39 protein-coding genes are annotated in these 53,185 nt (G+C 49.5%); 32 read left to right on the forward strand and 7 right to left on the reverse strand.

Annotation, left to right across the window (positions count from 1 at the left end):
* Positions 1 to 129 precede the first annotated feature (129 nt).
* Positions 130 to 1,029: a 4-(cytidine 5'-diphospho)-2-C-methyl-D-erythritol kinase gene (gene ispE / locus ACR0QT_RS10460; protein WP_432630727.1), complete on the reverse strand. Its 900-nt coding sequence runs from the start codon at positions 1,027 to 1,029 to the stop codon at positions 130 to 132.
* Positions 1,030 to 1,783: 754 nt separating this feature from the next.
* Here ispE and ACR0QT_RS10465 point away from each other — a divergent pair.
* The 9 genes from ACR0QT_RS10465 to ACR0QT_RS10505 all read left to right on the forward strand — a co-directional run bounded on the left by ACR0QT_RS10465 (position 1,784) and on the right by ACR0QT_RS10505 (position 13,077).
* On the forward strand, positions 1,784 to 2,302 hold the full coding sequence (locus ACR0QT_RS10465) for a hypothetical protein (protein WP_432630728.1): 519 nt from the start codon (positions 1,784 to 1,786) through the stop codon (positions 2,300 to 2,302).
* A 199-nt stretch (positions 2,303 to 2,501) separates the two neighbouring features.
* Positions 2,502 to 4,562: a PrpR N-terminal domain-containing protein gene (locus ACR0QT_RS10470; RefSeq protein ID WP_432630729.1), complete on the forward strand. Its 2,061-nt coding sequence runs from the start codon at positions 2,502 to 2,504 to the stop codon at positions 4,560 to 4,562.
* 23 nt (positions 4,563 to 4,585) lie between these two features.
* Entirely contained in the window at positions 4,586 to 5,692 is a 1,107-nt protein-coding gene (locus ACR0QT_RS10475) for a pectinesterase family protein (RefSeq protein ID WP_432630730.1), read from the forward strand.
* Between the two features lie 382 nt (positions 5,693 to 6,074).
* Positions 6,075 to 6,968 carry a 2-hydroxy-3-oxopropionate reductase gene (gene garR, locus ACR0QT_RS10480; RefSeq protein WP_432630731.1) on the forward strand — a complete coding sequence of 298 codons (894 nt, stop codon included), beginning with the start codon at positions 6,075 to 6,077 and terminating at the stop codon, positions 6,966 to 6,968.
* A gap of 116 nt (positions 6,969 to 7,084) precedes the next feature.
* Entirely contained in the window at positions 7,085 to 7,984 is a 900-nt protein-coding gene (locus ACR0QT_RS10485; RefSeq protein ID WP_432630732.1) for a dihydrodipicolinate synthase family protein, read from the forward strand.
* A 163-nt stretch (positions 7,985 to 8,147) separates the two neighbouring features.
* A complete protein-coding gene (locus ACR0QT_RS10490) occupies positions 8,148 to 9,293 on the forward strand; it encodes a glycerate kinase family protein (protein ID WP_432630733.1) in 1,146 nt (381 codons plus the stop codon).
* A gap of 3 nt (positions 9,294 to 9,296) precedes the next feature.
* On the forward strand, positions 9,297 to 10,268 hold the full coding sequence (locus ACR0QT_RS10495) for an AEC family transporter (protein WP_432630734.1): 972 nt from the start codon (positions 9,297 to 9,299) through the stop codon (positions 10,266 to 10,268).
* Between the two features lie 367 nt (positions 10,269 to 10,635).
* On the forward strand, positions 10,636 to 11,490 hold the full coding sequence (locus ACR0QT_RS10500; protein ID WP_432630735.1) for an aldo/keto reductase: 855 nt from the start codon (positions 10,636 to 10,638) through the stop codon (positions 11,488 to 11,490).
* Between the two features lie 351 nt (positions 11,491 to 11,841).
* Positions 11,842 to 13,077, forward strand: a complete 1,236-nt coding sequence (locus ACR0QT_RS10505; RefSeq protein ID WP_432630736.1) for a hypothetical protein — start codon at positions 11,842 to 11,844, stop codon at positions 13,075 to 13,077.
* Between the two features lie 161 nt (positions 13,078 to 13,238).
* Here ACR0QT_RS10505 and ACR0QT_RS10510 read toward each other — a convergent pair whose 3' ends face one another.
* Positions 13,239 to 14,150 (reverse strand): LysR family transcriptional regulator, encoded by a 912-nt coding sequence (locus tag ACR0QT_RS10510; RefSeq protein ID WP_432630737.1) that lies wholly within the window; start codon positions 14,148 to 14,150, stop codon positions 13,239 to 13,241.
* A gap of 260 nt (positions 14,151 to 14,410) precedes the next feature.
* On the opposite strand from ACR0QT_RS10510, the gene ACR0QT_RS10515 reads away from it, so the two are divergent.
* The 4 genes from ACR0QT_RS10515 (at position 14,411) to ACR0QT_RS10530 (ending at position 19,327) form a co-directional block, all read left to right on the forward strand.
* On the forward strand, positions 14,411 to 15,877 hold the full coding sequence (locus ACR0QT_RS10515) for an NAD(P)/FAD-dependent oxidoreductase (protein ID WP_432630738.1): 1,467 nt from the start codon (positions 14,411 to 14,413) through the stop codon (positions 15,875 to 15,877).
* Entirely contained in the window at positions 15,874 to 17,112 is a 1,239-nt protein-coding gene (locus tag ACR0QT_RS10520; protein WP_432630739.1) for an NAD(P)/FAD-dependent oxidoreductase, read from the forward strand. The genes ACR0QT_RS10515 and ACR0QT_RS10520 overlap by 4 nt, the downstream gene beginning before the upstream one ends.
* Positions 17,106 to 17,483, forward strand: coding sequence for a DUF1667 domain-containing protein (locus ACR0QT_RS10525; protein WP_432630740.1), 378 nt, complete (start codon positions 17,106 to 17,108; stop codon positions 17,481 to 17,483). Before ACR0QT_RS10520 ends, ACR0QT_RS10525 begins: the two co-directional genes overlap by 7 nt.
* Positions 17,484 to 17,947: 464 nt before the next feature.
* Positions 17,948 to 19,327, forward strand: coding sequence for a GntP family permease (locus ACR0QT_RS10530; RefSeq protein ID WP_432630741.1), 1,380 nt, complete (start codon positions 17,948 to 17,950; stop codon positions 19,325 to 19,327).
* 74 nt (positions 19,328 to 19,401) lie between these two features.
* On the opposite strand, the gene ACR0QT_RS10535 is transcribed toward ACR0QT_RS10530, so the two are convergent.
* A complete protein-coding gene (locus ACR0QT_RS10535; RefSeq protein WP_432630742.1) occupies positions 19,402 to 20,289 on the reverse strand; it encodes a LysR family transcriptional regulator in 888 nt (295 codons plus the stop codon).
* 50 nt (positions 20,290 to 20,339) lie between these two features.
* Positions 20,340 to 21,362: a LysR family transcriptional regulator gene (locus tag ACR0QT_RS10540; protein WP_432630743.1), complete on the reverse strand. Its 1,023-nt coding sequence runs from the start codon at positions 21,360 to 21,362 to the stop codon at positions 20,340 to 20,342.
* Between the two features lie 308 nt (positions 21,363 to 21,670).
* Between ACR0QT_RS10540 and ACR0QT_RS10545 the strand changes: the two genes are divergently transcribed.
* On the forward strand, positions 21,671 to 22,954 hold the full coding sequence (locus tag ACR0QT_RS10545) for an SLC13 family permease (protein ID WP_432630744.1): 1,284 nt from the start codon (positions 21,671 to 21,673) through the stop codon (positions 22,952 to 22,954).
* Positions 22,955 to 23,088: 134 nt separating this feature from the next.
* Complete coding sequence (locus ACR0QT_RS10550) at positions 23,089 to 24,015, forward strand: alpha/beta hydrolase fold domain-containing protein (protein WP_432630745.1); 927 nt, start codon at positions 23,089 to 23,091, stop codon at positions 24,013 to 24,015.
* Positions 24,016 to 24,036: 21 nt separating this feature from the next.
* Here ACR0QT_RS10550 and ACR0QT_RS10555 read toward each other — a convergent pair whose 3' ends face one another.
* Positions 24,037 to 24,954, reverse strand: coding sequence for a LysR family transcriptional regulator (locus tag ACR0QT_RS10555; RefSeq protein WP_432630746.1), 918 nt, complete (start codon positions 24,952 to 24,954; stop codon positions 24,037 to 24,039).
* A gap of 681 nt (positions 24,955 to 25,635) precedes the next feature.
* Between ACR0QT_RS10555 and ACR0QT_RS10560 the strand changes: the two genes are divergently transcribed.
* The 5 genes from ACR0QT_RS10560 to ACR0QT_RS10580 all read left to right on the forward strand — a co-directional run bounded on the left by ACR0QT_RS10560 (position 25,636) and on the right by ACR0QT_RS10580 (position 33,036).
* A complete protein-coding gene (locus ACR0QT_RS10560; RefSeq protein WP_432630747.1) occupies positions 25,636 to 26,799 on the forward strand; it encodes an efflux RND transporter periplasmic adaptor subunit in 1,164 nt (387 codons plus the stop codon).
* A complete protein-coding gene (locus ACR0QT_RS10565) occupies positions 26,796 to 29,849 on the forward strand; it encodes an efflux RND transporter permease subunit (protein ID WP_432630748.1) in 3,054 nt (1,017 codons plus the stop codon). The genes ACR0QT_RS10560 and ACR0QT_RS10565 overlap by 4 nt, the downstream gene beginning before the upstream one ends.
* Positions 29,850 to 29,865: 16 nt before the next feature.
* Positions 29,866 to 30,510 carry a TetR family transcriptional regulator gene (locus ACR0QT_RS10570; RefSeq protein WP_432630749.1) on the forward strand — a complete coding sequence of 215 codons (645 nt, stop codon included), beginning with the start codon at positions 29,866 to 29,868 and terminating at the stop codon, positions 30,508 to 30,510.
* 126 nt (positions 30,511 to 30,636) lie between these two features.
* Complete coding sequence (locus tag ACR0QT_RS10575; RefSeq protein WP_432630750.1) at positions 30,637 to 31,803, forward strand: TolC family protein; 1,167 nt, start codon at positions 30,637 to 30,639, stop codon at positions 31,801 to 31,803.
* Between the two features lie 12 nt (positions 31,804 to 31,815).
* Complete coding sequence (locus ACR0QT_RS10580; RefSeq protein ID WP_432630751.1) at positions 31,816 to 33,036, forward strand: TolC family protein; 1,221 nt, start codon at positions 31,816 to 31,818, stop codon at positions 33,034 to 33,036.
* 295 nt (positions 33,037 to 33,331) lie between these two features.
* On the opposite strand, the gene ACR0QT_RS10585 is transcribed toward ACR0QT_RS10580, so the two are convergent.
* Complete coding sequence (locus tag ACR0QT_RS10585) at positions 33,332 to 33,976, reverse strand: stage II sporulation protein R (RefSeq protein WP_432630752.1); 645 nt, start codon at positions 33,974 to 33,976, stop codon at positions 33,332 to 33,334.
* Positions 33,977 to 34,220: 244 nt separating this feature from the next.
* Between ACR0QT_RS10585 and ACR0QT_RS10590 the strand changes: the two genes are divergently transcribed.
* The 6 genes from ACR0QT_RS10590 (at position 34,221) to ACR0QT_RS10615 (ending at position 39,797) form a co-directional block, all read left to right on the forward strand.
* A complete protein-coding gene (locus ACR0QT_RS10590; protein WP_432630753.1) occupies positions 34,221 to 35,279 on the forward strand; it encodes a D-alanine--D-alanine ligase family protein in 1,059 nt (352 codons plus the stop codon).
* Between the two features lie 18 nt (positions 35,280 to 35,297).
* Positions 35,298 to 36,164 carry a glutamate racemase gene (gene murI / locus ACR0QT_RS10595; protein ID WP_432630754.1) on the forward strand — a complete coding sequence of 289 codons (867 nt, stop codon included), beginning with the start codon at positions 35,298 to 35,300 and terminating at the stop codon, positions 36,162 to 36,164.
* Positions 36,165 to 36,176: 12 nt separating this feature from the next.
* The gene (locus ACR0QT_RS10600) at positions 36,177 to 36,626 is read left to right on the forward strand and encodes a DUF1934 domain-containing protein (protein WP_432630755.1); all 450 of its coding nucleotides are present in this window, start codon (positions 36,177 to 36,179) and stop codon (positions 36,624 to 36,626) included.
* Between the two features lie 181 nt (positions 36,627 to 36,807).
* Positions 36,808 to 37,506: a DUF5058 family protein gene (locus ACR0QT_RS10605; RefSeq protein WP_432630756.1), complete on the forward strand. Its 699-nt coding sequence runs from the start codon at positions 36,808 to 36,810 to the stop codon at positions 37,504 to 37,506.
* Positions 37,507 to 37,619: 113 nt separating this feature from the next.
* The gene (locus tag ACR0QT_RS10610) at positions 37,620 to 38,312 is read left to right on the forward strand and encodes a hypothetical protein (RefSeq protein WP_432630757.1); all 693 of its coding nucleotides are present in this window, start codon (positions 37,620 to 37,622) and stop codon (positions 38,310 to 38,312) included.
* Between the two features lie 117 nt (positions 38,313 to 38,429).
* Positions 38,430 to 39,797: an amidohydrolase gene (locus ACR0QT_RS10615; RefSeq protein ID WP_432630758.1), complete on the forward strand. Its 1,368-nt coding sequence runs from the start codon at positions 38,430 to 38,432 to the stop codon at positions 39,795 to 39,797.
* A gap of 453 nt (positions 39,798 to 40,250) precedes the next feature.
* Here ACR0QT_RS10615 and ACR0QT_RS10620 read toward each other — a convergent pair whose 3' ends face one another.
* Positions 40,251 to 40,718 carry a hypothetical protein gene (locus tag ACR0QT_RS10620; protein WP_177978027.1) on the reverse strand — a complete coding sequence of 156 codons (468 nt, stop codon included), beginning with the start codon at positions 40,716 to 40,718 and terminating at the stop codon, positions 40,251 to 40,253.
* A 225-nt stretch (positions 40,719 to 40,943) separates the two neighbouring features.
* On the opposite strand from ACR0QT_RS10620, the gene ACR0QT_RS10625 reads away from it, so the two are divergent.
* The 6 genes from ACR0QT_RS10625 to ACR0QT_RS10650 all read left to right on the forward strand — a co-directional run bounded on the left by ACR0QT_RS10625 (position 40,944) and on the right by ACR0QT_RS10650 (position 52,807).
* Positions 40,944 to 44,813, forward strand: a complete 3,870-nt coding sequence (locus ACR0QT_RS10625) for a DNA-directed RNA polymerase subunit beta (protein ID WP_432630759.1) — start codon at positions 40,944 to 40,946, stop codon at positions 44,811 to 44,813.
* Between the two features lie 18 nt (positions 44,814 to 44,831).
* The gene (gene rpoC, locus ACR0QT_RS10630) at positions 44,832 to 48,530 is read left to right on the forward strand and encodes a DNA-directed RNA polymerase subunit beta' (protein ID WP_432630760.1); all 3,699 of its coding nucleotides are present in this window, start codon (positions 44,832 to 44,834) and stop codon (positions 48,528 to 48,530) included.
* 349 nt (positions 48,531 to 48,879) lie between these two features.
* Positions 48,880 to 50,286, forward strand: coding sequence for a polysaccharide deacetylase family protein (locus ACR0QT_RS10635; protein ID WP_432630761.1), 1,407 nt, complete (start codon positions 48,880 to 48,882; stop codon positions 50,284 to 50,286).
* A gap of 210 nt (positions 50,287 to 50,496) precedes the next feature.
* A complete protein-coding gene (locus tag ACR0QT_RS10640) occupies positions 50,497 to 51,240 on the forward strand; it encodes a CpsB/CapC family capsule biosynthesis tyrosine phosphatase (RefSeq protein WP_432630762.1) in 744 nt (247 codons plus the stop codon).
* A 5-nt stretch (positions 51,241 to 51,245) separates the two neighbouring features.
* A complete protein-coding gene (locus ACR0QT_RS10645) occupies positions 51,246 to 52,010 on the forward strand; it encodes a YveK family protein (protein WP_432630764.1) in 765 nt (254 codons plus the stop codon).
* Positions 52,010 to 52,807 (forward strand): CpsD/CapB family tyrosine-protein kinase, encoded by a 798-nt coding sequence (locus ACR0QT_RS10650; RefSeq protein ID WP_432630763.1) that lies wholly within the window; start codon positions 52,010 to 52,012, stop codon positions 52,805 to 52,807. Before ACR0QT_RS10645 ends, ACR0QT_RS10650 begins: the two co-directional genes overlap by 1 nt.
* Positions 52,808 to 53,185: the final 378 nt, after the last annotated feature.

Consider the following 53,185-nt stretch of genomic DNA (forward strand, 5'->3'; position numbering starts at 1 on the left):
AAATGCAACGTAGTTGCGTAAAATAGTACCACCTACTGAATCAATATCTTTTTTGATGATATTTTCACCAAGGGGCAAGTTTGCCCTTTTCTTAGAAAAAATATTTTTTCTTTTATCTATTGACATTTATTAGCTGGACTTCTGATTCAGATTGTAAAAGTTTGTCAGATAAACCTGTTTAGCGAGATTGGAGGATTCGCCGAACCGCATGTGTTCATAGGCAGTTGTGGCGGTTTCCTGATCCGGGAAAAGACCAAAGACGGTTGGACCGCTTCCGCTCATCAGAGATCCGATGGCACCGTAGCGGAGCATCGTGTCCTTGATCTCCTGAATGATCGGATATTCCTTGATCGTGACGGTCTCGAGGATGTTTCCGAGATTTTCCGCGATTCCGGAAATCTGACCGTCGCGGATCGCGGTGAGAATGCCGTCAATGTTCGGGTGATCAGCCGGGGAGAGCTGATCGAGGTGCAGGTTCTCGTAGACAAATTTGGTGGATACGTTGATCGATGGTTTGGCGATCAGAACCGGACACTGGGGAACCGGCGGGAGAGGAGTCAGGATTTCTCCGATTCCCTCGGAAAGCGCCGTTCCGCGCATCAGACAGTAGGGAACATCTGCGCCGATTTTGACACCGCGTTCCATCAGCTCTTCCATCGAGAGTCCGAGCCGGAAGATCCGGTTGACTCCGAACAGAACGGCGGCTGCGTCACTGCTTCCGCCCGCCATTCCCGCTGCGACAGGAATAAACTTCTTTAAGCGGATCGAGAGTCCCTCTTTGATGTCGAATTCATCCATGAGGAGCTTGGCAGCCCGGTATACCAGATTGTTTTCGTTTGTGGGGAGATAATAGAGGTTACATTCCACCGAAATGCCCGGTTCGGGCTTCGGCTCAAGATCGAGACGGTCAAAGATGCCGACGGTCTGCATGATCATGCGAACCTCATGGTATCCATCTTCCCGGCGTTTCAGGACATCAAGTCCCAGATTGATTTTTCCATATGCTTTCAGAGCAAGATGTCTGGCCATAAATTCCTCCTTAGAAGGTTGAACAGACAGGTTTTGATGTGGGTCTGTCTGGACATTATTTTGCATCGTATCATCGTGTTCTGTCTGGTCACTGTTTGCAGGATTTCGTGAATATTGTGGGGGTGCTCCCAGTGACGCCTTCGGTCCATGCCCGCAATGATACGGGTCACATATTTCTTGTATACAGTATATTATAAAATGGAGCGCACAAATGTGCAAGTGATTTTGTCGCGGTTTTAACGAAAGTTTTGCATGTTTTTATGCCGTAAGCGCTTTCATTTTTGCAGGAGGAAACTGGTGTTTCGCTGGGTACAAAATAAGAGAGAAAATGGAAGACAAGAAATGGAAAGAACTTCCTGTGTGTGCAGGAGATAACACAGAGTGGATGCGCAGTGATTCGGATAAGAGGATGTTAAGAGCTGACCAGAATCATGCGCCAAGTCTTCGAGGATGTCGACTTGGAATAAGAATGAAATTGTGAAATTTTCTTTACTTTTTCTTGAAAAACCTGTTCAAATGAAAGACGATCGTATATAATACAACGTATTGCCGTTCCTGCTGTAAAGATATCGGATGGGAAATATCGGATGATTTGGGAGCGGATTTCTCGAGAATACAACGTTTTGATGAAGGACAGGATGATGACAGCATGTGAGATAACAAAAAACGGGATCGAGAAATGAGTGAACTAAAAGGTTAAAATGTCATGGAACGTGAATAAACGGTCACGAAAAAAATCAGGAGGAAATGAATTATGAAAAAAAGAACACTGACTTCCCTTCTTCTGGCTACTGCCTGCGTACTTCTGCTGGGTGGTTGTACAAAGAGCAACATTGTGCGTCAGGATGAGGCTGCTTCTGACGGAGCTCCGGACTTTAATATGTATATGAACATCGAGATCGATGAGGATCAGCTTCACGACGATGTGAATGACGTGATTCTCGAGGAGGATGACTACCCGATGGCATCACAGGTAGATTTCGCCCTTCATCTTGATCAGGAGTACATCGATGTTGAGGTCGTTGTGAAGGATGGAACGAGCGGAGCAGATGCAGCAGAGTACGCAAGCGATGCGCTCAAGTGCATCAACGATCAGGTTGCCGTACAGGATTTCTCCTACGGTGAGTCTGGAGATGACACTTTTGGCGGTCTGTATCAGGACAATGAGGTAAATTTAAAGATTTATCAGGAGTCTGAGTATCCGGACGGAAAGCCGATGTATGAGACGACGATTCCGAAAGATACCTATATGACGTTCGATGTAGCGGACTGAGAAAAAAATTAGGCGATAAAAAGAGACGAAGTAACTGTGAAGATACAAAACAGTTGTTGACGAAGGAAGATAGGACATGCTTTGAGTGAGGAGGCTGTCGCAAGGCGGACTGAGAGACAGTTCCAGCGTTTGCGACAGCCTGTTTTTCGTTTTACAGGAAATTGCTCGTTTTTTAATAAAAAATTTGAAGGGGGATTTTATGGGGAAGATTGCACTTCTGGTCTCGAGAGAGGAGATGCTTCATCAGGCGCACAACATTTTGCAGGAGAAGAGACTTGAGATTCAGGAAATGCGCGTGATTCGGACGGAGAATGCGGTGACCGAGGCGAGACGTTCGATTGCGGATGGGGCTTCGATCATCATTGCGCGTGGACTTCAGGCGTCGCTGATCAAGCAGTACACAGATATTCCGGTTGTCGAGATTGTGCTGACCGCACAGGAGATGGCGCTCCTTGTGATGAAGGCAAAACAGATCGTCAAAAAGCCGAGACCGGTGATTGCGGTTGTGGGATTTCAGAACATGTTCTGTGATATGTCCTACTTTGATGAACTCTACGGGATTGAGCTGAGGACGTATTTTGCAAGGCAGGGAGCGGGGCTTCCGGGGGCGGTGCGCTCAGCGATGGAGGATCAGGCAGATCTGATCATCGGGGGAGATACGGCGGTCACACTTGCGACGCAGGCGGGAGTTCCGTCGCTGTTTCTCTCGATGACGGAGGACTCAATGCGTCAGGCATTCTCGATGGCGGAGAGCATGGACTACGCGATGAGCGTGGAAAAGAAGACCGCCGCCCAGATCGAGACGATCTCAGATTACTCATTCAGCGGAATTATGAGAATGGATGCAGACGGGCTTGTCACGGCAGTAAATCCGGTGATGGAAGATCTGTTCGGAAAATCTCAGGAGAAACTCTGTGGTCAAAATGTTCGGACACTTGTTCCCTCGATCGGGGAGGAAGCACTCAGAAAAGTGCTCGGTGAGGGCAAAGATTATTCGCTGACGATGGAGATCGGTCATGTTCCGCTCTATGTTCTTCTTGCACCTGTACTCTATGAGAGTCGGGTGGATGGTGCAATCATGAGTTGTCACCGTGTGAGAAGGAGCGTACAGGTTCCGCCAAAGAGCAGTGGCAGTGACAAGGAGAGGGGACAAAAAGGACTTCCTCCACTCGTTCGCTTTAACGATATTCTTCAGGAATCGCCTGCAATGCAGGAATGCATCCGTCTGGCTGGGCTTTATGCGCTCTCGGAGCATCCGGTTGTGCTTTCTGGGGAGCCGGGAACAGAGAAACGCATGATTGCGGAGAGCATTCACAACAGTGGAAGCCGGAGTCGGGGACCATTTCTCGATGTGCCGTGTGAGGGACTGACCGGAGAGGAACAGAGAAATATGATTTTCGGTGAGAGGGGAGCGGTGCTTCAGGCGCAGGGCGGAACCCTGCTCCTTCGTGATCTCGAGTATCTGACCTCTGCAAATCAGTATCGCCTTTACCAGCTGATCCGGTTTCGTGTCTGCTATGGCGCGGATATCGCCTCGCTCAGAAAAGTCAGCGTGCGCGTGATGGCGACAGTCGGGGAACCGTTGGCTCTTCTTGCGGATCAGGGGAGAATCAGCCGGGATCTCTATTATCTGCTCTCGGGGTTAGAGCTTGCGGTTCCGCCACTCAGAGAGCGACCGGAAGATTTGAGTGAGAAACTCGAGGAGACACTTCAGGACTGCTGTGACCGCTATTCGCGCTACCATGTGCTGACAGCCGGGGCAAAACAGCTTTTGATTCACTATCCGTGGCGCGGAAATCTGTTCCAGATCGAGAGCTTTTTTGAGCGCCTGATTCTGACGGCGGATCGCAGAAGTCTCGATGAAAATGTGGTCAGAGCGCTCTTAAATGAACTCTATCCCGAAAATACGCACCGAAAAGTCTGGGGAGGAGTACAGGGTGATCCGGATCTGGGCGAGGCTGTGAGACAGAGATTTGATCAGAGCTGGGAACAGAATTCGAGTATGCGTGTAGGACAAAGTATAGGACAAAATATAGGGCGAAATATAGGACAAGGTGCGGGACAAGGGGGAAGACGAGGCGCAGAACAAGGCTTTGCGTGGAATTCTAAGAAGGAACCTGCCCCGCTTTCCGAGCGCGCACAGGTGATCCTTGACACGTTGAAAAAGTATGGAGGAAACCGGGAACAGACGGCAAAAGAACTGAAAGTCAGCAAGAGTACGCTGTGGAGACTCATGAAGAAGTACAACATTAACTGGTAGACAGGGAGGTCAGGGAAAACGATATGATGGAAAACAACAGCGAAAATCACAACAAGAATCATAACAAGAATCACAGTGAGATTGAGAGGAAAAAGGGAAGAGAAATGTCGATGGAAGGATTGGTGGAGACGGAGAATGGACAGTTTTCCACGATTCAGGAGGCACTTGATGATCTGGAGCGTCATCCTGACACCGTGCGTCGGATTCTCGTTCATCCGGGAGTCTATGAGGATCAGGTGACGGTGCGAGTTCCCGGTGTCACGATCTGCGGAGAGAGTCGTGAGATGACCGAGCAGACTGTGATTACCTATGCGCTCGGTGCGAGAACGATTCTTGAGGATGGAAAGAAGAGAGGAACGTTTCGGACGTACACGATGTTTGTCGACGCTCCGGATGTGACGCTGGAAAACCTGACGATCGAGAATGGGGCCGGCCCGGGAACCGAGGTCGGACAGGCGATTGCGCTCTATGCGGACGGCGATCGGCTCTGTGTGAGAGGGTGCCGACTGCTCGGGTGGCAGGATACGCTGTTTACGGCTCCGCTTCCGCCAAAGGAGATTGAGAAGGATGGTTTTATCGGTCCGAAGCAGTTTGCACCGAGAATGAAGACGCGCCAGTATTATGAGGACTGCTATATTGAGGGTGAGGTTGATTTTATCTTTGGAGGCGCAATGGCATGGTTTGAGAACTGCACGCTGTTTTCCAAGAATGTTGACCGCGAGATCAAAGGATATGTGACTGCTCCGTCCACGCCGGAGGGCCAGAGGTTCGGCTATGTGATGAGTCATTGCCGGTTTGAGAGCAACTGCCCGCAAGAAACAGTTTATCTCGGTCGCCCGTGGAGAGAGTGGGCGAAGGTTGTTCTTCTAAACTGCGAGATCGGAGCCCACATCTGTGCGGAGGGGTGGAATGACTGGGGCAAAGAGCTCGCGCACGAGACTTCGTTTTTTGCAGAGTATGGATGTCAGGGGGAGGGTGCAGATCTTAGTAACCGTCCCGACTGGACGCACCGGCTGACGAAAGCTCAGGCGGAGGAGTACACCGTAGCAAAGATGTTTGACGGAAGTGAGATCGCAGGTTTTAAGAGCTGGAATCCGATTAAAACGACCGAAACGACCAAAAACAAATAAAATATTAAAGAAACAAAACATTGTGAAGATATGGGGATGGAACCGTTACTGGGCACGTGCGCGTGAACAGTAATATGGAACCGTTAAAAATCTGGTAAAAATCAGAGGAATTCCCCCGAAAATGAGAATGGAAATGAAATGATTCTCAATAAAAATGAAATAAAACGAAATAAAATAAAATGAAATGAAAAAGACAAGGCAAGAAAATGAAACCTTGTCTTTTTTGTACAGAAAATCAACTTGAATTTGGTGAAACAGCCGATTGCGAACCGCAAAAAAATTTCTTATAATCAGGTCAGAGTTAAGGAAAGAGATTCCTTGACAGACCAAATAAGAAGTAACAACCAAACTTATCATATATTAAGAAAGTGAGGAAATTGAAATGAAAATTGGATTTATTGGACTTGGTATCATGGGAAGACCGATGGCAAAGAACCTGGTAAAAGCAGGTCACGAGCTGGTCGTTTTCGATTTTAATAAAGAGGCAGTAGCAGATCTGGTATCCTGCGGTGCAAAGGCAGCAGAGAGCGGTAAGGAAGTAGCTTCCCAGGTAGAGGTAGTTATCACCATGGTTCCGAACTCCCCGCACGTAAGAGCAGCAGTTCTGGGCAAGGATGGCGTTGCTGAGGGTGCTAAGCCGGGTCTGGTTCTGATCGACATGAGCTCCATCGATCCTACCGAGAGCAAGAAGATCGGTGAGGAGTGCGCAAAGTACGGCATCGAGATGCTGGATGCTCCGGTATCCGGTGGTGAGCCGAAGGCAATCGACGGAACCCTGTCTGTTATGGTAGGTGGTAAGAAGGATCTGTTCGACAAGTACTATGACATGCTGATGGTAATGGCTGGTTCTGTTGTATACGTTGGCGATCTTGGTTCTGGTAACGTTGCAAAGCTGGCTAACCAGATGGTAGTTGCAATCAACATTGCAGCAGTTGCAGAGGCTCTGACCTTCGCTAAGAAGGCTGGCACCGATCCGGAGCTGGTTTACAAGGCAATCCGTGGTGGTCTGGCTGGATCTACCGTTATGGATGCAAAGGCACCGATGATGCTCGAGGGCAACTACAAGCCGGGCTTCCGTATTGAGCTTCACATCAAGGATCTGAACAACGCTCTGAATGCAGCACATGCAATCAGCTCCCCGGCTCCGCTGACCGCTCAGATGATGGAGGTTATGCAGTTCCTGAGAGCAGAGGGATGCGACAAGGAAGATCACTCCAGCATCGTAAAGTACTACGAGAAGATCTCTGGTACCAGCGTAGTAAAAGAGAACAAGTAATTAGAAGAATTTAAGATTTATAATAAATTTCTAACAAAGCAGAGGGTGCCAAATGATAACAGGCTGAAAAACAGATAACGTTATCTGGAGGCACCCTTTTTTAAAGGAGAATGGCGATGAATACAGATTTTATTAAGGGTGTAGTAGTTCCGATTCTGACCCCGATTGATGAGAATGAGCTGATCGATGAGAAGAAGATGCGTGAGCAGGTTGATTTCGTAATCAACGGCGGTGTGAGCGGTATCCTTGCATTCGGTAGCAACGGTGAGTTCTATGTGATCGAAGAGGACGAGATGGAGCGTGGCTTAAAGATCATGGTAGATCAGGCAGCCGGTCGTGTTCCGGTATACTTCGGAATCGGTGCAATCAGCACCAAGAAGTGTGTTCGCCTTGCAAAGATGGCAGTTGCAAACGGTGCAGCAGGCATCTCTGTACTTCAGCCGATGTTCTTAAAGCCAACTGAGACTGAGCTGTTTGAGCACTTCAAGACGATCGCAGAGGCAGTTCCGGATACCCCAATGCTTTTGTACAACAACCCGGGACGTGTTGGTTACACGATGTCCGGCAACCTTGTAGAGCGTCTGGCTCACGAGGTTAAGAACATTGTAGGTATGAAGGATACCAGCGGTGATATCACCCAGACTTCTGAGTTCATCCGTCGTACCAGAGACGTAAACTTCAAGGTATTCGGTGGAAAGGATACTCTGCTGTACGCTTCCATGTGCCACGGCGCAGTAGGTGGTGTATGTACCGCAGCAAACTTCATGCCGGAGCTGATCACCGATGTATACAACAAGTACGTTGCAGGTGATCTTCAGGGATCTCTTGAGGCTCAGTTCAAGCTGAATCCGGTACGTCTGTCCATGGATGGCGCCAGCTTCCCGGTTGCAGCAAAGGATATGGCAAACCTGCGCGGAAGAGAGATCGGTGTTCCGTACAAGCCGAACCTGCCGACTCCGGAAGGCCCGGTTCTTGAGAAGATCAAGAAAGAGATGAAGACCGCAGGTCTGATCTAATCCAAAAATCAATCTTATTTGATAGATAGATTTTAGCTCGTTTTTACAGGTACATTTTTTAGAAAAATAGAGAGAAACGGCGAGTGAACCGGCACCGGCGAATGTCCGGTGTCGGTTCTTTTTCGTATATGATATGAGATAAGAGTATAATAGGAGGGCGATTATGAAGTTACTGTTTGCTTCTGATTCTTTTAAGGGGACCCTGTCCTCAGAGCAGATCATTCGTCTCTTGACCGAGACGGCAGAGAAAATTTTCCCGGGATGTGAGACAAGCGGAGTTCCGATCGCAGACGGCGGTGAGGGAACCGTCGATGCAGTCATCGCAGTGACAAAAGGTTCTCTGCGCAAGGTGAAGGTTCACGGACCTCTGATGGAGGAGACCGAGGCTTCTTACGGCGTATTCCACGGCGACAGCGCAATCATCGAGATGGCAAGCGCATCTGGTCTTCCGATGGTTCCGACCGAGAAGCGCAATCCGTTAAACACGACAACCTACGGAACCGGTGAGCTGATCAAGGATGCCTTGGATCAGGGATACCGCAAGCTCTCGATTGCAATCGGCGGAAGTGCAACGAACGATGGTGGAATGGGCGCAATGCGCGCACTTGGAGTTCGATTCCTCGATGCAGATGGCGCAGAACTTTCCGGTTGTGGCGCAGATCTTGAAAAAGTTGCAAAGATTGATATGAGCGGTCTTCATCCGGCTGTCGCAGAGGCGGAGATCACCGTTATGTGCGATGTCAACAACCCACTGACCGGACCGGACGGAGCAACCTACACCTTCGGCAAGCAGAAGGGCGGTACTCCGGAGATTCTTGACCAGCTTGAGGCAGGAATGAAGCACTATGCACAGGTGATGCGCGAGAATGGTATGGATGTCGAGCAGATGGCAGGTGCAGGAGCAGCAGGTGGTCTCGGAGCAGCTCTCTGTGGATACCTTCATGCATCCTTAAAGTCCGGCATTGAGACCGTGCTCGATCTGATTAACTTTGACGGTCTGCTTGAGGGAACCGATCTCGTTGTGACCGGAGAGGGAAGAATCGACTGGCAGTCCGCATTCGGAAAAGTTCCGAGCGGAATCGGTCTGCGCTGCAAGAATCACGGCGTTCCGGCTGTTGCGATTGTCGGCGGTATGGGAGATGGCGCTGAGAAGATTTACGAGTTTGGTGTGGACAGCATTATGTCCACGATCAACGGTGCAATGGACATTGAGGAAGCTCTTGACCGTGCTGAGGAACTGTATCGCGGTGCAGCAGAGCGCACCTTCCGCCTGATTCGTGCAGGAATGGAGATCGGAAAGAAGGCGTAATCCATGGATATTACCGGGCTGTGGACGTTGCAGTGCATGATGTTTCTCATGGTTGCGACGGGTGCGATTCTTAAAAAAATCGGAATCTTAAAAGAAGAGGGAAAGGGAGTGCTCACCGATCTCGTGCTCTACTTTTTCCTCCCTTGCAACATCATTCACTCGTTTCAAATGCAGTTTGACGTGTCGATTCTGCAAAGATTTGCGATTATTCTGGCGATCTCTCTGATTGTACAGGCAGTCTGCTATGGAATGAGCAAGGTATTTTATCGAAACCGTCCGGATGGAGTGCGCCGGGTCATGCGCTACTGCACCCTGGTTTCAAACTCCGGATTCCTGGGACTCCCGATTGCGGAGGGAGTCTTCGGAGCCGAGGGCATGATGTATGCCTCTATCTTCATCATTCCGATGCGTGTGATGATGTGGTCTGCCGGAATCGCGTGCTTTACGGAGAGTCCGGATTTTAAGACGGTTATGAAAAAAATTGCGGTTCATCCGTGTATCATTGCGGTATACATTGGACTTGGACTGCTTCTGCTTCAGCAACCGCTCGGGGCAGTCTACACCTGGATCGTGACTTCTCTCGGTCCGGTTGGACTGATTGTGAAAATCCTGCTTCAGGCACTTCAGAAAGGAGTTAACTCGGCAGGTGGCTGTACGACTGCCTGCACGATGATGTTGATCGGCATGATGCTTGCGGAAGTCAAGCCGAGAGACATGCTGAACAAGGATGCGATGGTGATCACTCTGGTACGCCTTGTGATTCTGCCGTGCCTGGTTCTTGCAGGTTGTCGGATCTTTGGAATCAGCGGAGTCGTTGCCGGTGTCTGCGTGTTGATCGCCGGAATGCCGGCAGGAAGCACAGCTCCGATTCTCGCGTCGAAGTACAACTGTGATTATGTTTTCGGAATGAAGTGCGTCGTCGTCTCGACTCTGCTCTCAATGATTTCGATCCCGCTCTGGTGCATGGCGATGTAGCAAAATCGCATACAAAGAATCGAGAAAATAGATTTTGGGTCAATCATGGATCTTGAGTCGATCTGTGAATAACATTAAGTTGAAATGTAATTTTAAGTAATTTATATAACTCAGAGTAGATGCTTGCGTCGATTTGAAATGAAATAAATCCCGGAATGGACGAGACATAGACGGGTGTGCGAAATCAGCCTTGTGATCAGGTTCGGGCTTCGGTTTATCCGAAAATCCGGGGCTGTCGCAGGGCTGATTTTGCGCTGGAAGCAGTGATTCTGATTAGATTTTGAACAAGTGACAGGAAAAAGAATCAAAGAACGATAAAACGATAACAGGAACAAAAAATGAACAAAGAAAGAATGAGGTGTAAGAGATGAAAAATATGGTAACACTGCCGGATGGAACAAAGGTACCGGCAATCGGACAGGGAACCTGGTTTCTCGGAGAGCATCCGACTCGTTTAAAACAGGAGGAGGAAGCACTTCGTGCGGGTGTCGGAGCTGGAATGACGCTGATTGACACCGCAGAGATGTACGGAAATGGAAAGGCGGAGGAGCTGATCGGAAAGACGCTTCCGGGACTGAAGCGGGAGGATCTCTTTATTATCTCCAAGGTATATCCGCACAATGCAGGACGACGCAACATTTTTAAGAGCTGTATGGCGAGCATGAAGAGAATGGGTGTTGACTATCTTGATCTCTACCTGCTTCACTGGCGCGGTGCGATTCCGCTTGAGGAGACTGTCGCATGCATGGAACAGCTCAAGAAGGAAGGAAAGATCCGCAGATGGGGCGTTTCCAACTTTGATACGGCGGATATGGAGGAGCTCTGGAGCGTTCCGGGCGGAAAGAACTGTGCAGTCAACCAGGTGCTCTACCATGTGGCATCCCGCGGAATCGAGTACGATCTTCTGCCGTGGATGAGAGAGCATCATGTTCCGGTTATGGCATACTGTCCGCTCGCTCAGGGTGGAGATCTGCGCCGTGGTCTCTATGACAGCGCCGTTTTAAATAAGATTGCACAGGCACATGGAGCAACGGTTTCTCAGATTTTACTTGCTTTTGTCATCCGAGGAGGAGATGTGATTGCAATCCCGAGAAGTGGTCATGCAGAGCACACGCTTGAGAATGCAGGTGCAGACCAGATCGTGCTCAGTGCAGAGGAACTGGCAATGATTGATAAGGAGTTCCCGGCCCCGACAAGAAAGGTTTATCTGGACATCGTATAAGGGTATAGGGGCAATACATTCCCTCAAAAACGCGCTCTCGCTCGGATCGACGCGCAGCGGTACATAGGGCTGTCAAGGACACAGCCCAAGTACCGGCGGGTCGATACGGTTTTTTCGAGAACATATTGCCCCTTTTGGCGACGCTTCCACTGAGCTCAAGTTGATGTTTGCGAAAGTCTGGTGTGTAATCTTAGTTTTACTAACACACCTCAAAGAATTATTAAATTTACTTTATTATGAGGATTTTTTATAATGAGGGCAGAAAAAAACTTGCTCAAAACAGAGTGCGTAAGAGATCTAAGGGCATCTGTTGATCGAGGATGTATAGAAGGGTGAATGAAGGAGGCAGTCATGAAAGTAACAGTTGGAGGCACGGTTTCAAAACTTTTGAAAGACACAAAGATTCCGAAGATGTTTCACGCAAAGCAGACATTTCCGCGTGAGGTGATCACGGCTGAGGAGATTCCGGCGGTCGTAAACCGCGAGCTCGGGCAGGAGCAGTTTGCATCTCTGATTCAGCCGGGAATGGAGATTGCAATCACGGCGGGAAGTCGTGGAATCCGAAATGTGGACATTATCACGAAATCAATCGTGGATTTTGTGAAATCGAGAGGGGCAAATCCGTTTGTTGTTCCTGCGATGGGATGCCCGATCAAGTCATCGATGGAAGTCGTGGAGCTTGGCGTGTCGGAGCGCGGAAGAACTGTTTATCTGGACAAGAATGCCTACGAGGCAGACGGAATCATCGTGTCCTGCCGATTGAAACCGCACAATGCATTCCGCGGTCGCTACGAGAGCGGTCCGTGCAAGATGATGACAGTCGGTCTTGGCAAGCAGGCAGGAGCTTCCCTCGTGCACAGTGACGGCATGGATGTGATTGCCCAGAACATTCCGACGATGGCGAAGGTTGTTCTTGAGAAAGCGAAGATTCTTCTCGCAATCCCGTGTATTGAGAATGCCTACGATGAGACCTGCAAGATCGAGGCGATTCTCGCAAAAGACATCATGACGAGAGAGCCGGAACTTTTAAAGTATGCATTTACGAATATGCCGAAACTCATTGTCGGAGAGACCGATGTTCTCGTTGTCGATGAGGTTGGAAAGAATTACAGCGGAACGGGGGTTGACCCAAATATCACCGGAACATTTTCAACCCCGTATGCAACCGGCGGAATTAAGGTTCAGAGAACGTGTTTCCTGAATTTGAGTGAGGCTTCGCACGGAAATGCGCTCGGCTGTGGTCTTGCCTCCGCAATCACAAAGAAGATCTTTGATGAGATGGATATTGAAAAAATGTATCCGAACTGTATCACGAGCACGGTTCTCGCGTCCGCGCGGATTCCATGCGTTGTTGCAAACGACAAAGAGGCAATCCAGATCTGCATCAAAACCTGCAACAAGATCGACAAGGATCATGTGAGAATGGTGCGAATCGCAAACAGCCTGCATATCGGAGAGATCATGCTGTCCGAGTCCTACTATGAGGATGTCAAGGCAGGCAAATATCCGGGTGTGGAGGCTCTCGACGAGCCACAGGAGCTTGTGTTTGATGAAGAGGGCAACCTGACTGACAAGATTCCGGAATAAATGATTCTTTTCTTTGAAGATGTATCAGCCCCGCCTGTTTTCTGGCGGGGCGTAATTTATTGTGTTTTAATATTTGCATTTTAGTATTTTTTTAATTTAGCATTTTTTGACGTATATTTTGATTTTTAATTTCAATCAATTCAGCTTCTTAATCCAGTTTTTCAATCCAGCTTCTCCACCCAATATTCCTGACATAACTCCAGAAATCGCTTCTCCGCGTAACTCAAATAGGCATCTTTTCGACAGCAGATCGTGACTTCCCAGTGCGGGTGCTGGGTCAGGCGGAAATAGACGACATTTTCGAGTGGGACGGCGAAGGTTGCGGGCAGAAGTGCACATCCGACCCCGGCATTTACCATCCGATACTTGCTGACATTACTGCTGGTCGAGAACAGCACTTTCGGCTCAAATTCGGATTCTGTAAACAGTCGCTCCACAAGCGGGTACATCGTGGAAGTCTGGGCAATCAGAATAAAAGGATCTTCCTGAAATTGAGTCAGAGAAATTTCCGGAGCCGTCTTTCGGTCAGGACTTCCGAGCTTTGCAAAGCGGTGGGAGGTGGGAACAGCTAGAAAGATTTCCTCGTCCGCCATATGCAGGTAAGTATTGTTATCTTTTTGATCCGGTGTGAGCGTGATCAGTCCGAGATCGATGTTTCCCTTTGAGATCTGTTTCTGCATCGTGCGGACATTCAGCTCAATCGGCTCGAGAATGACATTCGGGAGTTCGCGGTGAAAAGCGGGATAAATCGCGGTGAACATATCGACCCCGCGCTCCGGGATCAAACCGATTGTGAACTGTCGGTGCGACTGTTCCGCAAGGTCTTGAATCCGGCTATATGCGTCCTTTCGGATATTCAGAATCTCTTTTGCGGAATCGACATAGATCTGTCCCGCCGGTGTGAGTTGCCAGTCGGAGCGGGTGCGGATGAAAAGAGGGGTGCCGAGCTCTTTTTCCAGTTTTTGAAGTTGCTGGTTGAGTGCTGATTGGGTGATGAAGAGCTTTTCACTGGCCCTTGTGATGCTGTGCTCCTCGCTGATTGCAATGATATATTCGATTTGTTTTAAATCCATAGTATGATACCTGCCTCCTGTCGCCGTGATTCACTGTGAGCTGTGATTGAGCTGTGATTGTGTAGTGCCTTGATAGTGCTTTGGTAGTGATTTGACATTGATGAAATCGTGCCCTTTAACGTTAGAAAAACTAACATATAAGTAAGAAACATCAATTTGACTAACATATACTCCATATATATAATAAAACACATAAGAATTCAAGAGAAAAATTATCAAAAAGGGCGAAAAAAGAAGAAGTACAGGAGGAGTGAGAGAGAATGGAACGATTTGATGTCATCGTGATCGGCGCGGGGGTTGTCGGTTCTGCGGTTGCAAGAGAGCTTGCGAGATACCGTTTAAACATCTGTGTGCTTGAAAAAGAGCTCGATGTGGCATGCGGAAACAGCAGTAGAAACACCGGCATGCTTCACGCCGGATTTACCTACAAGCCGGGTTCCTTAAAAGCGGAGTGTGCCGTTGAGGGAAACAAGGAGTTCGATCAGGTCGCAAAAGAGCTTGGCGTGCCGTTTAAGCGCACCGGAAAGCTTGTTGTCGGCTTTACCGAGCACGATCGCGAGAACATCTTAAAGTACAAGGAGATCGGGGAGAAGAACGGTGTCGAGGGCATGCGGATGATCGATAAAGAAGAGATCGAGAAGATCGATCCGAATGCTGGTGGAGAGTTTGCGATGTATGTGCCGTCTTCCGGAATCCTCGATCCGATGGCATACACAATTGCACTTGCCGAGAATGCGTGCATGAACGGTGTGAAGTTCCATTTCGGAGAAAAAGTTGTAAAAATTGACCGTCCAGATTCCGAAGATGGCGATTACCGGATTCACACCGAGGAGAACGAGTATGCGACGAGATGGGTGATTAATTGCGCCGGTATGTATGCGCCGGAGATCTCCGAGATGCTCGGTTATCCGAATTATCCGACGAAGGGCTTCAAGGGCGAGTATTATGTGCTCGACAAGAAAGCCGGAAAGTATCTCTCGATTCCGGTTTATCCGGCTCCGAACGATAAGGGTGGATTTTCCACCCACGCGACTCCGACCGTCGACGGAAATGTGCTCGTCGGCCCGGACTCCTATGTGACGGAGGATCGCGAGGATTACAAGGTCACAAAACCGCATCTTGACGGTCTGTTTGCAGACGGAAGCCGGATGTTCAAGCAGATGAAGCGCGAGTATTTCATTCGCAACTTCGCAGGAATCCGCTGGAAGCGGTACAATCCAGAGACCGGAGAAATCCTCGATTTTCTGCTCGAGTCGGATGACGCTCATCCGCACACGGTCAACCTCGTCGGCATCGAGTCGCCGGGAATCACCTGTGCGCTTCCGCTTGCACGGCGCACAGTCGCCCGGCTTGTCGCAAAAGAAAATCCGCAGAAAAATGAGACGTTCAACCCGGTTCGCCCGGCACCGAAGCGTTTCTACGACATGACGCGCGAGGAGCAGAGGGAGGCAGTCAAAGAGAATCCTCTTTACGGCGAGATCGTTTGCCGTTGTGAGACGGTGACGAAGGCAGAGATCCTTTCCGCGATTCACAATCCTCTCGGCGTTCACACCGTGACCGGAATCAAGAACCGGACGCGTGCGACGATGGGACGCTGTCAGGGCGGTTACTGTGAGACGAGAATCACCGATATGATCGAGGAAGAACTCGGAGTGAAACCGGAAGATGTGCGATATTCAAAGAAAGACTCCTACATGTTTACAGGGAGAGTGAGGGACGCGAAATGAGAAATGTGGATGTAGTGATCATCGGCGGTGGTCCTGCCGGACTCGCAAGTGCCATTGAACTTTACAAAAAAGGAGTAACCGACATTTTGATTTTGGAGCGCGAGAAAAAGCCGGGCGGAATTTTGAGACAGTGTATCCATGACGGCTTTGGACTGACCCGTTTCGGGGAGACGCTCAGCGGACCGGAATATGCGTCCCGATTTGTGCATCAGGCAGAAGAGCTTGGAATTTCGTGCATGACTGACACGACGGTGCTCGAGGTGACAAAGGACAAGAAAGTCTATGCATCCTCCGCAAAAGAAGGTTTTATCGAGATTCAGGCGAAAGCCGTTGTGCTCGCAATGGGATGTAGGGAGAGAACGAGAGGAGCGATCAGCATTCCGGGAACCCGTCCCGCAGGCATCTACACCGCGGGCGTCGCACAGGCGTACATCAACCTCAGAAATGAGATGGTCGGAAAAGAGGTTGTGATCCTCGGTTCCGGAGACATCGGAATGATCATGGCGCGCAGAATGACGCTCGAGGGAGCGCATGTGATCGGAGTCTTCGAGCTTCAGCCGTATGCGAGCGGACTTCCGAGAAACATTGAGCAGTGTTTAAATGACTACCACATTCCGCTGTATTTGAGCCATTCAGTGACCGATATCCGCGGAAAAGACCGCCTCGAGTCGGTTGTGATTTCCGAGATGGACGAGCACTTACAGCCGATTCCGGGAACGGAAAAAGAATATCCGTGTGACACGCTGATCCTTTCAGTTGGACTGATTCCGGAGAATGAGCTGACCTGGGGAGCGGGAGCCAAAGAAGATCCGGGGACAAAGGGCGCGTCGGTTGATGAGAGCTATCAGACGACGGTGTCGGGAATCTTTTCTGCAGGAAATGTGCTTCACGTTCACGATCTCGTCGATTTTGTGTCGATGGAGGCGGAGGCACTTGCAGACTGTGCGGTGCGCTATGTCAGAGAGGGAAGTCTTCCGGAGTGCAAGCTCGCAGTGAAAGGCGATGCGCTTGTCGGTCAGCTCGTACCGGCACGAATCAGCGGAACGAGTGATGTGACGGTTTCCTTCCGTGTGAGAAAACCGCTCAAGGGTTGTACTGTGGAGATCTGTCAGGGTGACAAGGTTGTGAAGAAGCAGAAGTTTCCGAAGGCTCTTCCGGCAGAGATGATTCAGATGAAACTGAAAGCAGAACAGTTGAATGAGCAGGATGATCTGGAGGTGAGAGTGGTATGCTGAGAACATTTACCTGTATCATGTGTCCGCAGGGCTGTGACATCACAGTAGAACTCGAAGGAAATCAGGGAAAGCGGGAAATTTTGAGTGTCAGCGGAAACAAGTGTCCGAAAGGAAAAGCGTATGTGACGCAGGAGATCATCGCTCCGATGCGAAACATTGCAACCTCGGTGCTTGTGACCGGCGGTGAGCTTCCGCTCGCGAGTGTCCGGCTGACAAAGCCGATCCCGAAAGACCGGATTTTTGATGTGATGACAGAGATCCGAAAAGTTCATCTGACTGCTCCGGTTGAGGAAGGCGAGGTTGTGATCTCGAATGTGCTCGGTCTTGAGAGTGATGTGATTCTCACGAGAAGCGTCGACAAAAAAGATTGAGAGCGATTAAAAAAAGTAATTGCGAAAAACTATTGAGGGAAACGATTGAGAGAAATCGAAATCTCCCCAAAATCTGCAAAAACATCTCTGGAAAATGAGAAATAGAGGCGCAGAAAATCAGGACTCATAACATAAAGGCTATGTTAAGATTAAGAAAAGAGATATGGAAAAATGCACAAAAAAGACTCGCAAATCTTCGGATTTCACGGGTCTTTTTTGTGTGTTATGCAAAATAATTTCAAAATCCCCGAAATACTATTCAAAATACTTATAGATCTCTCAAAAGTACGCGTTTTACTTAGAGAGAAAAACTCGCTATAATGACATCGTCAACGAAATGACAATCACAAAATCGTGAATGAAACGATCGTAACCGGTGCGATGTTCAGACAACAAATCAAACGAAAAAGATACAAAAAAAGATACGAGAAAAAAGAAATTTAGCAGAGAAAGAGGAGTTGGGTATGTCACAGGAAACACAGATGCTTCTGGGATTAGTTCTTGGAATTGCAATCATGATCATTCTGGTCATGAAGACGAAAACTCATACGTTCATTGCACTTCTTCTGGCTGCACTGATTTGCGGTCTTGTAGGAGGCATGACTCCGTCTGATGCGATCACAGCGATTCAGGATGGATTTGGAAACACATTAAAGAGTACAGGTATTATCATTGGACTTGGCGTTATGATGGGCGGTATTCTGGAGAAAACCGGAGCTGCCGAGCGTCTCGCTTACACCTTTATCAAGGCAATCGGAAAAGGAAAAGAAGAGTGGGCACTTGGTGTCACCGGATGGCTGGTTTCGATTCCGGTATTTGCAGATTCCGCAGTTGTTATTTTCGCACCTCTGTGTAAGGCACTTTCCCGTGTCAGCGGAAAGTCTGTTGTAGGTCTGGCGCTTGCAATGGCATGTGGTCTTCAGTGTACGCATGTACTTGTTCCGCCGACTCCGGGTCCTCTGACTGCTGCCGGAATGATGGGCGTTGATGTGGGTCAGATGATTATTGCAGGAAGCCTGCTGTCCATCCCGATCTTTATTGCAGCAATGCTGTACTCCAAGTGGATTGGAACGAAAATCTACCAGGTTCCGAACACCGATGGTACGTTTGACCGCAAGGAGTTCAAGAAAGAGTACATCAAGTCTATGGATCAGCTTGATGAGATCATGAACGCAAAAGAGCTTCCGGGTCTGTGGGATTCCCTCTCCCCGATTCTGGTTCCGATCGTTCTGATTCTCTGCAAGACCGTTGCCGGTCTGACCTCTCTCGACAGTGGTGCTGTCTATGAGGTCATCAGCCTGCTCGGTTCCCCGATCGTGGCACTTGGAATTGGTACGACGATGGCAGTTTACGGTCTTGGAAAACATATGGATCAGAAAGAAGTCATCGGCATCATGAACGAGAGCATCAAGGATACCGGTATGATTATGCTGATTACCGGTGCCGGTGGTTCTCTTGGTAACATTGTAAAAGTCAGCGGTATCGGCGATGCCCTTGGCGCAACGGTTATGGCTCTTCCGATCCCGGCAATCCTGATCCCGGTTATCATCGGTGCTATGATGCGTCTGGCACTTGGATCTGCAACCGTATCGATTACAACCGCAGCATCCCTGACGGCTCCGCTGATCAGTCAGCTCGGATTGAATCCGGTTCTGATGGCACAGGCAAGCTGTATCGGCGCAATCGCATTCAGTTACTTCAACGACAGTGGATTCTGGGTATTTAACGGAATGTTCGGTCTGACGGAGCTGAAAGATCAGGTAAAATGTAAGACGGCTGTCTCCCTGGTCATGGTCGGTGTCGGCATTGTAGAACTGTTGATTCTGAGCGCAATCTGGAAATAAAATCAAAGATAAGAGATAAAATAAGAAGAAACCTCCCCTGTGGTTTTGGGTCAGCCACAGGGGAGATTTTTTGTTTACTGCGGAGCATTTTTGAGCAAAAGCATAATCAGATCGCGGATTGGACCGGTCAGGATGATTCCTTTTGAGTAGGCAATGACGACATGAAAGATCATCGGCTCTGGCAGAGAGAACAGGTGGCACCCTTCCGCGTGATCGTAGACCGAGCGCGGAAGGAAGGCGATGCCTTTACCGTTTGTGACCATGTTGCTCGATGCATTCAAGTCGCGGATCTCACAGAGAACATCCGGAGTGAACGAACAGTGGGAGAGGATCTCTCTCTCAAGACTTCGGAAATAGCTGTTCTGCTGGTTTAAGATAAAGGGCTCATCTCGAAGCAGGGAGAGATCAACCCCATGTTTCTCAAATGAGGAAACTGCGGGGTGAGAGGCGGGCAGGGCAAGCATGAGTTCTTCATCTCTGAGGGGCATGAACTCGAGCATCGTGTGGCTTGCCTCCCTCGTTGCGATGACGGCGAGATCTGCCATTCCATTTGAGAGGTAATCCTTTGCGATCGAGGCATTGCCATCGATTGTGCTGATTCTTGTATTCGGATGGAGCTTGCGAAACTCAGACAGGATGTCGACGGAGAAATCCGGCAGAAGCGCATTATTATAGATGAAAGTGATCTGGCGTTTTCCAGACTGTTCGAGTTTTCGGATCTCCTCAAGTGCGTGCTCGTAAATGCTTTGGACGGATCGCGCTCCGTTCACATAGATTTTGCCGGCATCGGTGAGAATCATCTCGCCCCGCTCGCGCAGAAAGAGCTTTGTGCCGAGGCGCTCCTCGACGCGCTTGAGCTGTCGGCTGATCGCGGGCTGTGAGACGAGAAGGCGGTCGGCGGCGCGGGAGATCGATTTTTCCTCCGCAATCGCGATGATGTATTCAAGAGTTTGGGTGTTCATAGTATCTCCTTTTCTGAAAATGTGCTCTCGGAGTTCCTTTAGGTGTTTTCTTAAAGTCCTGTGAGAAGTGGGCTTGGTTGGGAACGCTCAAGTGGGGGATTGGGGGCAAACTCTTCCCAGATCGAGCGAGCGATTGCGTTGAAATCCGGAGTGTAAATCGGATTTGAGAGATCATGACATATCATCAGATAGATGAAGTAGCGTTCACTCGCTGACAGGACATGATTTTTCCGAAGAATGACACAAAGATCCAGGGAAATCCGTGGGGAGAGCGAGAAGTAGACAATGTCGGAGGAGTGCTCGATTGCAAATGAAATAGGAAGAAAACCGACACCGGCTCCGCCACAGATCATATTTCGGATGACGATGTTATTTCCACTCTCAAAGACAACGGTCGGATGGAAACCAGCCTGGCTGAAAATGTAGTCGGAGACGGCGCGAACTGAGCTTCCCGGGGACATGATGATGAATGGAGAGTCAGAAAACTCGTTGATCGAGACAGAGGCAAAGCGTTGCCCGGCATTTCGTTCGCTTGCACGCCCGGCAAGCGGGCGGAAGGACGGGACACCGAGGACGATCTCTTCGCGAAAAAGCGTCACATAGTCAAACTCGGTGGATTCCGTGTCAAAACACGTTCCGAGAGAGCAGGAGACACTGCCGTTTCTTACCATTTCTTTTAAGTCGCGCATATAGCCCTCGCGCATTTCCAGACGAACGGTGGGAAAACGCTGAGAAAATTTCGAGAAAATCTGCGCTGCCATCGCGGAACCGCGCAGGGGAGTCACACCGATGCGGATTGTCTCAGTCGGCTTGACGCTGAGCTGATGAATGGACTGAAGGGTCTGTTCCTGCACAGCAAGAATTTTTCTTGAGGCATCGAGGTAGATGCGTCCGGCAGGCGTCGGGATCATCTGTTTCTTGTTTCGGACAAAGAGGTCGATTCCGAGTTCACACTCTAAGTTGGAGAGAAAGGCACTTAAAGTCGGCTGGGAGATCCCGAGTTTCTTTCCGGCTCCGGACAGAGTACCGGTCTCGGCGATTGCGACAAGGTAGGACAGGGTTTTGATATTCATATGGAATTCCTTTCTAGGGCTTATGGTTTTGCACAGGGCGAAAAACGACTTGTGCAAGAAAAGCGAGAAGTGAGTTGGATAAGGACAGAATAGTGGATGTGGGGCGAAAAGTCAAGAAAAAGTATAGTTTTTTGTAATAATATATATAGCGGTAGTTGGATTGTACTCTTGCAAAGACAATGATAGAATACTAACATAACAAGTGGGAAGAAAAAGGTTTTGTGAACATTCTGCACGGCCGAACATCATGAGCAGAGGGCAAACTGGATTCTTTTTGTATGCAAAAATGTAATGGGAGATAGTTTGAGATGAATGTACAGATGATAATGGCTTTGTGTATTCTGGTATTTATGGTAGTCATGCTGTTGACGCATGTTCTGCCGTATGGTGTGACCGCAATGATCTGCTGTGTTCTCTTTGTATTCACAGGCGTTTTGGATCTGAAAACAGCGTTTTCCGGTCTGTCGAGCAGTACGACGCTGATGATCGCACCGATGATTGTAGTTGCAAGCGCACTCGGAAAGACGAGTTTGATTCACCGGTTAAGAGGGGTGATGGGAAAACTTCAGGGAAAGAGCGGTCTGCTTCTGATTCTTGGTATGTGCGGAATGACGATTGTTCTGTCTCAGCTGATGGGACAGGTTGCCTGCATTTCCGTTATGCTTCTCTTTATTCAGACTTTTGACGATGACAGCGAGTACTCTCCGTCGAGACTGCTGTTTCTTGTAGCAACGATCAACTGTCTGGCAACCTCCAAGTTCCCGATCGGTATGGGAGCAACAATGCCGGGCACCATCACTTCCTATTATCAGGGACTGGTAGGACCGGAGGATTATCTTGGAATTACCGATTTCTGTAAGGCAGGAATTCTTCCGCTGATTGTAGGAACCATTTATTGTGTGTTATGCTATAAACTGATCCCGAACGGAGCAATCGATAAGTCTCAGGTTAAGGATGTCAAGGATGCAGAGCCGATCTCCAAGAAAAATGAGTTCATGATCTTTGCAGTATTTATCGCAATCATGTTGGGATTTGCATTTACCGAACAGCTCGGAAGCGACATCACGAATGTGATTCCGTCTGCCGGTCTTCTGATTCTGATCGTGTTTAAGGTACTTCCGATTCCGGAGGTTATGAAGACTCTGACCTGCGATATGGTATGGATGGTAGCCGGAATGAGCGTTGTCTCCACTGCCCTTTCCAAGACCGGTGTCGGCGAACTGATCGGTCAGACCGTATTAAATATCCTTGGTGGACATCCGAGCGGACTCTTTGTCAGCATCGTCTTCTGTGTTGCCTGTGCGCTGATGACAAACTTCATGTCCAACATGGGAACGATGGCTCTGATGAGCCCGATCGCAGCTTCGACCGCACTTGCAGGTGGAATGAATGTGAAGGCAGTTGTTCTTTGCTGTTGCGTATCTGCATGGCTCGCATTTGTAATGCCGACCGGTTGTTCCGGAACGATGATGGCATTTGGTATCGGCAATCAGAACCCGATCAAGACGATGAAGTTCACGCTTCCGCTTCTTGTGCTCACGCTGATTGCGTTGATTATCGGAATTAATATCTTCTTCCCGATTTACGGTTAAAACTCATTTACGGATGAGGTTAAAAAATCGAGTCCTGCTTCATCATTCATTTGCTGAGGCAGGACTTTAGTGGCAGGATGGCAAAATGCTTTGTCTATGTCAGCTTGAAAAAGAAAAAAAGGAGAGCTCATACAATGAGAAAAGTATTTGATCCAGGTACAAAAAAGAAAACTCTGACATTGATTGATAATGTCGTATATTCAAATGTAAAAGATCTCGAGGGAAATCCTCTGGAATTGAAGATGTCGATTCTGCTTCAGAATGGAAACAGCGAGATGCGTCTGGCAGTCGGTGAGGATGATCCGAAGGAGGATCACAGCCCGAAGCCGGCACTCGTGTGGATTCCGGGCGGTGGCTGGAGAGGGGCTGACAAGAACCTGATGCTCGGCGAGATGGCAGAGTTTGCAAATGCGGGCTATGTTGTGACATCGATCTACTATCGGAGCAGTGCACAGGGACATTATCCGGACCAGTTACTCGATGTGAAGACCGCAGTTCGTTTCCTGCGTGCAAATGCAGAAAAGTACGAGATTGATCCGGAGCGGATCGGTGTGTTTGGAAGATCCGCGGGCGGTCATCTCTCTGCGATGATGGCGATGAATCAGGACGGATTTGACGGTGAAGAGTGGGCTGGCTACTCTTCTGAGATTCAGGCAAGTTGTGACATGTTTGGACCGGTCGATGTGCGTGCGCTGATGGAGGGCGAGGAAGCCCGCTTCTCCGATCCGAATTTCCGCTGGCATCGTCTTGAGGATACCCACGGCGGTGCGCTGATCGGCGGAGATCCGGCTACGATGAAGGAGAGAGCGGAGCTTGCAAGCCCGGTCAACATGGTAAATCCGAAGATGTGCCCGCTCCAGATTCTGCACGGTGACAATGACCCGCTCGTCCCGATCGAGAAGAGCAGTGAGGTGCTCTATCAGAAAATCGTGTCTGCGGGAATGGAGGATCGAGTAGAATTCTACACCTTCCCGGGTGCCGGACACGGTTCAAGAGAGTTCTTCCAGGATTCAGTCAAGAAACTGCAGATTGAGTTCTTTGACCGTTACCTGAAGAAATAGGATATAAGATTTAGACTTGACTTACCAGGACTCTTCTTTTGACCAGTATTCTTTCGCAAGGCGAACGAATTCCTTTGCGCCGGAGCTTAAATAGCTTCCCTTCTTGTGAAGGATCGTCATATCCCAGGTTGGGTGGTCTTCGAGGGCGAAGCAGGCGAGGCGTGCCGAAGGATTGCGAACATAATAATGAGGGATGATACCGCAACAGAGTGTCGATTCGACCATCGGCACGATGCTTGCGGTATTGTTTGTCTCAAAGAGGACATTCGGGGTAAATCCCGCCTTTGCAAAAATCTGGTCGCAGACAGCTCTGAGTGTGGAGTTCTTGTCCATCAGGACGAAAGGCTCATACTGGAGCTCTTTTAAGTCGAGGATCGAGAGCGGTTTGCCGGGGGCGGAGGCACGGACGGCGAGCGGATGACCGGACGGAATGATGATGCTCATCTCCTCGGTTCCGAGAAGGATGTGGTTGTCGCTCGTCCGCTCGCTGAGCGGAAGCGTGATGAAGCCGAGATCGATCTCTCCGCGCGCGACGGCCTGCTGTTGGAGGTAGACGCGCATCTCAATCGGGACGACCTGAAGGTGGGGACAGTTCTTGTGAAGTTCCGGGTAGATGCTCGTGAACATCCGAAGTCCGCGTCCCGGCGTCAGACCGATCGTGAGCTTTCCTTTCTGGATGTTGGAGACATCATAGATTCGGTTGTAAGTCTCCTTCTTGATGCTCAGCATGGCTTTTGCGCCCTCCACATAGATTTTGCCGGCTTCGGTCAATCCCCAGTTGGTGCGGGAGCGGTGAAAAAGCGGAGTCCCGAGTTCCTGCTCAAGTTTTAAGAGCTGTTGATTTAAGGCGGACTGGGAGATGAAGAGCTTTTCAGCTGCGCGTGTGATGTTGTTTTCTTCTGCAATCTTCAAAATATATTCAATCTGTTTGGTATCCAAGCGATCGACTCCTTTTAACAAAAAATATATTTTAGTATAACATAAATATTTCGTCAGAGGTACTCGGAGATTCTCATTTACAGATACCACTAGATACGACTCACTACTCTTAGAAAAACTGATAGGTCTATTGGAATCCTGTATTTTACTTATCGAGAAAAAATGCATATAATAAGAACATGATGAAGGCGATGAAAAAAGCCGACAACAAACCCTCTAGCTTGGAAGAAGTGGAAGATGTGTGCTGGACGCATTTTCCACTTCTTTTTCTTTTCTATGATTTTTTTTCTTCTTTCTCTCTTGAATTTTTCTGTATTTTTACAAAAAAATAAAAAACAAAGATATTTAATAATAAAATCAGATAAATAAAACGACTTTGGGAAAGAAAAACCAAGTATTTCTTAAAGTGTTAAAAAAGTATAAAGTTTCCATCCCCCTATTGACAGAGTGACAAGTTGTCATTATAATGAGTGACAGATTGTCACCAAAAGTCTGTGCTCGTGTGAGGTGATGGATGACCGGTTCCGGCGTTCAAGTCTGTGCTCTGTGAGCGTTGACGAAATACAGAGACCGGGCAGAAAAACATGAGTCAGATTGCATCTGTCGGCGGACAGTCGCATAACAATCAGAAACAGGTGTCAGAAATCGGAGACAAACAAAAAGGAAGGAAAAGGAAGAGAAATGAAAGGAAAGATGAAGTGGATTGTTGGCGGAGTCGTGGTGATTCTTGCCGGAGGATTGATTTTTACCCGCTTTTTCAAGAAAGAGCCGGTCGTGGAGTATGAGAACCGTCCGACCGTTGCAGTGGAACAGCCACAGCAGGGAAATATTGTATTGTACACGGATGTGACCGGTATCGTGGAGCCCCAGTCCCGAGCATCGGTGCTTCCGAAGATGGGCGGTGAGGTTCTGGAGGTTTATTTCCAGGCAGGAGATACCGTGAAGGCAGGACAGCCGTTAATCAAGATTGATTCGGACGCTCTGACTTCCCTTCAGCTTCAGGTCGATGCCGCAAAGGTCGCTCTCGACAATGCAAATGACAGCTTAGCTCGTACTCAGGCACTTGCCGTGGATGGATTTGTGTCTCAGCAGGCACTTGAGCAGGCACAGAACGGTGCAAAGAGCGCGCAGATCTCCTATGATTCTGCAAAGCATCAGTATGATCTTCAGGTCGAGTACACGACTGTGACCGCTCCGATGGACGGTGTGATTGAGAGCCGTAATGTCGAGCTTCACGATCATGTGAACAGCCAGACTGCGATCTGCGAGATCTCCGGACAGAATCAGCTCGAGGTGAAGTTCGGTGTAACTGAGAAGACGATGAAGAACATGTCCCTTGGCGATACGCTGACCGTTGAGAAGAATGGAAGCACGAGAGAGGGAAGCATCACAGAGATCGGTTCGATGGTAAACAGTTCCACAGGTCTTTACGATGTGAAGGCATCTCTTCCGCAGGACGGAAGCCTTTCCAATGGAACCCGCGTCAAGATCACCGTTGTGATGGATCACGCTGATGACGTGATGACGGTTCCGGTTGACGCAGTCAACTACGATGCAGGCGTTCCGTTTGTCTATGTATACAACAACGGTATCGCAGAGAAGACCGAGATTGAGACCGGTATCTATGATTCTGAAAGAATGCAGGTGATTTCCGGATTGAATGCAGGGGATCAGATCATCACGACATGGAGCAATGAGCTTGTAGCAGGTCAGGAAGTTCTTCTGGACAACGGAACAGATTCCACGGAAACTTCTACCGATTCTTCCAGTGAGTCTTCTGCGGAGAGCGCAGAGAGCAGTGCAGACAGTGAGACAGGAGCTGACAGCGAGGTGAGCGCGAAATGATTAATTTGACAAAATTTTCTCTGCGCCGTCCGGTGACAGTTATCCTGTGCCTGATTACGTTCGCGTTTTTCGGCTTGCAGGCACTGCTCGGGGCGAAAGTAGAGTTGACTCCGGAGATGGAGATGCCGATGCTGATCATCGCAACGGTTTATGCCGGAGCGAGCCCGGATGATATCAATGAGTTGATTACGATGAAGGAAGAGGACGCGATCTCGACGCTCGACAGCGTAGATTCCGTTACTTCCTATTCTCAGGAAAATGTTTCGATCGTACTGGTTCAGTATGAGTACGGCACGAACATGGATACCGCATACATCAACTTAAAGAAGGCGATCGACGGAATTCAGAGCGATCTGCCGGATGACGCAAACACGCCTTCGATCGTGGAGCTCGATATGAACTCCCAGCCGGTCATTTCTCTTGCAATCAGCGGAGATGTGAGCGGAAACCTTTATACCTATGTCGACAACAACATCGTGCCGGAGTTTGAGAAGCTCAGCTCCGTCGGTGAGGTTTCGATTTCCGGTGGTCAGCAGTCCTATGTGCGGATTCAGCTTGACCCGGAGAAGCTGGCTCAGTATCATCTGAGCATGAATACCGTGGCACAGCTTGTCGGTGCCGCAGACTTTACGATTCCTGCCGGTGATGTAACCGTAGGAAAGCAGAAACTCGATGTCAGCGTCGGCAACGATTATGACAGTACCGAGGAACTCAAGAACATCGTGCTTCCGCTTGCAGGCGGTGATACGATTCATCTGTCCGATGTCGCAGAGGTCTATGATGCGCTTGAGGATGCCTCCTCAATCGGTCGTTACAATGGACAGGATGTTATCTCTGTCGGCATCAAGAAACAGCAGAGCAGTACGGCAATCGACGTATCAAAACAGGTACTTAAGCAGATCACAAAACTTGAGGCTGAGTATCCGGATATGACGTTTACGGTTGTAAACGACAGCAGTGAGATGATCACAAGCTCCATTAAGAACGTAGCACAGACGATGATCATGGCAATCATCCTCTCGATGATTATCCTGTTTATCTTCTACGGAGAGCTTCGTGCTTCCGTCATCGTAGGTACTTCGATCCCGGTTTCTGTTATGATCGCTCTGATCTGTATGAACGCGATGGGATTCTCGATGAACGTTATCTCGCTGACATCCCTTGTACTCGGTGTCGGAATGATGGTAGATAACTCGATCAACGTTCTCGACGGATGTTTCCGTGCAAAGGAAGAAAAGCCGAGTTTCTATGAGGCAGCGATCGAGGGAACAAAGACGATGATCGGTTCGATCATCGGTGGTACGGCGACGACCTGTGTTGTATTTATTCCGCTGGCACTGCTTTCCGGTATGAGTGGACAGCTGTTCAAACAGCTCGGTTACACGATCGTATTCAGCTTGATTGCATCTCTGTTCTCCGCAGTCACGATCGTACCGCTGTGCTATCTGCACTGGCATCCGCAGGCAAAGGAGACCGCTCCGGCTGACCAGATTTTGAAGCATTTCCAGGCATGGTACCGCAAGACGATGCCGAACGTGATTCCGAAGACAAAGACCGTATTTATCTCTGCAATCGCCCTTCTCGTTCTTGCATTTATGATGGCAAGCCGTCTGGGCATGGATCTGATGGCATCCGCTGATGAGGGAATCGTCGACATGACGATTCAGGTAAAGCCGGGTCTGACGATCGAGGCAGTCAATGATGCTGTGAAGGGTCTTGAGGAACTCGTCGCAAGCGATGAGGATGTCGATCACTATCTGTTGACTTACGGAGCGAGTGGACTGAGTGTCGGAGCAAGTTCGGATGTAACGCTGACCGCATATCTGAAGGATGACCGCAAGCTCTCAACCGATGAGGTTATGGATAAATGGAGACATGAGACCGCATATTATAAGGATTGCACCGTTTCGATGGAGAGCGGAAGTTCGACTTCTTCTAGCTCGATGTCAAGCGGAGATCAGATCGAGGTCGATCTTCAGAGCGTGGACTACGATGCATTGAAATCGGCAGCCGATCAGCTTGTTGAGGAACTGAGACAGCGCGACGATGTCATGCAGGTACACTCCTCGATCGAGAATGCAGCTCCGGTTATCAAGGTAAAGGTTGACCCGGTTACCGCAGAGGCGGAAGGACTGACCCCGGCAAGCATCGGTTCTGTGATTTATTCGAACCTGAGTGGTGTGAAGGCATCGACGATCCGTATCAACGGAGAGGATGTCGATGTAAAGGTTGAGTATGCTTCCGACCGTTACGACACGATCGACAAACTTCAGGGCATGATGATCACGACGGCGACGGGCGCAACGCTTCCGCTTGAGGATCTCGCAGAGATTTCTTATCAGGACAGCCCACAGCAGATCAAGAGAAAAGATAAGCAGTATCAGGTAGCAATCACGATGCAGCCTCAGGCTGACGCGAAGAAGACCGCAAAGCAGGCAGTCAATGACTATGTGAGAAACGAATGGAACATGCCGGCAGATGTCGAGATGGCGAAAAACAGCATGGATGAGATGATGGGTGAGGAGCTTGGTGCCCTCGGTGGAGCACTTGGAACCGGTATCTTCCTTGTCTTCATCGTCATGGCAATCCAGTTCGAGTCCCCGAAATACTCATTGATGGTGATGGCGACGATCCCGTTTGCAATGATCGGTTCGTTCGGTCTTCTGTTCCTTGCAGACAGTACGATCAGTATGACTTCGATGCTCGGATTCCTGATGCTTGTCGGTACCGTAGTAAACAATGGTATCCTATATGTGGATACCGTAAACCAGATGATTGGAGGCGGAACCCCGCTTGACAAGGTACTCGTTGAGGCAGGAGCGATCCGTGTTCGCCCGATGATCATGACAACGCTGACAACGATCATCTCGATGATCCCGAACGCATTTGGATACGGTAAAGCCGGTGCGATGATGCAGGGTATGGCACTCGTAAACGTAGGCGGTCTGACAACTTCGACGATTCTGACCCTGATCCTTCTGCCGACATTCTACCGGTTTGTATACATGCTGGGAAGAAAGTGGGTAGACGGAGAACCGATGGCGGATTAAGAAAGGGAAAGAAAAGATGCCAACAGAGAGATTTATGCGACTTCCGGAGCAGAAAAAGGCTGTGATCCGGGCGGCCGCAATGAAGGAATTTGCGAGAGTTCCTTTTGAAAAAGCATCCATCAATCAGATTATTCATAATGCAGGGATTTCAAGAGGAAGTTTTTATACCTATTTTGAAGATAAATCAGATGTCGTGCAGTTCTTGCTCGAGGACATGAGACGGGAATTGCAGGAGTTCTGTGAGAGAGAGATCAAGAGAAGTGGCGGAGATTACTTTGCCCTTCTCGATCAGATGTTTGAGTATTTTGTGCGGACGCTTCAGGAGACGGACGGTCTGCTTCATATGGCAAAGAATCTCTTCTCGTATCAGGAAAATATTCAGGGAGTCGGTTTTAAAGACTGGTCGAGACCTTGCAACATGGCATCAGAAGATAGTCCGTCAGCGTGGTTTTTCAGCCTGGTTGATAAAAATCAACTGCGTGTGGAGACCGTCGAGGATTTCTCGGCACTGATGCCTCTTGGGATGACCGTGATTCTGCTTGCGATCAAGCAGTACTATGAGAATCCGGATTCCCTGGAATTTGTGAGAGCGATGTTCCACAAACAGCTTGATATTCTCAAGTATGGTGTGCTGAAAGAGCGTCCTTTTCACGAAGTGTAATAAAACCGTAATGAAACGGGTGCGGAAAGGGTAAGGTTTCGGTGTTATACTAAAATCAGTAACACGAATCACATTATGAAAACCAGATACCAAAACCTTACCCACCAACATGATAAGGAGAGAAAAATGAGATTATTACGATATATTCTTCCGGCCGGCATCGCCGGTGTCCTGGCGGTGTCCGCCCCCTTAGTGGCATACGCCTCAAGTCCGGAGTTTTCCCGGACCGCAGAGGAGTGGGCGCAGTTGCGGGATGACAAGATCGAGTATTCAGAGCTTGCCGGTCTTGTGCACGAGTACAATGCGACAGTTCAGAAAGATCAGATTGATTACAATGAGTTCCGCAAAAAGTACGGAGATACAAAGGAAGATGTCGCAGATGAGTATCGCAAACTGGCGGCTGATCTGCGAGATGCACTTTCCTATCCGGATGTCGATGATTCCAACTACGGTTCGATGATGGCACAGATCATCAACAACAACCAGACCGCAAAGACGTATGAGGAAAAGGCGGACGACGCACTTGAGGACAGCTATGTCAAGTACATGACGAACTGCCAGACTGAGGCAGGCATTGTGCAGAGCGCGCAGAGTGAGATGATCAGCTGGTATCAGAATCAGATCCAGCTTCAGGTTGATCAGAAGGCGAAGGAACTCGCACAGGAGAATTATCAGGCGGTTGAGGCGAAACGCAATGCGGGCATGGCAACGGACATTGAGGTTCTGAGTGCGCGTGAGTCTCTTCGCAGTACCGATCAGGCACTGATCAATGACCAGTCTGCAATTGATACCGGAAGACAGAAACTTCAGGTAATGCTCGGATGGTCAGCAAATGCAAATCCGGAGATCGGTCCGATTCCGGATGTCGACAATGCACGAATCACCGAGATGAATCCGTCAGTCGATAAGGATAAAGCACTTGAGAACAACTATACGCTTTTGATCAACAAGCGTCAGCTCTCGAATGCGAGAAGTCAGGATAAGAAAGATGATCTGACGACGACGGTTGCGGATAATGAGCGCGCGATTGTGGCTTCTGTGAACAGCAGTTATCAGTCTGTACTTTCCGCAAAGACCGCTTACGATCTCTCTGTAACTCAGGCAACGCTTGAACAGCAGAACCTTCAGATTGCACAGAGAAAGGCACAGACGGGTCAGCTCGACAACCTGTCCCTGAAGACTCAGCAGAATACGACGGAGACCGCAGAACTGACGGTGCAGATCAACCGCTACAAACTGTTTCAGGCGATTCAGAATTATGAGTGGACGATCAACGGTTTAGCAGGAACGTAAGGCGGTGAGGGCATGAGAAGAATAAAAACAAGAAGAGAGAATGCAAAACGCAGTTTTTCTCGTCTGCTGACGGTCATGCTCGCCACGGCAGTTCTTGGCACTTCGACGGCAGTTGCATTTCCGACTCAGGCATGGGCGGGAGCGGGTCCGTTGAGTGACCGTGTGAACTCCGGATATGATGATGCGACCTGGGCGAAGTTGACTGATGATGTGATCGAGTATGATGAGGTTCCGAGCCTGATCCATGAGTTCAACACGACGATGAGAACGCAGTGGGACAATCTCGACGAGACGAGACAGGATCTCGCAAACAACCTCGAGGAACTCCAGAGTGCGAGACGAAAGGCGTCCGACCGTCTTGACAATGCGAAAGATGACGGGGATCTCTCGGCAGTCATCAACAGCACGATTCAGAAAACTGTGCTGAATGTCGTGATCAAGGCGATGAGTTCGGCAGCAGTCAATCCGCTCAGCAAGAGCAATTTGATTCAGCTTGAGAAGGCGGAGAAGCAGATCACGATGTATGCGCAGTCTGCAATCATCTCCTATGATTCCCTCTCAAAACAGCGCGCTGTTCTGGTTCATATGAAGGAACTCTATGATCGCCAGTACGCGCTTGCGCTCAAACAGCAGGAACTCGGAATGGCGACGGCGACCGATGTGCTGACAGCACAGAAGAATCAGCTGACGGCGCAGTCGAATATTGAGACGATTGACAGTGCACTCACCCAGATCCTTCCGAAGATCTGCACGATGACCGGATGGCCGGCAGATGCGACCCCGCAGATTGCGTCGATTCCGTCTGTGGATACCTCAAAGATTGATCAGATGAATCTCGAGGAGGACACGAGAAAGGCGATCGGAAATAATACCCAGCTTCAGCAGTTGCGCCGTTCTGCCTCTGCAAATACCTATGCAGGTGATACCGCGCGTCTCAACGCGATCAATGAGAGCGATGAGAAGATGACGATCAAGATGCAGGAACTCTACAATGATGTGCAGGCGAAGCTGGTCGCTTATGAGGCCGCAAAAGATGGCTTCGAGTCAGCAAAAAAGAGCGCGGACAGCTACGCAAAGATGAAAGAACTCGGGATGATGTCGGAGACGCAGTATCTGGGAGGAATGCTCAGCTATTACAGCAAGGAGGCTTCCTACGAGAATGCGGATACGGCTCTGCGCCAGGCGATTGAGACGTATCAGTGGGCAGTCACCGGACTTGTGAATCCGGATTAAGGTTTTCGATGAGATCAATAAAAGGATGAAGGGCGAGAGTTGATGAGGCGAAAACTGGGAGATGAGAGTATAGAGTTGATGGGTGAGGGGCGTCTTTGGGCGGGAGAAATCCCTGCAAACTCGCTCTTGCTCCGAGTTGGGGGCGTAGCAGTGCATAAGGTCGTAAAGTACGCGACCTAAGCACTGACGGCCCAAACGGGTTTGCATGGACATTCCCGCCAAGACGCCCGCCTACATTCTGGTATTTTTTTAGATGTCTAAGAGGGAATCATCAGCCATTCAATGACTGAGTAGTTCACTTGGAATTAACGATACGAGAGAGAAATAGCGGAAAAAGAACTTCCAGATCAGGACGATTATCCACGAGAGCGGGGTAATCGTCTTTTTTGATCACAGATTTCAGCTTGGCGAGTTCTTCGGCGGAGAGTGGTTTGCAGACCTCGTCGGTGAAACAGAACGCAGGGTAGAGGACGCACCACCAGTTGTGACCTTGTCCACTTCCGAGGATGAGGCGAATGGCATCGTAAGTTCCGCAGGGAAAAACGAGGCGGTCGTAAGTCCGGGTTGGAAAGTAGGTGTGCTCGAGGGAGAGGTTGGACTGGTAGGAAAAGCCGTGTTCAGCGAGGTAGGCGTCCGTAGTCTGTTCAATAAATGGTTTGGAGGAGAGAATCCATTGAATCGTTTCCTGCTTGTCAGCGTGTTTGGGGAGATTTTCTTTGATTAAATCGAGGATCAGACTGCGGACTTCGAGTTTGACGCTCTGGTCTTCCTCGCGGTCGCTGTCCGCAAGCACATGAAAGCGCAGAATGGAAGGGGCAATGTGGGTGGCAAGCGATTCCCGCTGGTTCTGGAGCGCGGTCAGGCAGAGCAGAAAGACGAAAAGAATCACGGTGAGAAGTCCCGGAAAATAGGGATGGGTGGAGCAAAATGACTTTTTCAAAAAAATCTTCCTTTCTGTTAAAGTTCCTATTTGTTTCATTTTTGATGCGTCTTATGATTCTTGTTTTGAAGTATTGACAAATATGATATAATTAATCAGATTCAACGCAGTCAGATCCCATATTTTCCCTGACTTGTCTTTCACGGAAACGAAATCGAAGAAATTAGGAAGACACAATTGGAAGAAAACGATGGGGAATCGGGATCGGAGTGAGTATGAGTATATTTCCAGGAGGAAAAGAGAGATGAATAAGAAAAAAATCGCAGTTCTGTTTGGAGGACAGTCTTCTGAGCATGAGGTATCCTGCATGTCCGCAGGAAATGTGATTGAACTGATAGATCAGACCAAGTATGACCTGATTCTGATTGGTATTACCGAAGAGGGACATTGGGTGAAGACGGATTCTGTTGAGGAGATTCGTTCCGGCGCATGGAGAGATGGCAAGGTAAGTGCGTTCCTGCTTCCGGATGCGACGAAGCAGTGCGTTCTGTTCCAGGAGGGTGACAAGACTTGGGAAGAGCATATCGATGTGGCATTCCCGGTTCTGCACGGTCTCTACGGCGAGGATGGAACGGTTCAGGGTCTGTTTGAGCTTGCAAAGATTCCGTATGTGGGATGTGGCGTTCTGGCATCAGCCGTTTCGATGGATAAATTGTATACAAAGATCATCGTTGACGATCTCGGCATCCGTCAGGCAGCTTACATTCCGGTAATGCGCTGGAAGATGGAGAAGGATCTCGACAGTGTTGTGCGCCGTGTGGAAGATCGTTTTGCTTATCCGGTATTTATCAAGCCGTCAAATGCTGGCTCTTCAAAGGGCGTTTCCAAGGCAGAAAACCGTGAGGAGCTGATCGCAGGACTGAAAGAGGCAAGTCATCACGACCGCAAGATCCTTGTTGAGGAGACGATTGTTGGACGTGAGATCGAGTGTGCTGTTCTCGGTGGAGGCACGAAGCCGGTGAAGTCTTCCGTAGTCGGTGAGGTTCTGGCAGCGGCAGATTTCTATGATTTCGATGCAAAGTACTACAACCAGGAGTCGAGAACCGTTATAGGTCCGGAGCTTCCGGGGGATGCGAGTGCTCGCGTCAAGGCTTCCGCAGAGAAGATCTTCAACGCTGTGGACGGTTACGGTCTTGCGCGCGTAGACTTCTTTGTGACCGCAGACGGCGAGGTGATCTTCAATGAGATCAATACCCTTCCGGGCTTTACGGCGATCAGCATGTATCCGATGCTCTGGGAGGCAGCTGGCATTCCGAAGACAGAGCTGATTGAGCGACTGATTCAGCTGGCATTTGAGCGATAAGTGACGGTGGTGGAAGCTATGGGAGCAGAGGAAAAGAAGATTTTGAGCGATCTTGAGCAGATTGGAATTGAGCGAAATGCGCCGGTTGGCGTCTTCGATTCCGGAATCGGCGGTCTCACGGTTGTGAGGGAGATCATGCGACAGATCCCGGAGGAGCGCATTGTCTATTTCGGAGATACGGCACGCGTTCCGTATGGAAGCAAGTCTCAGGACACGATTGTCCGTTATTCCCGTCAGATCATTCGTTTTCTCCGGACAAAGGGAGTCAAGGCGATCGTGATTGCCTGCAACACGGCGAGTGCGTATGCGCTTGAGACCGTGGCGAAAGAATCAGATATCCCGATCATCGGCGTGGTCAATGCAGGTGCGCGGGCAGCAGTTTCTGCGACGCGCAATGGAAAGATCGGTGTGATCGGAACCGAGGCAACCGTCAGAAGCGGAGTCTACACGAAGGTGATGCAGGAGATGAGACCGGACATTGAGGTGACCGGAAAGGCCTGCCCGCTTTTTGTTCCGCTCGTCGAGGAGGGACTCTGGCACGATTCCGTGACCGATGAGATGGCATCCCGCTATCTGACACCGCTCAAGGGTCGTTACATCGACACGCTTGTGATGGGTTGTACGCATTATCCGCTTTTGCGTTCGACGCTCCGCCGTCTGCTCGGCGATGAGGTGACTCTCGTCAATCCCGCCTATGAGACGGCGATTGAGTTGAAGGAACTTCTGAAGGCGCATGGACTGAACCGGAATCCGGAAGATCCGCTTGAAGGGGAAAAGTATCAGTTCTATGTCAGCGACCTTGCGGAGAAATTTACGGATTTTGCGACCTCGATTCTTCCGGATGAGGTGAAAGAGACGCAAAAGATCAACATCGAGGAGTATTAGGACGGAGGAATTATGACAAGAGATGTTCTGGTGCGGATCAGCGGACTTCAGCTGATCGATGGAGAGCATGATGACGTGGAAGTCATCACATCAGGAGATTATTTCTGGAAAAACGGCAAACATTATATCCTTTATGATGAGGTGATTGACGGGATTGAGGAGAGCATCCGAAACACAATCAAGATCTCGGAAAACCGCATGGAGGTAAAGAAGACCGGTGCGGCGACGGCAGTTCTCTCGTTCGCGGAGGGTGAGAGAAGCACGACGAGCTATGCGACTCCGATGGGAGAGATGCTTGTTCAGCTGACGACAAATAAGATTGAGCAGGAATGGGAAGAGGAGCACCTCCATGTGGCGATCGACTATTCTCTGGATATCAATTATGAGCATGTCTCAGACTGCCAGATCACGGTCGATGTCTGCCCGCGTGTCGGCGCAGATTTGCAGTTGATGGAAGAGTGATTATTGACAAATAAAAAAAATATTGCTATGATTACGCTCAGAAGCGAAGATGCCTTGAGGAGGGCAACTTCGCTTTTTTTATACTTTTATACCTATGAAACGCCAGTGACCGGTTAGGTTCATGGATGCGTTTCAAAGAAAAATCTATTGTAAAAAATCAAGGTACAGGAGGTAGTTGAGTATGGATGCTATGAAGATTGCAAATGGAATTCCGATGTGGATTGCATGTGGAATTCCGGTCGTACTGGTGCTTGCGCAGGCGGTTATCTTTGCGAGAAGTGCGTGGAAAGCAGGAGAGAAGATTGGGTTGACGGACCAGCAGATGAAGCACGCTGTCAGGAGCAGTGCGACGACATCGATTGGTCCGTCAATTGTTATTTTGAGCGGAATGCTTTCTCTTCTGATTACAGTCGGAGCGCCGATGGCGTGGATGAGACTCTCCCTGATCGGTTCGGTTATGTTTGAGTCGATCGCAGCGGGATTTGGAACTTCCTCTGTTGGCGTTCAGCTCGGTGCTGACCCGATGACTCCGCTTGCACTCGATATGGCAGTGTGGACGATGGTGCTCGGCTCAATCGGCTGGATTATCTTTGCAACGATTTCCGCAAACCGCATGGACAAGGTACAGCACAAGATTTCAGGCGGTGATCCGGCAAAGCTGATGGCGATCTCCACAGCGGCAATCATCGGTGCATTCAGCTCGATGTCCGCTTCTCACCTGATCAAATTGAATAAATATTCGATTGCCTGTGTGCTCGGAGCTGTTTTCATGGCAGTTCTTCTGAAATTATCAGAGAAAGAAAACATGAGATGGCTCAAGGAATGGAATCTGACGATTGCGATTCTGTCTGCGATGATCATCACCGCACTGCTTCCGTAACCAGTTTTTAGATGATTCGCAAAAAAATGCGTGTATATGCGTTATGGGTTGGCTGTGGTGTTTGATGGATTTAGGAATTTCAAATCTATGTGAATTTGATGGAGGAATGGACAATGGGAAAAAATGATTTTTATGAGAATGAATATATGCCAAAGATGCACAGAATCGGAAAAGTCACCGGATTTCTCGGTGTCGTCTGCTCGTTTCTTCCGGCAGTGATGCTTGCGGTGGTATACGGACTGCTTCCAGATCCGGCAGCGCTTCTGACCGCATTCATCGCAGCGGCGAGTGCATTTGGATTTCTGTGGATTGTGGAGCCGATCTCCTACTTTACGGTGCTCGGTCCGATCGGAACTTACATGGCATTCCTGTCCGGAAACATCTCGAACATGAGAGTTCCGTGTGCGAGCATGGCACAGATTGCTTCGGGTGTAGAACCGGGAACGGAGAAGGGATCTGTGATCTCGATTCTCGGTATGGCAACCTCGATCATCATCAACGTCTCCGTCCTCACGATCGGTGTCATTCTTGGAAGCTCGGTTCTTGCTAAAATGCCGGCAGGAGTCATCGAGGCACTGAACTATCTGCTTCCGGCTCTTTTCGGAGCCCTTCTGATGCAGTTTGGAATCCGCAAAGCCGGATTTGCAAGCGGAATCCTGATTTTCTCGATTCTGATCTATGTGGCAATCAAGGCAGGAATCTTTGCATGGCTTCCGGGTGCAGCAAATTATCTCGGAACGCTGGCGAGCGTCTTTGTCGCAATCGGTGTGACACTTGCAACTTACAAGAAGCAGGCAGATCATTAACCTAGAATATGAATCATTGAAATCTTAGGCTAGATGAGCGATAATGAGAAACAAAGATCATTGTCAATTTGAAAGAAAACTGAGAGTGGTTAGAAAATTGAAAAGGAGCGAGGTAAGATGAGCAAGAAAGAAATGCTGGATCAGATGAAAGATCTCGAGGCGATGTGCACAAACGTTTGCACGGATCTCTGGAATCACCCGGAAACGGGCGGAAATGAGAAGCGCTCGGCAGACCTGATGCGGGAGCTTCTGACGAAAGAGGGCTTTACAATCACGAACAATGAACATCTTCCGCATGCATTTTGTGCGGAGTATGGGAGTGGAAGCCCGGTGATCGCAGTGCTCGGTGAGTACGATGCACTTCCGGGACTTTCCCAGAAATGTCAGATCACGAAGGAACCGATGACGGCAGGTGCGCCGGGACATGGCTGTGGTCACAATCTTCTCGGCGCAGGTGCTGTGACCGGAGCGATTGCGATTCGCCGTTTCCTTGAGAAAGAGAAAATTCCGGGAACAATCCGTTTCTATGGCTGTCCGGAGGAAGAGCTTCTCAGCGGAAAAGTAAAGATGGCATACTATCACATGTTTGACGGCTGTGACATGGCTCTCAGCTGGCACCCGATGTCCTCGAACATGGTCTGTGATGAGGGCTATCTTGCAAGTGCATCTGTAAAATACAAATTTAAGGGACGTACCTCCCATGCGGCGTTTGCACCGGAGCGCGGAAGAAGTGCCCTCGATGCAGTAGAGCTGACGAGCGTCGGCGCAAACTACTTGAGAGAGCATGTGATGGACAAGGCGAGAATCCATTACACGACGGACAGTGGCGGTTTTGCCCCGAACATCGTGCCGGATAAGGCAAGCGCATGGTATTTCACAAGAGCTCCGCACATCTCTGATGTAAAAGAAATTCTCAGACGTCTCGGTCTCGTCGCACAGGGCGCGGCAATGATGACGGAGACAGAGGTTGATATCAAGATTGAGTATGGTTGCTGTGATATGCTCGGTGAGAAATCGTTTGAGGATCTGACCTGGGAGAACATGAACGAGATCGAGCCTCCTGTATACACTGAGGAGGAGCTTGCATTTGCAAAGAGTCTTCAGGATACCGTAGACCCGGCAATCAAGGCACACGACCAGAAAGTCTACGAGGCAAAAGAGAAAGTCCTCTCCGAGGGCATTGTATCAAGAGATGCGTGGGAGAAAGCACCGCTCACAGCTTCCTCCGACACCGGAGATGTCAGCCAGATCATGCCGATGAACTTCTTTACGACCGCATGCTGGCCGGTCGGCGTCGGACCGCACACCTGGCAGAGTTGTGCTTCCGCCGGAAGCACGATCGGACAGAAGGGCGCATTTTATGCGGCGAAAGTCTTTGCAGGCACAGCCTACGACCTCTTCACCAAGCCGGAGCTTCGCGCAAAGATCCGCGAGGAATTCGATTCCCAGGACCGCGAGCCATACGAGCCGATGTATGAGGAGTAATGATACATAACAGTAAATGCTTTTGTTAAACCATGAAAATGAAGTTGATCTGTAAGTGTAATTTTTTATAGTGCTTTTTACTTTTGCATGGATGTATCTTGAAGCGCTCCGAAGCGGGAAAGATCAGGCAAACCCGTGTGAGACGTCGGTGTTTAGATCGCGTATTTTGCGATCTTATGCACCGTTACGTCGAACCCGGAGCGAGAGCGCGTTTGCATGACTTTACCCGCATGAGGAGCGCAAGAAAAGTGTAAGAGAAGTGTAGAAAGAATGTAGAAAGAGCATAGAAAGCACATGATGTGCGCTGTCGGATGTTGCAAGATAATTACATCATTACATCATGAAGAGCAAAGGAAAAGAAAGCTCATAGAACTGCAATAGAACTGAAAAAACTCCCGACCAATTCGGCATCCAGCCAAATCGATCGGGAGTCTTGTTTCTGTCCTGAAATGATTATTTCTCGTTCTTGTCTTTTTTGAAACGTGCGAAGAAGCCTTTCTTCTTCTGCGGTTTCGGGAGCACGCCACCGCGAACGCTCTTGATCTCGGAAATATAGATTCCGCTGATCACAACCTTTGCTTCCACCTTAACCGGAAGAATCTCGAATACCCGCTCATCTGCGATCATCGTCATCATACGCGGTCCGATCTTAGCCTTTACAACCGGCAGTTTTGCCCAGCGCATATAGGAAGGAGTCTGCTCAAGAACCTGTTTCGGAAGACCAGCTTCCACAGCATCCTTGATTTTCATTTTCTTCTTATCAACAATCAGCATCGACACGGTCTGTTTTGCAGCTTCCAGCATCTGCTGCTGTTCTACCTGTTTCTTTTCCAGCTTCCGGCCAAAGAAATACAGCACACCGAGAGCGATGGCCATGATGACCAGAATCACCAGTAACACATTGAATACAATCGACCACATGGGGGCTACCTCCAGTAAATTCTTTCTGTATTAGGACAGACTTGTTCCATTAGTATATCATTTTTGCAAATAAAATGCAAGATTTCCTGAAATTTTTGTGCATAAAAAACTTGACACCTTGACATGGCTATGATATTATGGAGTGTGCACTATTGTGGCATTATGGGCCTTTTGCGCCCTGAGAATGCTTTAGAATATCGATTAGAAAACAGGGGTGAAACGTCAATGGAGAAAAGCAGAATGCGTCCGGTCACATCCGGGAAAAGCGTTAGAATGAGCTTCTCAAGACAGAAAGAAGTTCTTGAGATGCCAAACCTGATTGAGATTCAAAAAGACTCCTATCAGTGGTTCCTCAATGAAGGCCTGAAAGAAGTATTTGAAGATATCTCCCCAATCTCCGACTTTGCAGGTCATTTGAGCCTGGAATTCGTAGATTTTACTTTATGTAAGGATGAGGTCAAGTACACCATAGAGGAGTGCAAGGAACGCGACGCTACTTACGCAGCACCGTTAAAGGTGAAAGTAAGACTCTACAATAAAGATAAAGAAGAGATCAATGAGCACGAGATTTTCATGGGCGATCTTCCGCTCATGACTGACACCGGATCTTTCGTCATCAACGGTGCAGAGCGTGTTATCGTCAGCCAGCTGGTGCGTTCCCCGGGCATCTATTATGGCATTGGACATGATAAGATCGGTAAGGAGCTGTACAGCTGTACGGTAATCCCGAACCGTGGAGCATGGCTGGAGTACGAGACTGATTCCAATGATATCTTCTATGTGCGCGTGGACCGTACCCGTAAGGTACCGGTGACCGTGCTGATCCGTGCGTTGGGCTACGGTACGAACGCAGAGATTCTCGAGCTGTTCGGCGATGAGCCTAAACTGCAGGCTAGCTTCGGCAAAGATACCTCCGAGAACTATCAGGATGGTCTGCTGGAACTCTACCGCAAGATCCGTCCGGGCGAGCCGTTATCCGTTGATAGTGCAGAAAGCCTGTTAAACAGCATGTTCTTTGACCCGCGCCGTTATGACCTGGCCAAAGTCGGCAGATATAAATTCAACAAGAAACTCCACTTCAAGAACCGCATCAAGGGTCAGAAGCTGGCAGAGGATGTTGTTGATATGACCACAGGTGAGGTACTGGCAGAGGCTGGCACCACCGTGGACAAGGAGCTGGCAGAGACCCTTCAGAACTCCGCAGTTCCGTTTGTTATGATCGAGGGTCTGGAGAGAAACTTCAAGGTTCTGTCCAACCAGATGGTAGATCTGGGTGCTTATGTAGACTTCGATCCGGCTGAAGTTGGTGTTACAGAATTAGTATATTACCCAGTATTAAAGACTATTCTGGAAGAAGCTGGGGATGATCAGGATGCACTCAAGGATCTGATCCATCGCAACATGAGCGAGCTGATCCCGAAGCACATCACGAAGGAAGACATCATCGCTTCGATCAACTACAACCTGCATCTTGAGGGTGGCATCGGTAATGCAGATGATATCGACCACCTGGGTAACCGTCGTATCCGTGCAGTCGGCGAGCTCTTACAGAACCAGTACCGCATCGGTCTGTCCCGTATGGAGCGTGTCGTTCGCGAGCGTATGACGACTCAGGATATGGACGGCATTACACCGCAGTCTCTGATCAACATCAAGCCGGTGACCGCAGCAGTTAAGGAGTTCTTCGGAAGTTCTCAGCTGTCTCAGTTCATGGATCAGAACAACCCGCTTTCCGAGCTGACTCATAAGCGTCGTCTCTCCGCACTGGGACCTGGCGGTCTGTCAAGAGACCGTGCCGGATTCGAGGTACGAGATGTACACTACACGCACTACGGTCGTATGTGCCCGATCGAGACTCCTGAGGGACCGAACATCGGTCTGATCAACTCTCTGGCAACCTACGCTCGTGTAAACCAGTACGGCTTCATCGAGGCTCCGTACAGAATCGTTGACAAGAACGATCCGAACGGACCGCGCGTAACCGACGAGGTTGTTTACCTGACCGCTGACGAGGAGGATAACTTCATCGTAGCACAGGCAAATACCCCTCTCGATGAGAATGGCTATTTTGTAAACAATAACGTTTCCGGTCGTTTCCGCGAGGAGACTTCCGAGTTCTTAAAGAAGAACGTAGACCTGATGGATGTATCCCCGAAGATGGTATTCTCCGTGGCAACTTCCATGATTCCGTTCCTTCAGAACGACGATGCAAACCGTGCTCTGATGGGATCGAACATGCAGCGTCAGGCCGTTCCGCTTCTGACCACCGAGGCTCCGGCTGTTGGTACCGGTATCGAGGCAAAGGCAGCAGTTGACTCCGGTGTCTGCGTTGTCGCAAAGCATGCCGGCGTGGTAGAGCGCTCTGCTTCCAATGAGATCATCATTCGCCGTGATGACAACGGCAACCGTGATGTATATCATCTGACGAAGTTCAAGAGAAGCAACCAGTCCAACTGCTACAACCAGAAGCCGATCGTATACAAGAACGATCACGTTGAGGTTGGCGAGGTCATCGCAGATGGTCCGTCCACAAAGAACGGTGAGATCGCACTTGGTAAGAACCCGCTGATCGGATTCATGACCTGGGAAGGTTACAACTACGAGGATGCAGTTCTTCTGTCTGAGCGTCTTGTTCAGGAGGATGTATACACTTCCGTTCATATCGAGGAGTACGAGGCAGAGGCTCGTGACACCAAGCTCGGACCGGAAGAGATCACCCGTGACGTTCCGGGTGTCGGCGACGACGCTCTGAAGGATCTGGATGAGCGTGGAATTATCCGTATCGGTGCAGAGGTTCGCGCCGGAGATATCCTGGTTGGTAAGGTTACCCCGAAGGGTGAGACTGAGCTGACTGCTGAGGAGCGCCTGCTCCGTGCAATCTTCGGTGAGAAGGCAAGAGAGGTTCGTGATACCTCCCTGAAAGTACCGCACGGTGCATATGGTATCATCGTAGACGCAAAGGTATTTACGAGAGAGAACGGCGACGAGCTGGCTCCTGGCGTAAACCAGACGGTTCGCATCTACATCGCTCAGAAGCGTAAGATTTCTGTCGGCGATAAGATGGCAGGACGTCATGGTAACAAGGGTGTCGTTTCCCGCGTTCTTCCGGTAGAGGATATGCCGTTCCTGCCGAATGGTCGTCCGCTTGATATCGTACTGAATCCTCTGGGCGTGCCGTCTCGAATGAATATCGGACAGGTCCTGGAGATTCACTTAAGCCTTGCTGCTAAGGCACTCGGCTTCAACATTGCAACGCCGGTATTCGACGGTGCAAACGAGGTTGACATCATGGATACCCTTGATGTCGCAAATGATTACGTAAATTCCTCTTGGGAAGATTTCCAGGAGAAATATAAAGATACCCTGAAACCAGAAGTGATGGATTACCTCGGATCTCATCTGGAGCACAGAGAGCTCTGGAAGGGCGTTCCGCTCAGAAGAGATGGTAAGGTAAGACTGCGTGATGGACGTACCGGTGAGTACTTCGACAGCCCGGTAACAATCGGACACATGCATTACCTGAAACTGCATCACCTGGTTGACGATAAGATCCATGCGCGTTCCACTGGCCCATACTCTCTGGTTACTCAGCAGCCTCTGGGTGGTAAGGCACAGTTCGGTGGACAGCGTTTCGGAGAGATGGAGGTTTGGGCTCTTGAGGCATATGGTGCATCCTACACCCTTCAGGAGATCCTGACCGTGAAGTCCGATGATGTTGTAGGTCGTGTTAAGACTTACGAGGCAATCATCAAGGGCGAGAACATCCCTGAGCCGGGCGTTCCGGAGTCCTTCAAGGTACTGCTCAAAGAGCTGCAGTCCCTCGGACTGGATGTACGTGTACTGCGTGAGGACGGCAGTGAAGTTGAAATCGGCGAGAACATCGACTACGGTGATACCGATCTTCGTTCCGTTATCGAGGGAGATCATCGTTACAAGGACGATGAGGATTCCTATGGCAAATACGGTTACCAGAAGCAGGAGTTCAAGGGCGACGAACTGGTAAGTGTAGGTGGCGAGGATGCGAACGATGACGCGTATACCCATGATGACTACACAGATGGCGATGATTTTGACGATTCCACAGAATTAGAATAACAGAAGGGAGTATCGCTCATGCCTGAGACAAATGAAACAACTTATCAGCCGTTGACATTTGACGCTATCCAGATCGGTCTGGCTTCCCCGGAGAAGATCCTGGAGTGGTCCCACGGAGAGGTTAAGAAGCCTGAGACCATCAACTATCGTACTCTGAAGCCGGAGCGCGATGGTCTGTTCTGCGAGCGGATCTTTGGACCGACGAAGGACTGGGAATGTCACTGCGGAAAATATAAAAAAATTCGCTACAAAGGCGTTATCTGCGATCGATGTGGCGTAGAGGTTACCAAGTCCAGCGTGCGTAGAGAGCGCATTGGTCATATTCAGCTGGCTGCTCCTGTTTCCCATATCTGGTACTTTAAGGGAATCCCGAGCCGTATGGGTCTGATCCTGGATATCTCCCCGAGAATCCTGGAGAAGGTTCTGTACTTTGCATCCTACATTGTTCTGGATGCAAAGCAGACCGGCCTGCAGTATAAGCAGGTTCTGTCTGAGAAGGAGTACCGTGAGGAAGTAGAGAAGTGGGGCTACGGCAACTTCCGTGTAGGAATGGGTGCCGAGGCAATTCTCGAACTCCTGCGTGCAATCGATCTGGAGAAAGAGTCTGAGATGCTCCGCAGAGAGCTCAAGGATTCCAGCGGTCAGAAGCGTGCCCGCATCATCAAGCGCCTGGAGGTTGTGGAGGCATTCCGCACCTCTGGCAATAAGCCGGAGTGGATGGTTATGACTGTAATTCCGGTAATTCCGCCGGATATCCGTCCGATGGTACAGCTTGACGGTGGTCGTTTCGCAACCTCCGATCTGAATGATCTGTACCGCAGAATTATCAACAGAAACAACCGTCTGGCACGCCTGCTTGAGCTTGGCGCACCGGATATCATCGTCCGCAACGAGAAGCGTATGCTTCAGGAGGCAGTCGATGCCCTGATCGATAACGGCAGAAGAGGCCGTCCGGTAACTGGCCCGGGTAACCGTGCATTAAAGTCCCTTTCCGATATGCTGAAAGGTAAGCAGGGACGTTTCCGTCAGAACCTGCTTGGTAAGCGAGTTGACTACTCTGGACGTTCCGTTATCGTCGTAGGACCGGAGCTGAAGATCTTCCAGTGTGGTCTTCCGAAGGAGATGGCAATCGAGCTGTTCAAGCCGTTCGTTATGAAGGAGCTGGTTCAGAACGGAACCGCTCACAACATCAAGAGCGCAAAGAAGATGGTAGAGCGCCTTCAGCCGGAAGTTTGGGATGTCCTCGAGGATGTCATCAAAGAGCATCCGGTTATGTTGAACCGTGCACCTACCCTGCATCGTCTGGGTATCCAGGCATTCGAGCCGATCCTTGTAGAAGGTAAGGCAATCAAGCTCCATCCGCTTGTATGTACCGCGTTCAACGCAGACTTCGATGGAGACCAGATGGCAGTGCATCTGCCGTTGTCCGTAGAGGCACAGGCAGAGTGTCGTTTCCTGCTTCTGTCCCCGAACAACCTGCTGAAGCCGTCTGATGGTGGTCCGGTAGCCGTTCCGTCTCAGGATATGGTCCTTGGTATCTACTATCTGACTCAGGAGCGTCCGGGTGCAAAGGGCGAGGGCAAGGTATTCAAGAGTGTCAACGAGGCAATTCTTGCATACGAGAACGGTGTTGAGACTCTGCACTCCAGAGTAAAAGTCCGCATCAGCCGTAAGATGCCGGATGGCACCGTAAAGACCGGCGTGGTAGAGTCCACCGTAGGTCGTTTTATCTTCAACGAGATCATTCCGCAGGATCTTGGATTCGTGGATCGTTCGATTGAAGGAAACGAGCTCGTTCTGGAAGTTGATTTCCACGTAGGTAAGAAGCAGTTAAAGCAGATCCTGGAGAAGGTTATCAATGTTCATGGTGCAACCCAGACCGCAGTAACTCTGGATGACATCAAGGCAATCGGTTACAAGTACTCCACCAAGGCTGCTATGACCGTATCCATTTCCGATATGACTGTGCCGGCTTCCAAGCCGAAGCTGATTGCTGATGCACAGGCAACGGTTGACCGTATTTCCAAGAACTTCCGCCGTGGTCTTATCACTGAGGAAGAGCGTTACAAAGAGGTTATCGAGACCTGGAAGACCACCGATGATCAGCTGACCCATGACCTGTTAAGCGGTCTGGATAAGTACAACAACATCTACATGATGGCTGACTCCGGAGCTCGAGGATCTGATAAGCAGATCAAACAGCTGGCTGGTATGCGAGGCCTGATGGCAGATACAACCGGTCACACAATCGAACTTCCTATCAAGTCCAACTTCCGTGAGGGTCTTGACGTACTGGAGTACTTCATCTCTGCACACGGAGCTCGTAAGGGACTGTCCGATACGGCTCTTCGTACCGCTGACTCTGGTTACCTGACCAGACGTCTGGTAGATGTCTCCCAGGATCTGATTGTCCGTGAGGTTGACTGCTGTGAAGGCAAGGCAATCCCGTACATGGAGATCAAGGCATTTGCAGATGGCAAGGAGAGCATCGAGAGCCTTGAGGAGCGTATCACAGGTCGTTATATCGCTGAGACCATCGTAGATCCGGATTCCGGTGAGACCGTGATCGAGGCAAACCATATGTGCACCCCGAAGCGTGCGGCAGCCGTTATGAAGGTTCTGAACAAGCAGGGTCGTGACTCTGTGAAGATCCGTACCGTCCTGACCTGTAAGTCTCATGTCGGTGTATGTGCAAAGTGTTACGGTGCGAACATGGCAACCGGCCAGCCGGTACAGGTTGGTGAGGCTGTCGGTATCATCGCAGCACAGTCCATCGGTGAGCCGGGTACTCAGCTGACGATGCGTACCTTCCATACCGGCGGTGTAGCAGGTGGAGATATCACACAGGGTCTTCCTCGTGTCGAGGAGCTTTTCGAGGCTCGTAAGCCGAAGGGACTTGCAATCATCTCCGAGTTCGGCGGTGTTGTTACCCTGAAAGATACGAAGAAGAAGCGTGAGATCGTTGTAACCGATACCGAGACCGGCAATACCAAGACCTATCTGATTCCTTACGGTTCCAGAATCAAGGTTCAGGATGAGCAGGTAATTGAGGCTGGTGATGAGCTGACCGAAGGTAGCGTAAACCCGCATGATATTCTGAAGATTAAGGGCGTTCGTGCCGTACAGGATTACATGATCCAGGAAGTACAGCGTGTATACCGTCTTCAGGGTGTAGAAATCAACGATAAGCATATCGAGATGATCGTTCGTCAGATGTTGAAGAAGATCAGAATTGAGGAGAGCGGTGACAGCGATGTTCTGCCGGGCGTATCCATGGATGTTCTGGACTTCAACGAGATGAACGAGAAGCTGATCGAGGAGGGCAAGAAGCCGGCAGAGGGCAAGCAGGTTATGCTTGGTATCACGAAGGCATCTCTTGCAACCGATTCCTTCCTGTCCGCTGCATCCTTCCAGGAGACCACCAAGGTTCTGACTGAGGCTGCAATCAACGGAAAGGTTGACCATCTGATTGGTCTGAAGGAGAACGTTATCATCGGTAAGCTGATCCCGGCTGGTACCGGAATGAAGCATTATCGCGATGTCAAGCTGGATACTGAGCTTGAGATGGATGACGAGATCATGATGGACGAGGATGATGACGATACCGTAACTGCATCTGAGGATCATGATACCGAGGCTGTTGAGGTTCTTGGCATCAACGACAACGATGACAGCGATGATTTCGGTGAGGATGAGGACAACACTCCGGAAGAGTAAGCGATTGTTTTGCTTTCCGATGTTGAATCATGCATAGTTTTATATAGAATCATATAGCAAGAATACGGGTCCCCGGTACTGCCTTTTTGGACACAGTGCCGGGGACTTTTCGCATAGGAAAGATTTCTGTGTTCCTGAAAGATTTCTGTGTTCCGGAAAGACTTCTGGATTTCGGAAAGATTTTTGGACTTAGGAAAGATTTCTGGATTCAGAAAAGATTTCTGGATTCAGATTTAGAAAAGACTGTTCTCATATAGAAAAAACAAGAAGCGAATAACAAACATTACATATATTTGGCATCAAGGAGAGACAGAATGATAAAATTGATTCGATTCTTTGGGGGAAACAGATGAGTGAAAAGAGGAGAGACGGCGGATTCAGCGAGGAGGAGAGACGTCAGATTCAGGCGAGGAGAGAGCGCCTGAGACGTCAGAGGATTCGCCGTGCAAGACGAATTCGTGCCATGCTGGTGATGGCAGTGATCCTGTTTTGTCTGGCAATCGGCTCTGTCGTCATGGCAGTTGCCGGGCACTTTGGAAAAAAGGCGAGTTCTGATCAGGTTGTCTCGTCAGGCGAGGTAAATGCGAGCGAGTCGGATGCAGATTCCGTGAGTCTGGATGGAGCTGGTGGAGATGGGACGCAGGATGGTCAGAGCAGTGCAGAGGGACAGAACGAAGAGAGTGGAGACGGAGTCAGTGCAATCTATGGTGTTTCCGTCAACAACATCGGATGGAGCCGTTTCTTTGCGGACAATTCCTACTGCATGACGCCTTCTGACAAGTATGTGACCGCATTTCGTGCGACTTTAAATGGTCAGCCTTACGGAATGACCGGAACGGTGACCTACCGCGCAAACTTGAGCGGAACCGGATGGCTTGACTGGGTCGAGGATGGAAATGAGTCCGGAAAAGCGGACGGAAGCGAACCGCTCGAGGCGATCGCGATGAAGCTGACGGGTCAGCTTGCCGAGCAGTATGACATTCTTTACAGTGTTCTTCAGGATAACCAGTGGACCGACTGGATGAAAAATGGAGAAGAGGCAGGCGCATATGGCGTCGGTCTCCCGGTTCAGGGAATCCGAATCTCCGTTGCAAAGAAACTTGCCGACGGCAATTCGTATGCTGGCAACATCGATCCGACAAAGCCGATGATTGCCCTGACCTACGATGATGGACCTTCTTCCGAGTCCACAGCGCGGATTCTCGCAAAGCTGAAAGAGTGTGGAGGTCGGGCGACGTTCTTCATGGTCGGTCGTCAGGTCGCAAAAAATATGGATGTCGTCAAGCAGATGGTTGCCCAGGGATGCGAGGTCGGAAACCACACCTATGACCATGTCGCAATGACGAAGGAGGATCAGGCGGGACTTACGGCTCAGCTTGAGCAGAATAACCACCTGATCTCGGATGCCTGCGGAATCACTCCGGTGCTGATGCGTCCGGTCGGCGGAGCGAAGAGTGATGCCGGAATGGCGGCAGTCGGAGCGATCTCGATGCCGGCGATTCTCTGGAGCGTGGACACCCTCGACTGGAAGACGAGGGATGCACAGAGCACGATCCAGACGATTCTCGACAATGTGAAGGACGGAGATATTATCCTGATGCATGACCTTTACAGTGCGACCGCAGACGCGAGTGAGGTCGTGATTCCGGAGCTTGTGAACCGTGGATATCAGCTCGTGACGGTGAGTGAACTTGCATCTTACCGCGGTGGAATGATTCCGGGAAAATCGTACAGTCAGTTCAGACCAAAAAAATAGAGTAAAGGATACGGATATTTCCGCCAATTTTCGGTGAAATGGCGGGAATATCCTTTGTTTTTGAGGAAAAACAAGGCAGAAAATGGAAATCCTGAAAAGAACTTGAATTTTAAGATGTTTCATGCTATCTTAGGAATGTGGCAAAAACCGCCATATTTCGAGATTCTTTTCGGGACATCGTCACACGAAAAAAAGAGAGGAGGAGAGGGCGTGAATAGACTGCCGGTTATTGTAGATGTTCATGCACATATTCTTCCGGGAGTGGATGATGGTTCTGGATCTATGGAGGAGTCTTTAAAGATGTTGGAGATGGCTGCATCAGAGGGAATTGGTGCAGTGGTTGCAACTCCACATTATTCTCATCGGCGTGGAATCACAGGATATCAGGAATTGATTCAGGAACTGAGACAGCGGGTTCAGCAGAAGATGCCGGATTTTCAGCTTTATCTCGGACAGGAGACCTATTATAAGGAAGAACTGTTGAGTGATCTGGAAAATGGGCGTGCTCTGCCTTTGAATGGAAGCCGTTATGTTCTTGTGGAATTTGATCCGTCTGTGCCGTATCAGAATCTGTATCGCGGAATCCGTCAGCTTCTTTCTGCCGGTTATGTGCCGATTGTCGCGCACATGGAGCGATATCGTTGTCTGAGGGAGGAGAGAAATCTTCAGGATTTGAGACGAAGCGGATGTTTGCTTCAGATGAATTATGACAGTCTGAATGGAAGTATTTTTCAGGCGGAGACGAGATGGTGTCGAAACCAGATCAAGCGAGGCTATATTCATCTGATGGGAACAGATATGCATCGGATCGACTGGAGGGAGCCGAAGATTCAGGAGGCGCTCAAGTGGCTTCAGAATCATTTGGATGAGGAGACACTCCGAAGATTACTGCGGACGAATGCAGTAAAAGTGTTGAGAAATGAACCAATAGGGGAAATACAAAAACAGGGATGAAGAAAATGGAAAACCAGAATCAGATGAATAATGACAATGATGAGGTAGAGATTGACCTGCTTGAACTTCTTCTTGCGATGAAGAAAAAACTTTGGGCGATTATTCTGGCAGCAGTTGTCTGCGGTGGTATCGCCGGTATTTACAGTAAGCTGGTACTGACACCTCAGTATACTTCCACAGCGATGATGTACATCCTGTCGAAGGAGACGACGCTGACTTCACTTGCAGATCTTCAGATCGGAAGCCAGCTGACTGCGGATTACAAGGTAATCCTGAGTAGCCGTCCGGTGCTCACCAGTGTGATTTCTGAGAATCACCTGGATATGACCTATGAACAGCTGAGATCAAAGATTACGACGGACAACCCGTCTGACACCCGTATCCTGACCGTGACTGTGACCGATCCGGATCCGGTACTCGCAAAACAGCTTGCAGATTCGATTGCGTCCACCTCTTCTGAGTATATTGGTGACATTATGGAGATGGTTCCGCCGAAAATCATTGAGAAGGGAACGATTGCCGATCATCCGGCAAGCCCGAACAACAAGAAGAATGCAATGCTCGGCGCAATGGCAGGTATTGTGATCGCCTGTGGCGTGATTGTTCTGACCGTTCTGATGAATGACACGATCCGCAGTGAGGAGGATGTAGAGAAGTACCTTGGTCTGACCGTTCTCGCGTCGATTCCGGACTGGGAGAATGCAGGAAGCGGAAAGAAGTACGGATATTACGGAAAGTATGAGAGAGATGAGAATGGAGGAAAGAAGTGATGAGCGGACAGATCGTAGAGCTGGCAGGACAGCTTGCCGGTGAGAGCAGTTATGCATATCGCGAAGCTATTAAGACACTTCGTACCAACATTCAGTTCTGCGGAAGTAATGTGAGAAAGATCATGTTCACGAGTGCTCTTCCGGATGAGGGAAAGAGCCAGATCGCAGTGGTGACGGCAGTTTCTCTTGCACAGATTGGAAAGAAAGTTCTTCTTGTGGATGCGGATATCCGTAAGTCGGTACTCGCAAGCCGTCATCAGCTGAAGAAAGAGATTGGCGGTTTGTCTCAGTACCTCAGCGGACAGAAGAAACTTGAGGATGTGATCAATCGAACGGATGTCGAGAATTTTGATATTATTTTTGCAGGACCGTACTCCCCGAATCCGGCAGAGCTTCTTGAGGAGGATCTCTTCGGAGAGCTGATCAACTACGGTGCAGAACAGTATGATTATGTGATCATCGATACTCCGCCGATGGGAGCTGTCATCGATGGAGCGATTGTTGCAACAAAGTGTGACGGAGCTGTCATGGTCATCGAGAGCGGAAGCATCAGCTACCATCTGGAGCAGAAGGTAAAGGATCAGCTCGACAAGAGTGGATGCAGAATTCTCGGAGTCGTGCTCAACAAGGTGCGCCCGGATGAGGACCCGCATGGAAAATACTATGGCAAGTACGGAAAATACGGCAAGTATGGTCGTTATGGAAAGTACTATGGCAAGTATGGAAGATACGGCGAAGAGGATAACAGCCAGTCGGATGACGGAAAAGCAGGCAAGAAGGGAAAGACTGGAAAGTAAGCTGGGAGGCAGATCCAAGCGTATATGATGATTCATCGAGCTTTAGTCGGTGGAGTGTCAGTGCATGGATATACGGATGCAAACGGCTGAGAAAATCAAAAACCTTGTTGCCTGGTGAGTTAGAAAGGCAGAAGTGGGAATGAACCCTGCAAGGTTCTTTCCCATTTTCTTTGTTAGGTTCTATACTGAATGTTGGGGTGTGTTGAAAAACATACTTCCAATATTCTTTTTGTTGTAGTAAAATACATCTATAAGAAGCCTCCCAAATCATTTTACCGACCAAAGTTTAATGTTACGGAGGTGACCCCTTATAGATGTATCCTAATTATAGCAAAATTCTGCTCAATCTGAAAGATGTTTTTATTCGAAGATCGATCC

This window comes from Brotaphodocola sp., assembly GCF_050873365.1.
Classification (GTDB): Bacteria; Bacillota; Clostridia; order Lachnospirales; family Lachnospiraceae; genus Brotaphodocola.

Excerpts from the sequence above, each read along its gene's own strand:
- ACR0QT_RS10510 (WP_432630737.1), bottom strand. The coding sequence starts at position 14,150 with ATGGATTTAAAACAAATCGAATATATCATTGCAATCAGCGAGGAGCAC.
- ACR0QT_RS10475 (WP_432630730.1), top strand. The coding sequence starts at position 4,586 with ATGATGGAAAACAACAGCGAAAATCACAACAAGAATCATAACAAGAAT.
- ACR0QT_RS10605 (WP_432630756.1), top strand. The coding sequence starts at position 36,808 with ATGGATGCTATGAAGATTGCAAATGGAATTCCGATGTGGATTGCATGT.
- ACR0QT_RS10650 (WP_432630763.1), top strand. The coding sequence starts at position 52,010 with ATGAGCGGACAGATCGTAGAGCTGGCAGGACAGCTTGCCGGTGAGAGC.
- ACR0QT_RS10635 (WP_432630761.1), top strand. The coding sequence starts at position 48,880 with ATGAGTGAAAAGAGGAGAGACGGCGGATTCAGCGAGGAGGAGAGACGT.
- ACR0QT_RS10610 (WP_432630757.1), top strand. The coding sequence starts at position 37,620 with ATGGGAAAAAATGATTTTTATGAGAATGAATATATGCCAAAGATGCAC.
- ACR0QT_RS10515 (WP_432630738.1), top strand. The coding sequence starts at position 14,411 with ATGGAACGATTTGATGTCATCGTGATCGGCGCGGGGGTTGTCGGTTCT.
- ACR0QT_RS10575 (WP_432630750.1), top strand. The coding sequence starts at position 30,637 with ATGAGATTATTACGATATATTCTTCCGGCCGGCATCGCCGGTGTCCTG.
- ACR0QT_RS10465 (WP_432630728.1), top strand. The coding sequence starts at position 1,784 with ATGAAAAAAAGAACACTGACTTCCCTTCTTCTGGCTACTGCCTGCGTA.
- ACR0QT_RS10525 (WP_432630740.1), top strand. The coding sequence starts at position 17,106 with ATGCTGAGAACATTTACCTGTATCATGTGTCCGCAGGGCTGTGACATC.
- ACR0QT_RS10645 (WP_432630764.1), top strand. The coding sequence starts at position 51,246 with ATGGAAAACCAGAATCAGATGAATAATGACAATGATGAGGTAGAGATT.
- ACR0QT_RS10520 (WP_432630739.1), top strand. The coding sequence starts at position 15,874 with ATGAGAAATGTGGATGTAGTGATCATCGGCGGTGGTCCTGCCGGACTC.
- ACR0QT_RS10535 (WP_432630742.1), bottom strand. The coding sequence starts at position 20,289 with ATGAACACCCAAACTCTTGAATACATCATCGCGATTGCGGAGGAAAAA.
- ACR0QT_RS10590 (WP_432630753.1), top strand. The coding sequence starts at position 34,221 with ATGAATAAGAAAAAAATCGCAGTTCTGTTTGGAGGACAGTCTTCTGAG.
- ACR0QT_RS10570 (WP_432630749.1), top strand. The coding sequence starts at position 29,866 with ATGCCAACAGAGAGATTTATGCGACTTCCGGAGCAGAAAAAGGCTGTG.
- ACR0QT_RS10615 (WP_432630758.1), top strand. The coding sequence starts at position 38,430 with ATGAGCAAGAAAGAAATGCTGGATCAGATGAAAGATCTCGAGGCGATG.
- ACR0QT_RS10550 (WP_432630745.1), top strand. The coding sequence starts at position 23,089 with ATGAGAAAAGTATTTGATCCAGGTACAAAAAAGAAAACTCTGACATTG.
- murI (WP_432630754.1), top strand. The coding sequence starts at position 35,298 with ATGGGAGCAGAGGAAAAGAAGATTTTGAGCGATCTTGAGCAGATTGGA.
- ACR0QT_RS10530 (WP_432630741.1), top strand. The coding sequence starts at position 17,948 with ATGTCACAGGAAACACAGATGCTTCTGGGATTAGTTCTTGGAATTGCA.
- ACR0QT_RS10565 (WP_432630748.1), top strand. The coding sequence starts at position 26,796 with ATGATTAATTTGACAAAATTTTCTCTGCGCCGTCCGGTGACAGTTATC.
- rpoC (WP_432630760.1), top strand. The coding sequence starts at position 44,832 with ATGCCTGAGACAAATGAAACAACTTATCAGCCGTTGACATTTGACGCT.
- ACR0QT_RS10485 (WP_432630732.1), top strand. The coding sequence starts at position 7,085 with ATGAATACAGATTTTATTAAGGGTGTAGTAGTTCCGATTCTGACCCCG.
- ACR0QT_RS10500 (WP_432630735.1), top strand. The coding sequence starts at position 10,636 with ATGAAAAATATGGTAACACTGCCGGATGGAACAAAGGTACCGGCAATC.
- ACR0QT_RS10580 (WP_432630751.1), top strand. The coding sequence starts at position 31,816 with ATGAGAAGAATAAAAACAAGAAGAGAGAATGCAAAACGCAGTTTTTCT.
- ACR0QT_RS10625 (WP_432630759.1), top strand. The coding sequence starts at position 40,944 with ATGGAGAAAAGCAGAATGCGTCCGGTCACATCCGGGAAAAGCGTTAGA.
- ACR0QT_RS10560 (WP_432630747.1), top strand. The coding sequence starts at position 25,636 with ATGAAAGGAAAGATGAAGTGGATTGTTGGCGGAGTCGTGGTGATTCTT.
- ACR0QT_RS10540 (WP_432630743.1), bottom strand. The coding sequence starts at position 21,362 with ATGAATATCAAAACCCTGTCCTACCTTGTCGCAATCGCCGAGACCGGT.
- ACR0QT_RS10490 (WP_432630733.1), top strand. The coding sequence starts at position 8,148 with ATGAAGTTACTGTTTGCTTCTGATTCTTTTAAGGGGACCCTGTCCTCA.
- garR (WP_432630731.1), top strand. The coding sequence starts at position 6,075 with ATGAAAATTGGATTTATTGGACTTGGTATCATGGGAAGACCGATGGCA.
- ACR0QT_RS10470 (WP_432630729.1), top strand. The coding sequence starts at position 2,502 with ATGGGGAAGATTGCACTTCTGGTCTCGAGAGAGGAGATGCTTCATCAG.
- ACR0QT_RS10495 (WP_432630734.1), top strand. The coding sequence starts at position 9,297 with ATGGATATTACCGGGCTGTGGACGTTGCAGTGCATGATGTTTCTCATG.
- ACR0QT_RS10545 (WP_432630744.1), top strand. The coding sequence starts at position 21,671 with ATGAATGTACAGATGATAATGGCTTTGTGTATTCTGGTATTTATGGTA.
- ACR0QT_RS10620 (WP_177978027.1), bottom strand. The coding sequence starts at position 40,718 with ATGTGGTCGATTGTATTCAATGTGTTACTGGTGATTCTGGTCATCATG.
- ACR0QT_RS10505 (WP_432630736.1), top strand. The coding sequence starts at position 11,842 with ATGAAAGTAACAGTTGGAGGCACGGTTTCAAAACTTTTGAAAGACACA.
- ispE (WP_432630727.1), bottom strand. The coding sequence starts at position 1,029 with ATGGCCAGACATCTTGCTCTGAAAGCATATGGAAAAATCAATCTGGGA.
- ACR0QT_RS10600 (WP_432630755.1), top strand. The coding sequence starts at position 36,177 with ATGACAAGAGATGTTCTGGTGCGGATCAGCGGACTTCAGCTGATCGAT.